General features: G+C 70.0%; 59 protein-coding genes and 1 pseudogene (1 of these 60 only partly in view). 23 read left to right on the top strand and 37 right to left on the bottom strand.

All coding sequences use genetic code 11. From position 1 onward, the window contains the following. The 9 genes from ACIP89_RS35205 to ACIP89_RS35165 form a co-directional block, all read right to left on the bottom strand. Positions 1 to 30 carry the start of a hypothetical protein gene (locus tag ACIP89_RS35205; RefSeq protein ID WP_402118472.1) on the bottom strand. The gene continues 288 nt to the left of window position 1, outside the view, so only the first 30 of its 318 coding nucleotides appear in the window; the start codon lies at positions 28 to 30; the stop codon falls past the left edge of the window. 13 nt (positions 31 to 43) lie between these two features. Further along, entirely contained in the window at positions 44 to 244 is a 201-nt protein-coding gene (locus ACIP89_RS35200; RefSeq protein WP_402118471.1) for a hypothetical protein, read from the bottom strand. Then, the gene (locus tag ACIP89_RS35195) at positions 241 to 507 is read right to left on the bottom strand and encodes a hypothetical protein (protein WP_402118468.1); all 267 of its coding nucleotides are present in this window, start codon (positions 505 to 507) and stop codon (positions 241 to 243) included. The genes ACIP89_RS35200 and ACIP89_RS35195 overlap by 4 nt, the downstream gene beginning before the upstream one ends. Beyond that, positions 504 to 1,481, bottom strand: coding sequence for an AAA family ATPase (locus tag ACIP89_RS35190; protein ID WP_402118466.1), 978 nt, complete (start codon positions 1,479 to 1,481; stop codon positions 504 to 506). Before ACIP89_RS35190 ends, ACIP89_RS35195 begins: the two co-directional genes overlap by 4 nt. A gap of 85 nt (positions 1,482 to 1,566) precedes the next feature. Continuing rightward, on the bottom strand, positions 1,567 to 1,734 hold the full coding sequence (locus ACIP89_RS35185; RefSeq protein ID WP_402118464.1) for a pRL2-8: 168 nt from the start codon (positions 1,732 to 1,734) through the stop codon (positions 1,567 to 1,569). Beyond that, positions 1,734 to 2,063 carry a hypothetical protein gene (locus ACIP89_RS35180; protein WP_402118462.1) on the bottom strand — a complete coding sequence of 110 codons (330 nt, stop codon included), beginning with the start codon at positions 2,061 to 2,063 and terminating at the stop codon, positions 1,734 to 1,736. The genes ACIP89_RS35185 and ACIP89_RS35180 overlap by 1 nt, the downstream gene beginning before the upstream one ends. A 14-nt stretch (positions 2,064 to 2,077) precedes the next feature. Beyond that, positions 2,078 to 3,082, bottom strand: a complete 1,005-nt coding sequence (locus ACIP89_RS35175) for a hypothetical protein (protein ID WP_402118459.1) — start codon at positions 3,080 to 3,082, stop codon at positions 2,078 to 2,080. 48 nt (positions 3,083 to 3,130) lie between these two features. Beyond that, positions 3,131 to 3,481, bottom strand: a complete 351-nt coding sequence (locus tag ACIP89_RS35170) for an RRQRL motif-containing zinc-binding protein (RefSeq protein ID WP_402118458.1) — start codon at positions 3,479 to 3,481, stop codon at positions 3,131 to 3,133. Positions 3,482 to 3,777: 296 nt separating this feature from the next. Next, complete coding sequence (locus ACIP89_RS35165) at positions 3,778 to 4,560, bottom strand: hypothetical protein (RefSeq protein WP_402118457.1); 783 nt, start codon at positions 4,558 to 4,560, stop codon at positions 3,778 to 3,780. Positions 4,561 to 4,650: 90 nt separating this feature from the next. On the opposite strand from ACIP89_RS35165, the gene ACIP89_RS35160 reads away from it, so the two are divergent. Further along, positions 4,651 to 4,869 carry a hypothetical protein gene (locus ACIP89_RS35160; RefSeq protein WP_018569247.1) on the top strand — a complete coding sequence of 73 codons (219 nt, stop codon included), beginning with the start codon at positions 4,651 to 4,653 and terminating at the stop codon, positions 4,867 to 4,869. Between the two features lie 80 nt (positions 4,870 to 4,949). On the opposite strand, the gene ACIP89_RS35155 is transcribed toward ACIP89_RS35160, so the two are convergent. From ACIP89_RS35155 to ACIP89_RS35090, 14 genes are all read right to left on the bottom strand, one after another. Further along, positions 4,950 to 5,447, bottom strand: a complete 498-nt coding sequence (locus tag ACIP89_RS35155; protein ID WP_402118455.1) for a hypothetical protein — start codon at positions 5,445 to 5,447, stop codon at positions 4,950 to 4,952. A gap of 83 nt (positions 5,448 to 5,530) precedes the next feature. Further along, the gene (locus tag ACIP89_RS35150) at positions 5,531 to 5,725 is read right to left on the bottom strand and encodes a hypothetical protein (protein ID WP_402118453.1); all 195 of its coding nucleotides are present in this window, start codon (positions 5,723 to 5,725) and stop codon (positions 5,531 to 5,533) included. A 43-nt stretch (positions 5,726 to 5,768) separates the two neighbouring features. Continuing rightward, positions 5,769 to 5,957: a hypothetical protein gene (locus ACIP89_RS35145; protein ID WP_402118452.1), complete on the bottom strand. Its 189-nt coding sequence runs from the start codon at positions 5,955 to 5,957 to the stop codon at positions 5,769 to 5,771. Between the two features lie 40 nt (positions 5,958 to 5,997). Beyond that, positions 5,998 to 8,283 (bottom strand): winged helix-turn-helix domain-containing protein, encoded by a 2,286-nt coding sequence (locus tag ACIP89_RS35140; RefSeq protein WP_402118449.1) that lies wholly within the window; start codon positions 8,281 to 8,283, stop codon positions 5,998 to 6,000. 84 nt (positions 8,284 to 8,367) lie between these two features. Next, positions 8,368 to 8,814, bottom strand: coding sequence for a conjugal transfer protein TraB (locus ACIP89_RS35135; RefSeq protein ID WP_402118447.1), 447 nt, complete (start codon positions 8,812 to 8,814; stop codon positions 8,368 to 8,370). Between the two features lie 14 nt (positions 8,815 to 8,828). Continuing rightward, positions 8,829 to 11,441, bottom strand: coding sequence for a hypothetical protein (locus ACIP89_RS35130; protein WP_402118446.1), 2,613 nt, complete (start codon positions 11,439 to 11,441; stop codon positions 8,829 to 8,831). Positions 11,442 to 11,564: 123 nt separating this feature from the next. Next, positions 11,565 to 11,768, bottom strand: coding sequence for a hypothetical protein (locus ACIP89_RS35125; protein WP_402118445.1), 204 nt, complete (start codon positions 11,766 to 11,768; stop codon positions 11,565 to 11,567). Next, positions 11,765 to 12,313 carry a hypothetical protein gene (locus ACIP89_RS35120; protein WP_402118444.1) on the bottom strand — a complete coding sequence of 183 codons (549 nt, stop codon included), beginning with the start codon at positions 12,311 to 12,313 and terminating at the stop codon, positions 11,765 to 11,767. Before ACIP89_RS35120 ends, ACIP89_RS35125 begins: the two co-directional genes overlap by 4 nt. Positions 12,314 to 12,566: 253 nt before the next feature. Then, positions 12,567 to 14,735 carry a DUF2637 domain-containing protein gene (locus ACIP89_RS35115; protein ID WP_402118442.1) on the bottom strand — a complete coding sequence of 723 codons (2,169 nt, stop codon included), beginning with the start codon at positions 14,733 to 14,735 and terminating at the stop codon, positions 12,567 to 12,569. Positions 14,736 to 14,873: 138 nt separating this feature from the next. Beyond that, the gene (locus ACIP89_RS35110; protein ID WP_402118441.1) at positions 14,874 to 15,251 is read right to left on the bottom strand and encodes a hypothetical protein; all 378 of its coding nucleotides are present in this window, start codon (positions 15,249 to 15,251) and stop codon (positions 14,874 to 14,876) included. Between the two features lie 119 nt (positions 15,252 to 15,370). Beyond that, positions 15,371 to 15,559: a DUF5999 family protein gene (locus ACIP89_RS35105; RefSeq protein WP_402118561.1), complete on the bottom strand. Its 189-nt coding sequence runs from the start codon at positions 15,557 to 15,559 to the stop codon at positions 15,371 to 15,373. A gap of 204 nt (positions 15,560 to 15,763) precedes the next feature. Further along, complete coding sequence (locus tag ACIP89_RS35100; RefSeq protein WP_402118440.1) at positions 15,764 to 16,039, bottom strand: hypothetical protein; 276 nt, start codon at positions 16,037 to 16,039, stop codon at positions 15,764 to 15,766. A gap of 357 nt (positions 16,040 to 16,396) precedes the next feature. Beyond that, positions 16,397 to 16,951 (bottom strand): hypothetical protein, encoded by a 555-nt coding sequence (locus tag ACIP89_RS35095; RefSeq protein ID WP_402118438.1) that lies wholly within the window; start codon positions 16,949 to 16,951, stop codon positions 16,397 to 16,399. Between the two features lie 181 nt (positions 16,952 to 17,132). Continuing rightward, entirely contained in the window at positions 17,133 to 17,963 is an 831-nt protein-coding gene (locus ACIP89_RS35090; protein WP_402118437.1) for a hypothetical protein, read from the bottom strand. A 391-nt stretch (positions 17,964 to 18,354) separates the two neighbouring features. Between ACIP89_RS35090 and ACIP89_RS35085 the strand changes: the two genes are divergently transcribed. The 3 genes from ACIP89_RS35085 (at position 18,355) to ACIP89_RS35075 (ending at position 20,952) form a co-directional block, all read left to right on the top strand. Continuing rightward, a complete protein-coding gene (locus ACIP89_RS35085; protein WP_402118435.1) occupies positions 18,355 to 19,143 on the top strand; it encodes a GntR family transcriptional regulator in 789 nt (262 codons plus the stop codon). Between the two features lie 205 nt (positions 19,144 to 19,348). Continuing rightward, the gene (locus ACIP89_RS35080; protein ID WP_402118434.1) at positions 19,349 to 20,386 is read left to right on the top strand and encodes an AAA family ATPase; all 1,038 of its coding nucleotides are present in this window, start codon (positions 19,349 to 19,351) and stop codon (positions 20,384 to 20,386) included. Further along, on the top strand, positions 20,383 to 20,952 hold the full coding sequence (locus tag ACIP89_RS35075) for a guanylate kinase (RefSeq protein ID WP_402118432.1): 570 nt from the start codon (positions 20,383 to 20,385) through the stop codon (positions 20,950 to 20,952). The genes ACIP89_RS35080 and ACIP89_RS35075 overlap by 4 nt, the downstream gene beginning before the upstream one ends. 7 nt (positions 20,953 to 20,959) lie before the next feature. On the opposite strand, the gene ACIP89_RS35070 is transcribed toward ACIP89_RS35075, so the two are convergent. Both ACIP89_RS35070 and ACIP89_RS35065 read right to left on the bottom strand, forming a co-directional pair. Then, positions 20,960 to 21,799: a DUF1932 domain-containing protein gene (locus ACIP89_RS35070; protein ID WP_402118430.1), complete on the bottom strand. Its 840-nt coding sequence runs from the start codon at positions 21,797 to 21,799 to the stop codon at positions 20,960 to 20,962. A 4-nt stretch (positions 21,800 to 21,803) separates the two neighbouring features. Then, the gene (locus ACIP89_RS35065; RefSeq protein WP_402118429.1) at positions 21,804 to 22,454 is read right to left on the bottom strand and encodes an HAD family hydrolase; all 651 of its coding nucleotides are present in this window, start codon (positions 22,452 to 22,454) and stop codon (positions 21,804 to 21,806) included. Between the two features lie 114 nt (positions 22,455 to 22,568). Here ACIP89_RS35065 and ACIP89_RS35060 point away from each other — a divergent pair, with 114 nt between their 5' ends. The 3 genes from ACIP89_RS35060 (at position 22,569) to ACIP89_RS35050 (ending at position 26,159) form a co-directional block, all read left to right on the top strand. Next, the gene (locus tag ACIP89_RS35060) at positions 22,569 to 22,877 is read left to right on the top strand and encodes a helix-turn-helix transcriptional regulator (protein ID WP_402118427.1); all 309 of its coding nucleotides are present in this window, start codon (positions 22,569 to 22,571) and stop codon (positions 22,875 to 22,877) included. 937 nt (positions 22,878 to 23,814) lie between these two features. Beyond that, a complete protein-coding gene (locus tag ACIP89_RS35055; protein ID WP_402118426.1) occupies positions 23,815 to 25,215 on the top strand; it encodes a cell wall protein in 1,401 nt (466 codons plus the stop codon). Between the two features lie 2 nt (positions 25,216 to 25,217). After that, positions 25,218 to 26,159, top strand: coding sequence for a DciA family protein (locus tag ACIP89_RS35050; protein WP_402118425.1), 942 nt, complete (start codon positions 25,218 to 25,220; stop codon positions 26,157 to 26,159). Here ACIP89_RS35050 and ACIP89_RS35045 read toward each other — a convergent pair. Continuing rightward, positions 26,123 to 27,427, bottom strand: coding sequence for a hypothetical protein (locus tag ACIP89_RS35045; RefSeq protein WP_402118423.1), 1,305 nt, complete (start codon positions 27,425 to 27,427; stop codon positions 26,123 to 26,125). The two genes, ACIP89_RS35050 and ACIP89_RS35045, sit on opposite strands and share 37 nt — an antisense overlap. Before the next feature lie 902 nt (positions 27,428 to 28,329). Between ACIP89_RS35045 and ACIP89_RS35040 the strand changes: the two genes are divergently transcribed. Further along, positions 28,330 to 29,148 carry a NucA/NucB deoxyribonuclease domain-containing protein gene (locus tag ACIP89_RS35040; RefSeq protein ID WP_402118421.1) on the top strand — a complete coding sequence of 273 codons (819 nt, stop codon included), beginning with the start codon at positions 28,330 to 28,332 and terminating at the stop codon, positions 29,146 to 29,148. A gap of 61 nt (positions 29,149 to 29,209) precedes the next feature. After that, entirely contained in the window at positions 29,210 to 29,911 is a 702-nt protein-coding gene (locus ACIP89_RS35035; RefSeq protein ID WP_402118419.1) for a hypothetical protein, read from the top strand. A 127-nt stretch (positions 29,912 to 30,038) separates the two neighbouring features. Here ACIP89_RS35035 and ACIP89_RS35030 read toward each other — a convergent pair whose 3' ends face one another. The 7 genes from ACIP89_RS35030 to ACIP89_RS35000 all read right to left on the bottom strand — a co-directional run bounded on the left by ACIP89_RS35030 (position 30,039) and on the right by ACIP89_RS35000 (position 37,906). Then, a complete protein-coding gene (locus ACIP89_RS35030; protein WP_402118417.1) occupies positions 30,039 to 31,880 on the bottom strand; it encodes a hypothetical protein in 1,842 nt (613 codons plus the stop codon). A 390-nt stretch (positions 31,881 to 32,270) separates the two neighbouring features. Continuing rightward, entirely contained in the window at positions 32,271 to 33,464 is a 1,194-nt protein-coding gene (locus tag ACIP89_RS35025; protein WP_402118415.1) for a DNA glycosylase AlkZ-like family protein, read from the bottom strand. Beyond that, on the bottom strand, positions 33,461 to 34,771 hold the full coding sequence (locus tag ACIP89_RS35020; RefSeq protein ID WP_402118414.1) for an MFS transporter: 1,311 nt from the start codon (positions 34,769 to 34,771) through the stop codon (positions 33,461 to 33,463). The genes ACIP89_RS35025 and ACIP89_RS35020 overlap by 4 nt, the downstream gene beginning before the upstream one ends. Beyond that, positions 34,768 to 35,454, bottom strand: coding sequence for a hypothetical protein (locus tag ACIP89_RS35015; RefSeq protein ID WP_402118412.1), 687 nt, complete (start codon positions 35,452 to 35,454; stop codon positions 34,768 to 34,770). Before ACIP89_RS35015 ends, ACIP89_RS35020 begins: the two co-directional genes overlap by 4 nt. Positions 35,455 to 35,542: 88 nt before the next feature. Next, complete coding sequence (locus ACIP89_RS35010; protein ID WP_402118410.1) at positions 35,543 to 36,598, bottom strand: YncE family protein; 1,056 nt, start codon at positions 36,596 to 36,598, stop codon at positions 35,543 to 35,545. Between the two features lie 33 nt (positions 36,599 to 36,631). Beyond that, entirely contained in the window at positions 36,632 to 37,324 is a 693-nt protein-coding gene (locus ACIP89_RS35005) for a TIGR02466 family protein (protein ID WP_402118408.1), read from the bottom strand. 276 nt (positions 37,325 to 37,600) lie between these two features. Next, on the bottom strand, positions 37,601 to 37,906 hold the full coding sequence (locus ACIP89_RS35000; protein WP_311308059.1) for a helix-turn-helix transcriptional regulator: 306 nt from the start codon (positions 37,904 to 37,906) through the stop codon (positions 37,601 to 37,603). 689 nt (positions 37,907 to 38,595) lie between these two features. Here ACIP89_RS35000 and ACIP89_RS34995 point away from each other — a divergent pair. The 3 genes and pseudogenes from ACIP89_RS34995 to ACIP89_RS34985 form a co-directional block, all read left to right on the top strand. Further along, positions 38,596 to 39,033 (top strand): VOC family protein, encoded by a 438-nt coding sequence (locus ACIP89_RS34995; RefSeq protein WP_402118407.1) that lies wholly within the window; start codon positions 38,596 to 38,598, stop codon positions 39,031 to 39,033. 78 nt (positions 39,034 to 39,111) lie between these two features. Then, positions 39,112 to 39,243, top strand: a complete 132-nt coding sequence (locus ACIP89_RS34990; protein WP_402118405.1) for a hypothetical protein — start codon at positions 39,112 to 39,114, stop codon at positions 39,241 to 39,243. 186 nt (positions 39,244 to 39,429) lie between these two features. Further along, a pseudogene (locus ACIP89_RS34985) lies at positions 39,430 to 39,772 on the top strand (GNAT family N-acetyltransferase); the annotation flags it as partial. A 702-nt stretch (positions 39,773 to 40,474) separates the two neighbouring features. Here ACIP89_RS34985 and ACIP89_RS34980 read toward each other — a convergent pair. Next, positions 40,475 to 41,143, bottom strand: a complete 669-nt coding sequence (locus tag ACIP89_RS34980) for an HNH endonuclease family protein (protein WP_402118403.1) — start codon at positions 41,141 to 41,143, stop codon at positions 40,475 to 40,477. 195 nt (positions 41,144 to 41,338) lie between these two features. On the opposite strand from ACIP89_RS34980, the gene ACIP89_RS34975 reads away from it, so the two are divergent. The 11 genes from ACIP89_RS34975 to ACIP89_RS34925 all read left to right on the top strand — a co-directional run bounded on the left by ACIP89_RS34975 (position 41,339) and on the right by ACIP89_RS34925 (position 50,897). Beyond that, positions 41,339 to 41,683 carry a hypothetical protein gene (locus ACIP89_RS34975; RefSeq protein WP_402118401.1) on the top strand — a complete coding sequence of 115 codons (345 nt, stop codon included), beginning with the start codon at positions 41,339 to 41,341 and terminating at the stop codon, positions 41,681 to 41,683. 481 nt (positions 41,684 to 42,164) lie between these two features. Further along, positions 42,165 to 42,299, top strand: coding sequence for a hypothetical protein (locus tag ACIP89_RS34970; RefSeq protein ID WP_402118399.1), 135 nt, complete (start codon positions 42,165 to 42,167; stop codon positions 42,297 to 42,299). Between the two features lie 195 nt (positions 42,300 to 42,494). Then, positions 42,495 to 43,295, top strand: coding sequence for a hypothetical protein (locus tag ACIP89_RS34965; RefSeq protein WP_402118397.1), 801 nt, complete (start codon positions 42,495 to 42,497; stop codon positions 43,293 to 43,295). 595 nt (positions 43,296 to 43,890) lie between these two features. Further along, positions 43,891 to 46,116, top strand: a complete 2,226-nt coding sequence (gene tap, locus ACIP89_RS34960) for a telomere-associated protein Tap (RefSeq protein ID WP_402118395.1) — start codon at positions 43,891 to 43,893, stop codon at positions 46,114 to 46,116. A gap of 15 nt (positions 46,117 to 46,131) precedes the next feature. Beyond that, positions 46,132 to 46,689 (top strand): telomere-protecting terminal protein Tpg, encoded by a 558-nt coding sequence (tpg, locus tag ACIP89_RS34955; protein ID WP_402118393.1) that lies wholly within the window; start codon positions 46,132 to 46,134, stop codon positions 46,687 to 46,689. Positions 46,690 to 47,368: 679 nt separating this feature from the next. After that, entirely contained in the window at positions 47,369 to 47,548 is a 180-nt protein-coding gene (locus tag ACIP89_RS34950) for a hypothetical protein (protein WP_402118391.1), read from the top strand. Between the two features lie 2 nt (positions 47,549 to 47,550). Continuing rightward, entirely contained in the window at positions 47,551 to 48,450 is a 900-nt protein-coding gene (locus ACIP89_RS34945) for a helix-turn-helix domain-containing protein (protein ID WP_402118389.1), read from the top strand. Between the two features lie 133 nt (positions 48,451 to 48,583). Further along, positions 48,584 to 49,174, top strand: a complete 591-nt coding sequence (gene tpg / locus ACIP89_RS34940) for a telomere-protecting terminal protein Tpg (protein WP_402118387.1) — start codon at positions 48,584 to 48,586, stop codon at positions 49,172 to 49,174. A gap of 86 nt (positions 49,175 to 49,260) precedes the next feature. Then, entirely contained in the window at positions 49,261 to 50,046 is a 786-nt protein-coding gene (locus tag ACIP89_RS34935; RefSeq protein ID WP_402118385.1) for a hypothetical protein, read from the top strand. 342 nt (positions 50,047 to 50,388) lie between these two features. Further along, a complete protein-coding gene (locus ACIP89_RS34930) occupies positions 50,389 to 50,625 on the top strand; it encodes a hypothetical protein (RefSeq protein ID WP_402118383.1) in 237 nt (78 codons plus the stop codon). Further along, positions 50,625 to 50,897, top strand: a complete 273-nt coding sequence (locus ACIP89_RS34925; RefSeq protein WP_402118381.1) for a hypothetical protein — start codon at positions 50,625 to 50,627, stop codon at positions 50,895 to 50,897. The genes ACIP89_RS34930 and ACIP89_RS34925 overlap by 1 nt, the downstream gene beginning before the upstream one ends. An 845-nt stretch (positions 50,898 to 51,742) precedes the next feature. Here the strand turns inward: ACIP89_RS34925 and ACIP89_RS34920 are convergent. From ACIP89_RS34920 to ACIP89_RS34910, 3 genes are all read right to left on the bottom strand, one after another. Beyond that, complete coding sequence (locus ACIP89_RS34920) at positions 51,743 to 52,198, bottom strand: hypothetical protein (RefSeq protein WP_402118379.1); 456 nt, start codon at positions 52,196 to 52,198, stop codon at positions 51,743 to 51,745. Between the two features lie 328 nt (positions 52,199 to 52,526). After that, positions 52,527 to 53,003, bottom strand: coding sequence for a hypothetical protein (locus tag ACIP89_RS34915; protein ID WP_402118377.1), 477 nt, complete (start codon positions 53,001 to 53,003; stop codon positions 52,527 to 52,529). After that, positions 53,000 to 53,659 carry a hypothetical protein gene (locus ACIP89_RS34910; protein WP_402118375.1) on the bottom strand — a complete coding sequence of 220 codons (660 nt, stop codon included), beginning with the start codon at positions 53,657 to 53,659 and terminating at the stop codon, positions 53,000 to 53,002. Before ACIP89_RS34910 ends, ACIP89_RS34915 begins: the two co-directional genes overlap by 4 nt. Positions 53,660 to 54,510: the final 851 nt, after the last annotated feature.

The raw sequence follows: 54,510 nt of genomic DNA, 5'->3' as shown, positions 1-54,510 counted from the left end.
GGTGTCGGTCTTGGTCAGGACAGCAGCCATCGAGTTCTCCTTGTCAGAGATCGAGCCGGATCGTGATCGGGATGCGCGGGTCTCCGGCGGTGGTGTGGACGGTGCGTCGGTGCGCGGCGAGGCCGGCGCCCCCGCCCTGGATTGGGAGATGGCAGTCCGGACAGCCGCGGAACCAGTCGTCGCCGGGCGGGAAGTCGGCCGGGGTGAGGGGGTGGGGGTGCGGTCCGTCGGCGGTCCGGCTCACTGGCCCTCACCTCCTGCCGGCTGCCGGTCGGCGAGGGCCAGAAGCTCCGCGGCGAGTTCCGGCGCGGCCAGGATGGTGCGCAGGATCGAGGTGATCCCGTCGCGCTCGATCGGGTTGAGGCGGTCCCACACGGCGTGGGCGTCACCGTGGAGTCCGACGGCCTTGAAGTAGTCGGCCTCGGTGGGGGCGGTGTGCTGAGCGCCGCACCGGCCGCACCGGAATACGGCCTGGTCCCAGCCGCACGCCGGGGTCGGGGTCGTCATCCGCGGATCGCTTCCATGGCCTGCTCTTCGAGGTCGGCACGGCCCTCGGGGTCGTCGTCCTGATCGTCGTCGTGGTGGCCGTGGATGGTGCAGCGCATGTCCGGGTCGTTCATCAGCTCACCGGTCAGGGCGCGCAGGAGGTCAGTGACGTTGTAGGCCGGGGCCCACGCCTGGCCCTCGCATTCGTCGTCGAAGGCGCAGCCCACCAGGATCTCAAAGCCCACGTCGCCCTCACCGTCGACGTCGGTCCGCAGCGCGAGGACGATGCGGTCCGCTCCGAGCCGGATCTCCGCGACGCGGTCGCCGCCGGCGAACGGCGAGTTGTCGCGCCAGCGCCACATCGGCAGGATCTCGGGGCCGAAGATGCGGCGGACCAGGAGCAGGTCGCCCAGGCCCTCGTTGTCGTCCCAGCCGAGATCCGCGCGCCGGGCGTCGCTGAGCGGCTCCAGCAGCGCCTGGAGGCGGTAGAGGTTCTCCGCGACGACGACGTGATCAAACCCTTCAGCGGGCAGGCCGGAGAACGCGTCGACCATCGCGGCGTGCTGCGCCCGTACGACGTGCTCGGGCACCCGCCGGTTCGCGGGCCGACCTTCCTGGCGCTCCACGCACACGTCGGCCGGGGTGGGAACGAGCAGCGCGACCGCGGGTACGCCGTGGCGGCGGGCGGTGGCGATCAGGTCGGCGCGTACGGACTGCTCGCAGTTCGTCGCGTCGATGACCGTCGTCTTGCGGCGCGCGAGCCGGGCCTCCAGGACGGCCTGGAGCGCAAACACCGCGTCAGCCGTCGATTCCTGGCAGCCCGCGTCATCGCTGACCAGAGCCCTGAACTTGTCGAGTTCGAGGACCTGCGTGTCGGGCCAGGTGCTCGCCCACGTGCTCTTGCCCGAACCGGCCGCGCCGATCAGGCAGACCAACGGGGGCTCGGGGATCGTCGTGTCGACGGGCAGTGCGTTGTCCAGGTGGAAGGTCTTCATGTGGTTTCTCCCTGCGGGTCAAGAGCACGGGCCGCGTAGTAGGTCTGCAGGCTCTGGGTGAGGACGGCGGCTGTACGCGGCACCATCAGCGGACGATCATGTGGTCGGGGTGGCCGTGCTTCATGTGGGCCACGCACTGCGGGCAGTCCTCGCGCGGGCCGAGCGCGGCGTGCGCCTCGCGGCTGGCGTACACGTGGAACCAGCACTGACTGCACTCACCGCGGGGCGGGCTCGTGGCCTTCTTCTTCGCCATCAGCTGTCTCCCTGCGGGTGAAGGGCGCGGGCCGCCCAGAGGAGGCGTTGCCCGGCGTTGTCGGTGATCAGGGCGGCGGCCTCATGGAGCGGGCAGGAGGCGTCGCCGTCACGGTCGGGCTCGATCTGCTCAGCCCGGCGGGCGGCGGTGGTGAGCAGCTGCGCGAGGAACGGGATGAAGCCGCCGGGCGGGTCGGTGCCCTCGATGAGCTCGCGCAGGATCGCGGCGAGCTCCTCCTGGTCGACGTCGTCGGCGGTGAGGTCGTCCTCGATCTGCTGGAGCGCCAGGGAGGCGATGCCGACCGAGGCGCGGACGCGCTGAAGGCGCATGCGGGGCCGGCCGTTCACCGGGCAGTGGCCTTGGCGGTGGCGATGAGCGCGGCGACCGTCTCCCAGCCGTGGTGCCAGGAGTTGTCGAGGTGGAAAGCGCCGTTCATGCCGAAGTCGGCCAGGCGGTAGAAGTTGGTCTTGCCGGTCTTGTCGGCGAGCTTCTCCAGCAGACCGTGGCCCGGCACCCGGCGGTCCGCGACATAATGCGTGCCCAGCGACAGGGCGAGCGCGGCCGCGGCCGCGCCGGGGTGGACCCGGACGCCCAGGGCGCGGGCCCCGAGTCCGGTGACGATCGCCTGCGTGGCCGTGTAGGTCAGGCAATGGTGAAGGCATGCCTTGCGGCCGTCGGCGGTGCCGTGGGTCGTCTTCTCCTTGGTGGCCGGGTCCTCGTAGGTGACCGGGGCAGTGTCGGAGGCGCCCTTCACGCGGGCGCAGAAGTCGCTCTGTACCCAGAAGTCGCCGATGGCGCTGGCGGCGCGGGTCAGTCCGAGCAGGGCGGCGAAGATGGCGGGACGGTGCATGCTGGGGTTCTCCTGCCCGGAGTCGGTGGGCGTCGCGGTGAGGAAGCTGGGGTCGGCCTGCGCCATGTCGTTCAGCAGCGCCTTGATCCAGTCGGTGGGGCGCTGGAGGTCGACGCGCAGAGCGTTGAAGTCGGACAGGCGCACCTGGTGCGGGGTGTTGCCGTAGCGGCGGGCCCACAACCGAGTGCGGATCAGCTTGGCGGCCTCGGTGTCGTCGAGCGGGGCGGGTACCCCGCGCGGCACCGCTCGGCAGGCGGCGGCGTGCGCGTTGGCGTCGCTGGCGGCCTCCGCCTCCGTCATCACGTTGCCCGCGCTGTTGCGGTCCGCACGGTGGGTGCAGCCCAGGCACGCGGCGACGTAGCGCGGAGTGCCCCGGTCGGTGTCGGCGGTGTAGACGAGGACGGTCGCGCCCTCCAGCGCCCGGTAGCGCTGGGAGACGACCGTGCCCTCCGGCGTCCAGGTCTCGGGCGCGGGGGCAGTGCGGGTGAACAGTGGCACGGTGACTCTCCTTGGCGGGGTTCGTTGATCAGGCGGCGAGCCGGTGGGTCACCGGCGCCGTGGAAGCGAGGTAGGTGTCCGGGCTGGGCTCGTAGCCGCGGGCGCACGGGTCGCAGCCGGGCACGTGGACCTCGCGGCCATCGCCCGGTCCAGTGCCTCTTCCTGCGCCAACGTCGGCGTGCGCTTCGGGCGGGCGAGCGCCACGCTGTAGAGCCAGGCCCGGGTGGGATGGATGCACGCCTGGTCGGGCCGGTACGAGCAGCCCTTGCAGCGCAGCACCGCGACCGGTCCGTGTCCGCCGGGGCTCAGTCCGAGTTCGCGTAACTGCCGCCGGGTGACCAGGCCCTCGGGACAAGCGCGCCGGTCGAACTCCTCCAGCGTCACGGTGCTGCGCGGCACGCGCTTGATCTCGCGGCGGCGCTTCTTCCGGGGGCGGCCGGCTCCAGGCGCCGGGGAGCTGGTGGGGGCGGTGCGGGTAGCGGGGGCCGGGGCGCTGCGGGCGGGGCCGGCCGATCCGGCGGCGCGGGCGGGGGATGAGCACGAGCGGGTCCTCCTGATGTCGGTGGACAGCACGCCCTGCGCCCCGCCGACGTCGTGCTGGTGCTGGCGGGGCGCGGAGCGAGGCGGCCGGTCGCTCCGCCTGGCCCTCGCCCACCCGAGCGGGGTGGGCGAGGGCCAGGCGGAGCGACCGGAGGTCAGTCCCGGAAGGGGCAGCCGGTGTGCGGGTGCTGTTCGGTGGCCGGGGCCGGGGGCTGGACGGGGACGTGGATCTCGGGCTTGACGGTGACCTTCGCGGGGCGTCCGGCGACGACGCGGCGGCGCAGGGTCAGGCCGCGCATCGCGAACGCGGACAGGAACGTCCAGGCGAGGACGGTGAGCCCGGCCGCGACGGTGCGGCCGGCCTCCGGGGTGGTCGTCCAGACCATGAACACGGTGGCCGCGCCCCAGGCGGTCCACATCGCGCGCACTCCGTTGTTCCGGGAGAGGTAGCCGAGGACCAAGCCGACGATGCCGGTGAGCAGCCACAGCGTGTAGACGGTGGAGCCTTCGACGGCGAGGCCGGCGGAGTGCTGCGCGATGTACGTGCGCACCGGTTGGTCGACGACGGCGGCCACGCCGCTGGAGGTGTCGACGCCGACCTGCACCTTGGGCACGGCGGTGAGCAGCTGGTGCAGCGCCTCGAGGACGACTTCGCCGGCGGCCTTGGCCATCAGCACGACGAAGGACACCCCGGCGACCATCAGCACGGCCCGGATCCAGGGGGCCATGTACCGCGGCCCGTCCTCGGGGACGCGCAGGACGTCCTGCCACATCTCGTAGAGGACGCCGTCGACGTCCCAGGCCCGGTTCCACCCCTCGCGCAGCCGCTCGCGCAGCGCGGCGAACCGCGGCTCCTTGGGCGGCGCCTTCGGGAACGGGACGGGGAGGTAGGTGAGCTCCTGGCGGTCGGGGCGGGGGGTGTTGTCGTTGGACGGCACGGTCAACTCCAAGGTGTCGATGAGGTGTTCACGGAGCGTGCGAGTGGGACAAGCTGTGTGCGACAGGACCGGAGAGGGGAGGCGGCTGCGATGGGGTGGTTCACCCGCGATGAGCCGGAGGAAGTCGTCTTCGAAGAGGTCGTGGACACGGACGGGACGATCTGGCCCGCGTTCACCGACGACGACGGTGTGCTGTGGATCGACGTGGACTACGACGTCGAGGTGACGATCAACGGCGCGATCGTCGGCGGCCAGATCCGGGGTGCCGAGGTCGACGGCGACGGCCGGATCTGGATCGACTACGACTGACCGCGAGGCCGGACGGCCTGTCCCGCACCCGAAGCCCGGCACGAGTGGCGGGGTGTCGGATACGAGGCAGGGCGCCCGGGTCAGCGGACGTCGTTGCGGGTGCGGGAGAACATCCCACGCTGGTTGCTGGTGTTGTTGATCTGCGTGTTCTGCACGACGGGCGCCTCGTACACGTTGTTCGTGACGGCGCTGCGGGCCTTGTTGATCGCGCCGCCGATCGCGGTGGCGACCATGGCGACGCCCGCGAACGGCAGGGTGACCATGAGGACGCCGTAAAGCGTGACGGAGGCCAGGCCCTGGAGCACGAGCCAGGCCCCGCAGCCGATGCCGGTGATGCCGGCGCCCACACCGATCGAGGCCACCGCGATCCCGGCCGCCCACGCGGGCACGATCCGCTTGTCGTCCTGATGGACGGGCGGGGTGTCGCCGTACGCGGGCAGCTTGGTGTCGTCCCGGAACGACGTCGGGAACTGCCGCACGGGCGGCGTCTCGGTCCGGAAGGACCGCGTGATGATCCGCTCGGCTTCGGCCTTGGCTTCGGCGTCGGTGAGCGGGCGGGTGATGTGGTCGAAGTCCACGGTGATCTCCGTTTCGGGGCAGACGCGGGGAGCCCTCCCCGCCGGATCGGCGGGGAGGGCGCAGGGGGCGGGGGAGCGGGGGGCTACCGCTGGTCGGCGGCGGCCTCGAGCGCGGCGGCCGTCGGGTACTGCGTCAGCGGCCGGCGGTCTTCGGAGCGGACCACCAGGCCGTTGCGGCGGCCGGTGCGCAGCAGCTCGGTGACGAGCGCGCGGGCCTCGGGGCTGGCCGCCAGGATGTCGGCGGCGTCGTCGACCAGGAGCACCAGGGGGCGGTTCATCGTCGTGTTCTCCTTCTCGTTCGGCGGGGCCGGGCGGGGCTGGTCAGAAGCTGCTGATCCATCCGGTGATGGAGGAGACTGCGCTGGTGATCGTGGGGGCGATGCCGGTGCTGGCGAGGAAGAAGCCGAACAGGCAGACCGCGATGCCCGGCATGATCCGCTGGTAGCCGGTGCGCACGAGGATGACGACGATGATGCCGAGCAGGACGACCAGGGAGATCGACAGGGCCACGGGTATCGGTTTCCTTCGGTGAGTGGATGGTGGGGGCGGGTCAGCTGTCGGCGCGCTGCCAGACGCCGCGCTTGACGGTCTTGGCCAGGCCCTTCGCCTTGAGCTGGGAGCAGGCGTTGCTGACGCTGGAGGGCTGGAAGCCGGGCAGCGCCTCGCGTAGGTTCTTGAGGCTCATGGGTCCGTCGGCGAGCAGGTCGAGGATCTGGTCCTGGAGGCCGGGCTCCTCGCCGGGGTCGTTGCTGAGGCCGAACGGGATGTCGCCGAACGGGTACGCGAACGGCGCCGCGGTTTCCTCGCCGTCGCTGTCGCCGTCCGGGTCCGGGGTGCTGGCCGCCGGGGTGCTGCCGGGGGCGTCGGAGAACGCCTGGGCGAGGGTGTCGCAGTCGGCGTACGGGTTGGTGTGCCGCACGCCGTAGATCGCGGCCCCGGCCTGCGCGGCCTTGGCTTCGCCCTCGGTGAGCCCGTTGGCGGGTTCGTCGCCGTACAGGGCGATCAGGTCGGGGTAGACGCCGTCGACCTTCTCCGCGAAGAAGGTGCGCATGAACTTCGCCCGGCCGTCGAGGAACATGTACGCCATGCCCGCGGTGGACTCGCCGTCCTCGTCGTCCTTGCCGGAGAACAGTGCCTCGATCTGCCCGTTCTCGTAGATTCGGGCGGGGATGTTCTCCATCTGGAAACCGGCCGGGGCGATGCCGTCCAGGCCCATCTCCTTGGTGGAGGAGGAGGCGGTACGCATGAGGAACAGCGCGCCGACCTTGCCCTGCTGGCGGATCGCGTCGTCGTCACCGAGGTCCTTGAGGTGCAGGGACTGCACGGCGAGCCGGATGCCGATACCGACCTTGCGGCCGGTCTTCTGGATGTCGGCGATGAGGTAGGCGGTGGCCTTGCGCATCGCTTCGTCCGGGTGGGACAGCAGCCGGTTGATCTCGTCCAGCGTGATGTTGATGAGCGGCCACGGCCGCCCGAGCGCGAAGTCGCCGCGCCCCATCTCGTTGGAGAGCCGCTCGCGGTACTTCATGACCGCGTGTGCGGCCGTGAGCATCAGGAGCGTCTCCACCGGGCCCTTGGCGAACCAGTCGACCCGCCCTTCCGCCTCGGGCAGCGACATGCCGCCCTGGACGTCGCCGACCCAGGAGACGACGCCGGAGCGCTTCTCCGCGGCGAGGATCAGGTTCTGCAGGACGGACTTGCCCGCGCCCGTGACGCCGGCGGTGATGCCGCGCAGCGCGCCCTGGCTCGGGTCCCACAGCCGCATCCGGGCGGGCTTGCCGTCGTGACAGACGCCGATGGTGACGCGGCCCTTGGAGTCCATCGTCAGGTCTTCGATGGTGGCCTTGCGGACCTTCATCAGCGGGTTCGTCTTGTAGATGGAGACGACGCCCTGGCGGATGCCATCGGTCTCGATGACCAGCCGGGACGGGTCGTCGATGCCGAAGGCGGAGCAGATCGCCGTGTGCGGCAGGCGGATCTCCTTGCCGGGCGGGGAGGCGACCAGCAGCACGATGCGGTGCGGTTCGGCCCGGTAGTCGAGCAGTTCGACACCGGGGGCGGCCTTGCCCGGGGCGCAGACCGCGGTCTCCCACAGGCCACGGATGCCTTCGGCGACGGCCTCAACGTCCTCGGAGGTGGGGCGGGCGACCAGCCGCATCCGTCCGGGCCCCGAGCCCTGCACCGGGCGCATCTTCACGGTGCCGACCGGGAAGTCGAACGCGGCGGCCAGCTGAACCTCGGTGAAGGTGGGCACCGCCTTCCCGGCCTGGGCGACGACGACGGCCTCGAAGTCGGGCCGGTCGGCGCGGAACGGGGTGATGGACACCAGGCGGGTGCCCTCGCCCGTGGCCTGCTGCCACTTCGCGGCGAGGAACTCGGTGTACGTCAGCTCCCGGGTGGGGTCGGCCTGCGCCTGCTGCTCGCTGAGCTCCAGGACCAGGCCGGCGCTGCGGGTGAGCGGCGCCATCCAGCCCATCAGGCCCGCCCACGCGGCCGGGGCGACGACCTCCCACCAGTTGAAGCCGGGGGTGATCAGGTTCGCCACGTAGGTGCCGGCGGCCGTCAGGAACGGGATCGCCCGCTGCGCCCGGGTCAGCATGCCCAGGCCCTGGTCGGGGTCCTTCGTTTTCGCGTACAGCCAGGCCAGGGTGCCCAGCCCGATCCCGCCGGAGGCGAGGTAGGACCAGGCGCTGTCGTCCAGCTGCGGGCCGACGGCCATTCCGGCCGCCGCGAGGGCGTAGGAGGTGCGTTCGGCCAGGACGCGTCGGTAGATGACGTGGCCCGGGACGCTCTTGGTGGTGTCGACGGCCGGGGCCGCCTGGTCGATGGTGCTCAACACAGCCTCCGTTTCGGGGCAGGGCGCAGCCGGGGCGCGCCCGGCTGTCGGGTGCGGCCCCTGCTGCTGCGGGGGTGGGGTGGGTCAGCGGCGGCGGCCGGAGCGCCGGTAGAAGCCGGGCTTGGCCTGGCGGACTCCGGAGCCGTTGGAGGCTTCGTAGCCGGGGCGGTACTCCCGCTCGTGCGCGCCGTTGAAGCCGCGGGCGTCGGTGTCGACGGCGTCGGCGGCGTTGACCATCTCGCCGGACGCCTCCGCGACGCCGGTGAGGGCGGTGGAGGTGTCCTCGATCATCGAGGTGAACTGGGGCTCGACTTCGGCCTGGCCGCACATCTCCGACAGGCGCATGGCCGCGTTCGCGTTGGCCTGCATGTGGGAGCGGAGCAGGTGCATGCCCTCCTTGAGGAAGAGAGCGGAGGCGGCGAGCTTGGCGGTCCGGCCCGCGAGGGCGAGGAAGCCGTTGCCGCTGCTGGCGTTGCCGGTGTTGGCGACGCCGTTGTTCATGCCCGGGATGGCGGGGAGGTTGTCGCTCACGTGCTGATCTCCTCTCAGTTCTCGTTGTGGACGCGGGCGGCGGGCACGAGCAGGCCGGCGTCCTCGGTGGCCTGCACGAGGGGCCGGTAGGCGTCGAACATCGCGTTCTCCGCGCTCTCGGAGAGTTCCGCCGCCGTCAGGGACTTGGTGGCCATCTCGTCGGCCTTGCGGGCCAGGAGCTCCATGGACTCCGCGAGCTTCGCCATCGCGGCGCCGGTCAGGCGGCCGATGACGTTGTGCGTGGAGCGCAGGTCGGCGGCGAGTGCGTCCAGCTCGTGCCGGATCTCCCGCGCCTTCGCGGAGAGCTTGTTGCAGGTCTCGTGCGCCGTGAAGCTCTGCGCGGTGAGCTCCTCGAGGACGTCGAGCGTGTCGTCGAGGGTGACCTCGGTCTCGTGCTGCGCGTCCATGTCCGCGACGCTGCCGCTGCCCCACTTCGTCAGCCAGGCGTCGCTCACGCTGTTCTCCTTCGTGCTCGGGGTTCCGGCGGTGGGAGTGCTCGCGCCGGACGTCGACGGGCCGGACCCCGGGGAGTCGGCCCGCTCAACCGTGATCGGATCAGCCGGAGCGGACACCGCCGTCGCCATGCCCATCGCCTCGAACGGCGACAGGCGCGGCGCGCCGGTGCCCGGCAACGTGCCGCCGCCCGGCGGGGTCGGGGCGGCGGTGGCACCGGCGACCGCAGCGGCCGGGGCCGGGGCAGCTGCCGGGGGACCGGCCGGACCCGGCGTCGGGGGCGGTGTGGTCGTACCGGTCGTCGGCGCCGGGCGAGGCCCGGGGACCGTGGTGGTGCGCATCCGGGCGCGCTTGCGGGCCCGCGCCTTGGCCGTGGACCAGGGCGTGCGGCGGGTCGGCGCGGTCGCGGCCGGGCCGGCCGGTGCCTTCGTGGCGGGCCCGGCGGGTGTGGTGCTGCCGGGCTTGGGGGTCTTGGCCTTCGGGCCGGTCTTCTTCTTCGGCTTCCTGACCTTGACCTTCGTGACGATGGGTGGGCCCATCTTCTTGCGGCGGCGCTTGAGCCGCTTCTCAAGCGTCTCGTTCACCGCCTCGCCGAAGGTGGTCCGGCCCCGCGCTGCGGACTTCATCGCCCCCAGGACCTTGCGGCTGTACTCCTTCTGGAAGCGCCGGCACTTGCGGCAGCGGCAGCCGTACTTGTCGGTCGCCGCGAACGTGCCGTGCGCGATGCCGGGCGTGAGCGTGATCTTCTTGCCCTTGCGGGACTTCCCGCCCGGCGTCTTGGGCACCGAGGCCGGGCCGGTCCCGCCCTTGCCGGTGCGGGTCTTGCCCTTCTTCCCGCCGCCGCGCTTGCTGCCGGGCGCCGTGGTGCCCGCGCCGCTGCTGCCCTTCCCCTTCGGCTTCGTCTTGGGGCCGGTGCCGGAGGTGGTGGTGCCGGGCTTCTTGCGCAGGATCCCGGACGGGCCGGTCGTACCGCGCGGCGACTTCTTCGTGCCGCTCTTGGGGCCGGTGCCGGTGCCCGTGCCCTTCGAGCTGGTGGTGCCGGGCGTCGTCTTCCCGCCCGACCCCGTGCCCTTGCCGGGGCTCTTGGTGGTGGGGCCGGTCGTCTTGCCGGTGCCCGTCCCGGAGCCCGGTCCGCGCTTCTTGCTCGGACCGCCGGACGAACCGCCGGCCCCGGTCCCGCTGCCGGGACCGCGCTTGCGGTTCGTGGTGGAGCCGCCACCGGAGCCGGACCCTCCGCCGCCGTTGGGGGAGCGCTTACGCCCGCCACCACCACCGCCTCCGCTGCCCGGCCCCTTGCCGCCGCCCGAACCCCCGGAGCCGCCGGACCCGGAGGAGCCGGGGCCGCGGTTCTTCTTCAGGTTCACGCCGCCGCCCTGCGAAGTGCGGCGCAGCGGGGTGACTCCGGAGCCGCCCTTGCCGCCGCCGGAGCCGGAGTTGGAGTTGGAGCGGCCGGGACCGGAGCCACCGCCGCCGCGCCCGCCCCGGGAACCGCCGCCGGAGCCGCTGGGCGAGCGGGTCGTCGACCCGCCGCGCCCCCGGCCGCCCGAGCCGCTGTACGACCCGCTGCCGCCCCGCCCGGACCTGCCCGGACCGGAGCCGCCGGAGCGGCCTCCCGGCCCGCCAGGACCACGCTGCAGCGTCTTGCGGCCGTACTCGTGGCTGGGCTGCACCTGCTTCTTCGAACTGCCCCCGGAGGAGCCGTCCTTGCCGGTGCTCGCGGTCTTCGCGACCGCTTCACGCTGCTCCCGGTTGGCCCGGCCCGTCGCGACGGCGTGGTGGATACCGCGCATGGCCGCCAGGGAGACCGCGAGGATCGCGGCCAGGGACAGCGATCCCAGGCGCGGCGCGGCGGGCTGTGCCCCCTCCGAGCGGAAGGTCGCCGGGACCATCCCGCCCCCCGTCGCGGGTGCCGTCGCGGGGGTCGCGGCGGGGTCCGTGGCAGCGGTGAACGGGGTGCCGAGACCGGGCTCGGGAAGGGTCGCGATGACGCCCATCGGGTCGGTTCGCGTCGCGGGTGCAAACGCTTCGGGCGTGGCCGGGGAGGCGTCTGCGGGGGCGACGAACGGCACGTCGGCCGGGGCCAAAGCAGGGGGTTCCGCGGGGGGTTCAGCAGGGGCCGTGTAGCCCACGCGGGGGAAGTGGATCAGGTTGTTCGGGCCGTCGTCGTCGGCCATGACGTCTCCCTCTCGGAGTTGACAGACGGTCACCGCCTGGGGCATCCTCGCGCGCGCACGACACGCGCGCGCCTTGGGGTGCTCCGGGCGGCGAGGAAGAGGCGGTGATGAAGAAGAACTTCGTCACCCTCCGTTGTTCTTGTAGAAGTCGTGCAGCGCCTTGGTAAGCGCGGGCCACACGTTCGGCTTCCCGTCGCGTTCGGCCTGGCGGGCCAGAGTCCGGCACGCGTCGTACCAGACCCCGGCCCGCTCCTGGTCGCTCTGCGCCTCCGCGATCCGCGCGTTCCAGTGCTTCGCGCGGTTTTGCGTCTGCCGAGGCGTCGTCACCCCTGCTCTCCCTTCGGGAAGTAGTCGTTGATCGTGCTGGTCGGCCGCTCACCACCGGCCGCCATCGGCCACTGGTTCCAGGGGTTGTCCGGGGCCACGAACTCCGCCGGCCTCGCCTGCGGGACCGCGCCCGGGACCTGCTCCTGGGGGGTGTTGAGCGCGGTCACCGTCTTGTTCAGCGAGCTCGCGACGGCCGCGCCGACGGCGGCCTGGCGGCCGTTCTTCCGCTCCAGCTTCTTGGCCTCCGCGACCGCCCTGCGCTGCGGGAGCTCCAGGACCTCATTGACGTAGGTCGCGTACAGGGCCTCCGCCTTGCTCGCGGCCTCGCCGGACGCCTTCTGCATGGCCTTGAGCTGCCGCGACACCTTCCAGGCGCGGATCCTCTTGGCCATCCAGCGGTCGCCCTCGATCGGCGTCTGCTCCAGGCGCCGGCGCACGATGTCGGCGATCTGCCCGTACTGCTGGGCATCGCGAACGTGCTGGTCGCGGACGGTGGCGGTGAAGGCCCGCAGGCCCTCATCGGTGAACAGTGCGTTGATATCCATGAGCTGCGGTTTCTCCTTCTCCGGGCACGCCCGGCGGGGATGGGAGGGGAAAGGGGCCCGCAACCGATCGGCAGGGCCAGGGAGGTGCGCTCCACCGCGCTCGGGATGCGGTGGAGGGATGTCCGGCCTGCCGGCCGTGGCCGCCACCGGTCCGCGCTCACGCTCGGGAGCGTGGGCGCGGGCCGGGGACGACCATGAGCGGCAGGGGTTCTACCGAGAGAGGTGAGCGCGTCGGCGCTCACCGGGCGCTCGCCTACGCGCTCGGGGTGGCCTCTTCGACCTGAGCGCGCAGACGCTGCGCGGTCGGACGGGAGACCGGTTCGTCGGACAGGCCCGCCTCGGTGAGCGCGTCGCGGATCTCCGTCCACTGCGGGCGGCGCCCGAGCTCGGTGTAGAGCCGACGGATGCGGGAGTGGCGGCGCTCGGTGAGCGCGTCACTCTCGCTGCGCGTGAGCGCGCCGTCCGCTCGCTGAGCGTCGTCGTCCTCCGTGTCGCGCTCACCCTCGTGAGCGCCGGAGGTGAGCGCCGGGCGCTCGCGCTCGCTGTCCGTCTCCCCAGGGGCGAGCGCGCTCACGTCGGGGTGAGCGCGGGCGCTCACCTCCACCCGCTCGATGGTGTGAGCGTCCTCGGGGGTGAGCGTGTCGGCGAGCGCGGCGGGTGCGGAGCCGAGCTTGAGTGCCATCCGCTGCTCCAGCGGAGCCTTGCTCCGCCACCGCCGCCCGTACGTCTCCTTGAGCTGCGCTCGCAGGTAGGTCTGCTCCTGGAGGCGGGTGAGCGCCTCCTCGTAGGAGGTGATCTCCCACAGGATCATCCGGCGGCGCAGCCGGGCGGTGGGGATCGGGGCGAGGATCCAGCGGGAGCGGCGCACCGTCTCCATCCGGACCTTGCCGGTGACCGCGCCGATCCGCGTCGCGTAGACGTGGGAGGCGATCTCGGAGAACACGACCCACAGCAGCGTGAGGGCGGCGTGCCCGAGGCGGCCGGAGGCGGAGTCCGAGGCGTTCCAGTTCAGGTACACGGTCACCGCCGTCAGCGCGCGGGGCACCCAGCGGATCCAGCGCAGCTCCATGCCCATGCGGATCAGGACCAGGTTGGCGCCGGTGAACGCCGGGATGGCGACGTCGATGCCGACCGGCAGCAGCCACGGCCACTCCCAGCCCCATCCGGCGGCCTTGGTCTCCAGCGCGGTGTAGGAGGAGAGCAGCCCGAGGGTGGAGACGACCGCGGCCGCCAGGACGATCCCGACGACCAGCACCAGCTCCTGCCCGGACAGCGGCGGCACCCCGCCGGCGGGCCGGGCCTCGTCGCGGGCCTTGCGCCGTGCGGCGCGCGACTCCGCCCGGATCTCCCGGCGCCGCGCCCGCTGCACGGTGCGCTGCGTCGCCGCCTCGAGGATCCGGTCCGCTTCGGCGCGGGCCTGCGCGGCAGCGACCTGATCGGCCGTGGCCTGCGCCGCTGCCTCCCGGGCCGTCGCCGCGTCGGCTTCGGCCTGCTCGCGCAGCCGGGCGGCGTCCTTGTCGGCCGCCGTCCGCAGCTCCTCAGCGGAAGCGCGGGCGTCGGCCAGGGCGCGGTCGGCGTCGGCACGAAGGCCGGCAGCCACCTTCTCAGCTCCGGCCCGTACCTGCGCGGCCTGGCCGTCCGCGCTCTCGCGCATCCGGTCGGCCTCGCCCCGCACCCGCTCCAGCACCTGTTCGGCGTCGGTGGTGGCCCGGGTACGGGTCTCCACCGCAGTGCGCTCTGCACCGGCCAGCAGCTCGGTGCGCTGCGTCTCCGCGTCGGAGAGGACCTTCGCGGCGGCCTGCGCGGCCTCGGCACTGACCTGCTCCGCCTGCGCGGCCGCCGTGGTGGTGACCTCCTGCGCCTGGCGGCGCGCGTCGGCGAGCAGCTGCTCCACCGTCGCCTTGGCTTCGGCGAGGACCTTCTCCGCCTCACCGGCCGCCGTCGCCGCGACGGTGTCGGCCTGGTGGCGCGCGTCGGCGAGCAGCTGTTCCGCCGCCGTCTCGGCAGCGGCGCGGACCTGGTCGGCGTCGGCGGCCGCCGTGGTGGCGGCCTCCGTACGGACCCGGTCGGCTTCCTTCATCGCGTCGGCGATGATCTGCGCCTGCTCCGCGTTGACCGCCTCGGTGAACGAGGCGGCCTCCGTACGGGCGCCGTCCAGCAGTTCGGCGGCGAGCACCTGGCCGTCGGCGAGGATGCGGGCCGCGTCGGCGGCGGCCTGGTCCCGAATGTCGGCGGCGCGGTCGGCGGCGTCGGCCAGGACCGAGTCGGTCTCCGGGAAGACGGGCGGCACCGTCTCCTCGGGAGCGGCGGCCTGGGCAGGGATGGAGGCCGGCGGCGGCGTCGCCTTGGCGCGCCCGGCGCCGCGGGGCTTCGTGGTCGTCGCGGGCTGGCGCCTGCGGCGGGTGGCGGGCTTGGTAGCCACGGGGTGTCCTCTCTCTTCCGGGCGCCTCGTGCAAGAGGTCACCGTGGATCTACGGCGGTGGGTAGGGTCGTGACCAGGCCCTCCGGGGCCCCGGCAGCTCAAATGCCGGGGACTCGGAGGGCCGTTGTGCTGGGGAGGTCAGCGCCGGACGGGCAGCGTGCTGCTGTCCTGCGCGAGGTGCTGGCGCAGCCAGGCAACGGCGGCCGGGGTCATCGCCCCGGTGTTCGTCTCGCTCAGCGGCGCGGTGTCGATGTCGTGCATCGCGTCCGTTGCCGGGAGCGGCCGCGTGTAGTCGGGGTCGATCCCGGCGCGGGCACGGTTGCCGCTCAGCTCCGTCAGGTCGTACAGGAGCTTGCCGTTGTGGACGTTCGTCCAGGACCTCTCCACCCGGCCGACGAACGTGTGGCCGGGCAGACCGAGCCAGAACCGCTCGACATCGCGGAACAGGACCAGGTCCCCCTTGATGTAGTGGGTCTGCGGTCGTACGGCGGGCTGCATCTGCGGCTGCTGTGCCATGGGTTCTCCTCGTATCTCGTGCACCGGCGCGGGGCCGGCGGATCCGGGCTGTCCGGCTCCCAGTCACCGCCCGAGCCGGCCGCCAGGAGAGGCGGCGGTGCGGGCGGATCAGGCAGCCGTCAGACCGCAGCGAGCGGGCGGCGCGGGGCGACGACCTGGCCGTCGGGGAGCAGCTCGCCTGTGTCCTCGAAGAGCAGTACGGCGTTGCACAGCAGGCTCCAGCCCTGCTCCGGGTGAGCGGACACGACGTGCGCGGCCTCCCGGTCCGGGCTGTCGGCGGTCGGGCACTTCGGGGTGTGCGTGCACAGCGAGTCCGGCAGCGTGGTGCCGGTCGGCGCGGTGTCGAGCTGGGTGCTGGTACGCATGGGCTCTCCTGCGGGGAGGAAGCGATCCCGGGATCTTCCCGGGCCGGAGACGTACGAAGAGGCCGGTTGCCCGTCGTGCGGACAGCCGTTGTGCGGCGGTGCTGCGAGGCGGGCAGGGATTTCGCCGAGGCTCCCGTGCGGCGGGAGTCAGGCGGTGGCACGGCGGGGCTGCTTGCAGCAGCCCCGGGCGTGGTCCTCGGCGAAGCCGCGGGTCACCTGGAGCGTCCAGGCGTACTCGCCGCAGCCGCTGCAGTCGCTGCTCAGGGACCCGTCGGTGTCCCGGTATACGTACACGACGCCCCCGGCCGGCGTGGGGATGCGGTTCACCGTGACAGGCACGGGGGAGCCGTACACCTCGGTCTTCGGCTCGATGGCCCGGCCGGTCGGGGCGGGCGCGAACGTGAGGATGGAGTGGGTGGTCATGGCGTGCCCTTCTTGGCGCGTAAGTGGCTGAGGTAGGAGTCCTGTAGCCGGTCGGTTCGTACGGGATGGAGGTCGGTGGCGCGTGGCCGGCGTCCCATGCCTGGGCGGCCGCCGTGGCGGCGGCCGCGAGCAGAAGGTGGGTGAGCGGGTGGCCCAGACCGCGTACGGCGAGGGCCCGGACCGCGCGTTGCTGTGCGGTCCGGGCGGCACGTATGTATTGCACGAGCGGCTACTTCTGGCCGGTGCCGCCGCAGCTGGGGCAGGGCTGCATTTCAAGGCTCTGGTAGTGGGTGCCGTCTCCGCCGACGTGATTGACGGTGACCATCTTCTGGCCAGTGCCGCCGCAGGAGGTGCAGGTCATCGGGTCGCCCCCGTACCGCCGCAGGCGGTGCAGGACTGCCAGTGCTGCCGGGTGACACCGTCGCTGCTGGTGTCGATCATCTTGCCGCCCGCCCCCTGGCAGCTGCTGCACTGCCCGCCCGCCACCAGCCCCGCCGGAGCAGTCGGGGTGAAGCTGAGCTGCCGGGCCATCCGGAGCACCGGCTGCCGGGTCTGGCCCGGGGCCATCTCGGCGAGGGTGCGGCGGGCCTGGCGGCCGGCGGCGTGGGCGCGGCGGTCACCGTCGTCCACGAGGCCGCGGACGATCTGGTGGAACTGGTCGGTCTCGTCGCGCTCGAAGCCGCGGCCGTCGTCCCCGCCGCGGTCGTCCTGGCGACCGATCTCACGGCCGACGTCGGCCGCCTTTCCGGCGCGGGGGGCAGGGACAGCTCCGGTGCAGGTGCAGGACTCGAAATCGCCGTGGCACTGGGGGCACTTGCCGGTGAGCTGCGGGCTGAGCGTGGTAACGCTCATGCCGGTGATCTGCTGCTCACCGGCGGCCCAGCGTGTGTGCCGGGCCTGAGTGGATGTCATCCTGTGCATGCGTAGATCCCCTTTGTTGGAGGGTGAGCTGCGAAGACGAACCCCCGGGGCCGTAATCCCTGGGGGTTCGTCGTGTTCCGGGGCCGGTTGGGCTCCGGAGCTGCTGTACGAGCAGCCACGGCCGGTCACCCCGACGAAACGGGGTGACCGGCCGTGGTCGTTGGTCCAGCGCCTACCAGCGGTGGGTGAGGTCTTTCTCCTGCCGCTCCAGGACCGCGATCGTGGTCTCCAGGTCGGCTCGCTCCCATGGGGAGCTGGTGGTGAGCTTGGTCGGGGTGAGGAGCATCTTGCGTAGCGCGGTCAGGACATCGCGGACGCGCTGCTGGTCGGTCTTGTGGACCGGGTCGGCCGCCTTGCCCCACTGCTGGTCGTGCAGCAGGCGCAGTGCCCAGGCGCGCTTGTCGGCCCACTCCTCCTGTTCCGTCTGCCTCTGGCGGCGGAGGGGTGCGGTCCGCTGTGTGTGGGCGGCGAGGTGGGCGAGCCGGCGGCCGTCCGCGCACCGGGGGGTGGCGGCGGAGCAGGTCGTGCAGCTCTTGACGTGCGTCTGCTGCAGCTTGCGGGCCGTCTTGTCGTCGACGAGGCCACCGACGATCTGCATGACAGCCGGGGTGGGCATCGGCTGGGGCTTGCGGATGACGCGGTCGGCGCGGCGGCCGTTGGTCTCCGAGATGCCCTCCTCCAGGCGGCGGGACCACGTGGCGACGGTGACGTTGATCGTGACGAGGCGGTGGCTGCCGGGGCAGCGGACCGGGTCTTCGGTGCCGGCCTGCTCGGTGTGGTGGGGGACCAGCTTGGCCGTGGCCCGCTGCGTGTCGGCGACACGGATCGGGACCCACGTGCGGCAGGACGGGCAGACCAGGGAGATGCAGGCGGGGTCGAGGTCGTACTCATGCGCCGGGAGCTTGGAGACGACGATGGGGTCGAGGTGGCTGATCGTGCGGGACCGCGTCCGGCGCTGGCGCTGACGGCTGACGGTCTCGATCTCACGGACGGATGCGGTCATGGGGAAACTCCTCACGAAGGCGGGCCGGTAAGGCGTCGCGGGTGTCCTCTCGGCCACGCCAGGACCCACCGGAAAACCCGGGCATCCTGACGGACCGACAGCACATACGCGCTGCGACAGTTCAAACAGCAGTCACGGACACAGGGAGGAGTTAGTTGCCTCAGACTCCCCGAGGCCACCGAAGTGGCGACTGGTCGTGCAGTGGTACTGAGGGCGTAACCCCTACCCAACGGAGCGTTAGGGCTATCGCTATCGCCTAGTAGAGACCATGCCGGGCGCCCGAGTCAATACCGATAGCTCTATTCGTGTCGATCGGTTGTGCTCGCTCCTCGTCCACTGATAGAGCTAGCCCTAGAATCAGTTCCTCACAGCACTCTGAAAGGTGGCTTCGATGCCCGTCTCGTATCGCGACATCGCCGCTGACCTGCGACAACAGATCAGTGAGGGGCGATACATGCCGGGCGACAAGCTGCCGATGCTGACCGAACTTCAGACTCAGTACGGCGCTGGCTACCAAACGGTGCGAAGCGCCATCGCTCTTCTGGAGCAAGAAGGTCTGGTCGTTGCGGTGCGCCGCAGAGGCACCATCGTGCGAGAGCGCCCAGAGAAGCGACGCATCACTCGGTCCCGTCAGGTCTTCCGCGACGAGATCGGCTACTACTTCGACCCGACGGCGCAGCCGTGGGGCGCCCTCGAGGATCCCACCCTGCGATGGGGCGTTGTACCGGTCGATCTCGCTGCCCTGATGGGCCTCGCCACTGGCTCCGAAGTCCTCATTCGGGATCGCGTGATGGGTGATCCCGAGACCAGAAAGCCGAAGCAGCTGGCCACTAGTTATCTGCCAGCTCACCTCGTCCGAGGAACTCGCCTCGCGGAGGCGGACACAGGACCTGGAGGCATCTACGACCGGCTGGAGGAGATGGGCCACCGTCCGCTCCGCTGGAGCGAAGGTGTTTCGGCCCGCATGCCCTCGCCCGAAGAAGCAGAGGCGTTGAACCTTCCTGCTGATGTGGGCGTTCCGCTCCTGCGCGTCGTGCGAGTCACAACCTCGCCAAGCGGTGAGGTCGTTGAGCTCAACGACACCAGAATGAGCGCCGAAGAATTCGAGATCGGCTACTCCATCCGGCGCCACGCAAGCGCTCGTCTCGCAGACGACGAGGGATGTGATGACGAACACTGACCGCACCTCCCGCCCCAATCGCTGTTGGAGGAGACCCGCTGTCATAAGAACCCTCCGATCTACTCATCCAGTGAGGGCCATCACACTCGGACCGCACGAAACGGACCATCACAAGGGCATGTCGAAGCCCGTACACAGCCTCGTTCACGGGTTTTCAACATCCACGTACACATGGGATTTGGGGCGCGAGCCCTAGGCTCGCGGCATGACGATGACGGAGGGGCACGAGGTGGGGAAGCAGCGAGCAGGGTGGCGGCCGGACAAGCTGCGCGAGCAGCGGGAGGCTCACGGCCTGACCCTGGAGAAGGCCGGAGAGCAGCTGCGGGAGGTTGTTGAGCAAGCCAAACTGAAGGGGATCCCTGCGGCGAACCCTCAGACCCTGTGGCAGCACGAGCAGGGCGAGGTCTACCCAGGCCCGCACTACCGTCGCGCCTACTGCCTTCTCTACCGGGCCACCGAGCCGGACCTGGGTTTCCGAACCGCTCTGCCCGGCGAAGAGACGTCGTTCCAGCTCACGCCGATGGACGACCGCCTCACCGGCGCGCATGTCCTGGCCGTCGAACGCGCCATCCACAGCATCTCGCCCGGAAGCGAGGACGCCGGGCACTTCGCTCTCCAGCAGCGCATCATCGACGCCTGGAAGCGGAGGCACACAGGCGGTGACCCGCACCGCCCCGTCCTGATCCTGGTTGGGGGGTATGCCGGGAGCGGCAAGACGGAACTGGCGAGGTTCTTCGTCCAGCTCACCGGTTGGCCTCTGCTCGACAAGGACCCGCTCACCCGACCGCTGGTGGAACGCCTCCTGATCGCTTTGGGCGGCGATCCGAACGACCGGCACACCGAGCTCTACAGGGAGCGTGTCCGGTCGGTGGAGTACGACTGCCTCATGCAGTCAGCCATGGCGAACATCAAGTGTGGGATCAGCACCGTGCTCTCCGCTCCGTTCATCGCGGAGTTGACCGACGCGGCCTGGATGCAGCGCCTCACCAACAGGGCCGCGGCGCTGGGCGTGGACGTCTTCCCGGTGTGGGTCCGCTGTGATGAAGAGTCGATGCGGGAGTACATCACCTTCCGCTCGGCTGCTCGGGACGCGTGGAAGCTCCAACGATGGGACGAGTACATAGCGACCATCGACTTGGACCTGCGCCCTGCGGTGCCGCACCTGGTGGTGGACAACCGGCTGGGCACCGCGGTGAGCCTCGCGGATCAGGCCCGTCAGGCGATGAGGGCGATGTACGCGTGAACCCGAAGCAGGGCGTGATCCTGTACGGTCCGCCGGCGTCGGGCAAGGACACCGTCACCGCCGCGCTCAACGAGCTGAACTCGAAGTACGCGCAGTTTGCGCGGCTCAAGGTCGGGACGGGCAAGGCCGCCGGCTACCGAATGGGCACGGCGAAACAGCTGCACGAGCTGGAGGCCGCGGGCGACGTCGTTTACGCGAACGCACGGTACGGCAACACGTACGTGATCGATCGGCCCGGCGTCGACGCGGCGTTCGCGGCTGGGGTGCCTGTGGTGCACCTCGGGCAGGTCGACGGTATCCGCGCGCTGGTCAACGGCTACCCGGCTGACTGGTCGTTGGTGCTGCTGTGGTGCCCGCGTGAAATGTCCGAGCAGCGGTCGAGGGAGCGCGGCGACAGCGACACCGCGGCGCGCCTGGAGGCGTGGGGCGCGACCCGTGAGGATCTGGACACGCACCCGGGTACGGCCTGGGATCTGACAGTCGACACCATGGCGGCGGCGCCGCAGGACGCAGCGCGGCTCATCGACCAGCTGCTGGCGCAGCGGGCGGGAGCAGCGCCGACATGAGCACGGGCTACGGCTGGGCGAGGCGGTCCAGGGCGTCGATGAGCGTGAGCTCGCTGTCGTCCTTGGCCTCGTGCCACCGTGCCAGCGTGGACGCGGCCGCGCGCAGCATCTCCGGTGGAAGGCCGGCGGCCGCGAGCGCGTCGGCAGCTTCTTCCAGCTCGGGGCCCCAGCGCCAAGCGCGGGCCGCTGTCTTGGCGACGTACTGCGGCTCGGACAGGTACGAGTCGGTGCGCTTCGAGGCGACCTCGATGAGCTCCTGGTCGACGCCGTGCTCGCGCGCCATCCCGAGCGCAAGCGCCACCAGCACCCGCGAGGTCTTCTGGAACGCGGCGTACGACAGCTTCAGTGCCGATGCCTTCCCCACCTCCGTACCCAGCCCTTCGGCCTGGACGGCGGTACCCGCGAACAGCGCCTCGATGCGGGCGGTCGCGTCAGCGGGCCCGGACAGGTACAGGGTCGGCGTCTTGCCACAGACCGGCGGGGAGCCGACCACGCCGCCGTCTACGACGGTCGCTGCTGGTGCGAGCAAGACGGCGATCCGCTGGACGCGCTCGGGGTTGATGGCGTTCGCCTCCACGTACACCCCGGCGAATCCGTGCGCGGCGACATCGCGGGCGAGGTCCTCGGCAGCCGCCGACGGGCAGAGGCTGATCACCGTATCGGACTGGTCCAACAGTTCCTGCAGTGTGGGGACCGGCTCCAGGCCGAACCGCTCTGCGCGCGTGGCGCTCGCTGAACTGCGTCCTTCCGCGCACCACAGGACCCGGGCCGCGTTGGTCGCGGCGCACGCGGCGACGGCCGCACCCATGCTTCCGGGATGGAGGATGCCGACGATCTGCTGGTCCACGGTGCTACTCCCAGGTCTCGTTGAGCAGGATGGTGATGGCGTCGGTGACGTCGTCGACGACGTGGTGCGCGGCGGGGAGTCCGTCGGGCCATGGTCGGCCACGCAGCCAGATGGTGCGAAGGCCGGCCTGGTGGCCGCCGCCGATGTCCCCGGCCGGGTTGTCGCCGATCATCCAGCCGCCGCCCGCGAGGCTCACGCCGCACCGGGTGGCCGCGAGTTCGAAGAGGCGCCGGTCCGGCTTGCGGATCTCCAGGTCGCCCGAGGCGGCAACGCCATCGACCAGGGAGGCGAGGCCGGTCCCGGCGAGTTTGGCGCGCTGGATGTCGCTGGCCCCGTTGGTGATGATGCCGATCGTCCAGGCGGCAGCGCGCAGGTGGGCAAGGCCCTGGAGGACCTCGGGGCGGCAGGTGACGGCGACCGACATAAGGTCGACGTACTCCTGCCACAGGTCCGCGGCCGACGCCTCCAGGCCGAAGGCATCCCGCAGCCGGACGAAGTCGTTGGCGGTCGCGCGGTCGGCCAGCTCGGTGCGCAGCCACTGTTCGGCGTCTGGGGAGATGGCGCGGGAGCGGCACAGGCACGTCAACGCGTCGCTGAGCGCCGACTGCCGGTCGGCCAGCGTGCCGTCCAGATCGAAAAGCGCGAGTCGGTACACGGTCCCGGACCCTACCGGGCGTCGAGCGCAGCGCCGTTCATGACCGCAGCACACCCCCACCAGAGATCAAATAGTGTATGTTTCGGAGATCTATCGATCATGGGAGTCTGCGCTATGTCTGACCCGGACCGCTTGAAGCGGGTCGACGCCCTGCTGGAGGGCCTGGATGACGTCCTGCCGCCGCCGCGTGTGCGTAGTCAACTGCGCCTCGCCGCGAACCTCACCCAGCAGGAGATCGCGGATGCGGTGGGCGTGAAGCGGCTTGCCGTCGTGCGGTGGGAGTTGGGGAAGAGTAACCCCCGGCGCCCGCAGCGGCAGGCGTACATCCACCTGCTCAATCAGCTCGCAAAGCGCTTCCCCAAGGCCGCTGTACTGGATTTGGGCAGCGCGACGCCGACCTCTGAATCCAGGGGGTCGGGATGACCTAGTGGCCATCGGCCGCGCGCGCCAAGAAGCGGACTAACCTCCCGCTGCCCCGCGCGGCCCGTCTACCGACCGGCTTACCACCGTGTCGGTCGCCCAGGTCCCAGTTCGTCGCTGGTCCTGAGCCGCGGCTTATCAAGCCGCTCATTTCACACGGCCCCTCATCAGGGCCACTTGCACCACCGGCCACTAACCACGGCCACCACAGCCAGATCAGTACCGACTCGCTTCACCCGCGGGCCCCCACCACAGGGGCCACGCGGTTCAGCAGGACCGGGACGGGAGGAGAAATCTCCCCCCACCCGATCGGTGTCCGCCCTCTTCTCACGAAGGGGGCGGCCCCTGACACATCCAAGGAAGGTCGGTCCAGCCCCGAGAGGCTCTGGTCCGTCCAGCTACATGGAAGGCAGGTCGTCCTCATAGTGCCTGAAGTGGTGTCCCCCTGTCAGCTTGGCCTTGTCCGTTTCACCCCGGTTCAGGCTCGGCGGTCGTCCCGTGTGACGGGATCGGCGTACGGTTCATCCGCCTTTTACCGGTTCGTACCGGAAGAGGGGTTTCCGGTAGGAAGCTACAACTGCGGCGCTTTCGGGGCGGTCTCGAAGGGCTCGGTCGCGGCGTCGACCGCCCCGCTCGTGCACCCGCTCGCGGAGATCATCGACAACCGCGTCGATGACGCCGTCCACACCGATGGCTTCCCGTGTGGCGGGACGGCTTCCAAGATTGTTGCCCGCCGTGCGGGAGCGGCGGGGGCAATCGGGGCTCGTCGGCCTCTGTCCACAGGGCTTCCGTTGCAGGGTCGGCGGATGGATTACGAAGCGCGCGTTCGGCCTGCTGAGGGGGGTGTCCGCTTTGGCGTGTACACCGGCCCGATGACACAGGCGACGTTGGGATGTTCGGCCCTCGCGGTGGCCGCCGCTCCGGTCGGGGCGGTGGGGCGATGAGTAGCACGGTGGTACCGGTCGCCGCGCTGATTCCTGCCCCGCGTCCGTCGGTCGACGGCGAGACGGTCTCCGTGCTGTCCGAGTCCTCGGGCGGGCGGGTCTGGGAGCGTGTAGGGGGAGGTGAGCAGGACGTTGTGTGGACGCGGTCGCGTCGTGCTGAGCCGCGGTCGTGGGTGCGGTCGCTGGGGTGGCTGATGGGTGCGGGGCTGCATCCGGAGGCCAGGCCGACGACGTTGGTGGTCGCGGAGGATCTGGCGGGCCGGATGGATTTCCGGCGTGGGATCGTGGTTTACGACCTGAAGGGCACCGCGAAGCGGACCGGTCTGTCGCTGGCGACGGTGAAGCGGCAGGTAAAGGTGTTGCGGGAGCTGGGTGCGCTGGTCTGGCTGGTCCGCGGCTCGAAGCGCAACCTCGCGCTGCCGGGTGAGCCGTATATGGCGACGGCGACGATCTACGCGGCGGTGATCCCGCCGGTGTTCGACGAGGCGATGGGGCACCGGCTGGCCGGGGCCGGGTACGAGGGCCGCGTGTGCGGGGTGACCGAGGCCGGCCGCGAGCGTGCGGTCGCCGCGGTGACCGCACGCAGCAAGACCCGGCAGGCACGTCGCACCGGGCGGTCCGGCCGGTCGGGTACGGGTGTCCGATGCCCAGCCGCTCCCCAGCAGCCCCAGGGCGCACATCCTGTGGATAACCTGGGTGTGAATAACTCCAGCTCACAGAGCCATGAGCCCCATTCTCCTGGTAGTTACCACCAATCACCTGAAGCTGAGGTTGAGAGTGGTAGTAAAGACACCTCGCAGGCGAGCCGTCGAACCGCAGCCTCCCCCTCGAACCAGAAAAAGCGCAGCGGCGGCCGGTGCGGGAGCGGCCGTCCGGCATGGCAGGTTCAGCGTGACATCACGATCGCCCGGCAGGTGCGGCCGCTGGTGGGCTGGACGCAGCGGGCCGGTCTGCGGCAGCTGGCGTTCGCGCTGCGCCCGCTCATCGATGAGGGCCTGGACGTGGACACGATCGCCGCTGAGCTGCACGCCTGGCATCTGAGCTGGCGCCCGGCCCGCCCGGCCGCATACATCACCGCCCAGCTGCGCCGCCGGGCCCTGCGGCAGGCCGCCCTCGACCACGCCACGGCCCCGCAGGCCAACACCGCGTGGGTGGCCTGGCGGGAGCAGCAGCACCAGGCGGCCGCCGTGCTCGACCAGATGCTCGGAGCTGCTGCCGTTCCGCGTACGGATGCGGACCGGCGCCTGGCCCGGCAGCACGGCATTTACGACCCGCAGCTGGTCATCGACGCCTACGAGGACGATCCCGACGACGCCTTCGACCTCTACGGCATCAACCTCGTCTCCCGGATCTGCGGGGGACTCGCGAACCGACGCCATGTCCGGCTGGGGGCCTGACCATGACGAACACCAGTAATCCCGTCGACCCGCCGGTCGCGGCCGGAGTCGACCTGGCCAGGGTTGCGCTGCGCGCCGCGCAGGCCCAGGCCCGGCAGCAGCCCCCCACCAAGAAGCCGGCACGCCGCCGGGCGTCCTCAGTCCGGGGTGATGGCCGTGATCCGCTCGGACTTGGTGCTGTCCTTGGGCGCCTGGTGGTGGAGCGGGCCTGGGACGTGCCGGTGGCCGGAGGTCGGCTCTCCGACCGGTGGGCCACGATCGCCCCGCACCTGGCCGGGCATGTGCAGCCCGCGGGTTTCGACGTGGACACCGGTGAGCTCCTCCTGCACGCCGACTCCGACGCCTGGGCGACGAAGGCACGCCTGGACGCTGCGGACATCGTGACGGCGGCGAACCGGGCCGCTGGCCGGATCGTGGTGCGCAGTGTCAAAACGCTCTGCCGCCCGCAGCCGACCGCACTGGGCACGACCCCACGGGCAACAGCCCCGGTTTCGGCACCGGACAGCACACCGGCACGTGCAGTCCCGGCGGCAGCCGCTGAGCCTGCGGTGAAGTCGGCCGGCTTCCGCGAGGCTCTGCCGCTCAGTCCTCCCCGCCGACGCGGGGGTGCTCCGGAGCTTGATGAGCGCGGGAAAGCCAGGGCCGACGCCAGACTCACGATCGTGCCCGATCCCCATGCCCATCTCCCCTCCGCCGACGATCCCGGCGGAGCAGGCCGGACGACAACCGTCACCGGCCGCGTCCGTTTCTCGCTCGGCCGGTGGGTTCTCGCCCCGCGTACGACATGGCAGGCACGCCGGACGAGCGCGGTTACGCCATGGCCCAGCTGGAAGACGAACGGCGCGCTGCTGGCTGAGGGGCATTTAGGCGTTCGCCCCCGGACGGGTGGCCGCCCAGGGAAAGCTACTCAGGAGGGAGAGGTGCCGTCGTGGGGCCTCTGCTGATCGTTGTCCCCGTCGCCGTCAGCTGCCGGAGGGCCAGCAACCTGCTCCTCGGTGCTGCCGGGGACGCCGTCGGCGGAAGCGTCGTCGCTGGTGGGGGAGGAGCGGTCGTCCAGGGTGATGGTGACCGGCTGGCCGTGCGCGGCCAGGCCGGCCAGGCGGGCCTGGATCCTCTTGTACAGGGTGGCAGCCAGCTCCTGGTCGCCGTCGCCGTCCCGGGCTGTGTGCCTGACGGCGTGCAGGCTGATCAACAGGGCGATCAGGGAACGCCCGGACACGGCGGCCCGGATCCGCTCGTCACCTTCGGCGGTGACCTGCGGCGGCACCCGGAAGTGCTGGTGGCGTCCGGCCTGGGCGGTGATGAACTCCCAGACGTCGCGGTGGCACAGCAGATCGACGGAGGAGACCCTGGCGGCCTGCTGGAGCAGTTCACTGTGCTCCTTACTCACCTCGCCTGCTGCGGGCTCCTGGTCGTCCGACTGAGAGCGCAGCTGCTCCAGCCCGGCGCGCAGTCCGATGGCCTCTTCCCGGAGGGCGGCGAGCTCGAGGCGAGACTCACGCCGGGCCTCCTGCAGCTGCTCGCGCACTTCCTGGATCGCTTCGCGCAGCTGGTCCCGTACCGCAGAGGCATCCTCGGTTACGCGGTCCTTGCTCTCTGCCAGGAGAGCGCCGATCGGAGCGAGTTCCGTGGCGAGGGCGTCGCGTACGGCCTGCTGGATGAGGTCGACGGGCAGTACAGCGTCGCCCGGCAGTTCGCTGTCGGTACCGTTGCGCTGCGCCGGGATCGCGGGCTGGTCGAATTCCGGCGGGAGCTCACCGTGCTGCGTGATGGTGGCCACCGGGGCCGTTTCCGGTGCGGTGCCGTAGAACGTGGAGGGCTCGGAGGCCGGTACGTCGCGGGCGACGGGCTCGTAGGAGGGCGCGTGCGCTTCCGAGGTGACGGGTGCCGGAGCGGGCGGGGTCATATTGTCGACCGCCGCCCGCACATCGCGCATCTCGGCTCGCAGCTCGGTGACAGCTCGGCTGACCTCCGAGTTCAGCATGTCCCCGCTGGCGGACAGCCGGTCCCTCGCCTCGCGGAGGTTGGTGCGCATCCGGCCGAGTTCATCGACTACGGACTGGGCCGTCTCCCGCTGCGCTGCCTGCCCACTCACCTGAAGCTTCTCCACGCCCTTGTCGAGCGCATCCCGCAGCTCGTTGCCCGTGTTCGTGACAGCGGTGTGCAGCATCACCAGCGTTGTGGCGAAGTCCGGGTTGTTGTCCCGAGCCATTGGCCCCCCTCTGAATTGCACTATGTAGTCAGATGTGTTCGCTGCGTATGCTGCCCGAGTGGCTCTTGCTCTGCGAGGGAATCGCATCAACTCGGTCCAGAAGGAAGCCTTCTGGCCAACACAAAGATCCGTTTCGGCCGTGATGCCGCGGTCTCTGGGGAGCATCCGGTGCGTAAGCGCACACTGAGCTTCCCCCCGATGAGCCACGGCCCGGCTGGAGCAGACCCGGGTCATCGTGGCCCGCCAACAAAGCACCGACAGCGTCAGGCGCTAATACCGCAGCCCTCGAATACCAGCGCTTTACCAGTGGCACGCGGACACGCAGGACGCCTTGATCGTCGGCTTCGCAGGCCCGGCCGACCCCACCACCTGGCGCTCCTCTTCGGTGACGAGGACTGCCCGGCCCGGATCTCCGCTCGGCTGGAGCCAGCCCTCGCCCGCCGCATCGGGGAGCCCTCATCCTTTGAGCCCGTAGCTGTACAACGGAAATGAGGCTCGGATCCACGTCTCGCGATCCGGGTGCTCTCCCGTTCGGGGGCGGTGAGTGCGTTCTGCTGCAGGTGAGGGGAATCAGCCATTCCCATGCGGTATTTCGTCGTTTGGGTGGGATGGGCAGGGTGTGGTGGAGTGATCGGCCGTAGTTTCGTCGCGCTGTCGTCATGGCGGGTGCACAGGGTGCCTGAGTGGTACGACGGCGAGGGGGAAGTACTTTGTTGTTCGGACGAATGCGTACGGCTGTGACCGCTGCCGTGGCGCTGACTGTTGCGGGTACATGTATGGGGGCAGCTCAGGCCGACCCGTCCCACAATGAGCTGAAGGTGACGCAGAGCTCGGCGGCCATGGCTGCCAGTGCGGCCGCTGGCGCCACGTGCCAGGTCAACGCGACTGTCTACAACCGGAATGTGGCGTGCCAGACCTCTCAGGCGAGCGTCCAGGTGCTGCGTAACGGCAAGGAAATCGGGCGGGCCACGTTCACGATCAGCCACGAGATGACGCTCGCCAAGAAGTCGCTGAAGTGGTCGGAGACCACACGCGTCAGCAAAGCGGCGATCACCGGTAGCGCCAGCGGTATCCGGATGGCGACATCGGTCTCCTGCGGCAGCCCGTGCAAGGCGACCAGCCACGTCTCCAGCCACACGCTGGGGGCTGCCTTCTCCGGCAAGGTCGACTACAGCGACGGGGTCAAGAAGAACAAGATCCACAGCAGCGCGGCCAAGTACACCTTCACGTTCACCAAGCCCGGCTACACCCTGGGAAGTTTCTCGTATTCCTCACTGGGCTTCCGCTGCGACGACTCCTTCTGGAACGCGGCCAACACCCGCCGCATCCTGAGCCCCGGCTGCGTCTTCCCGAAGTACAAACCCACCCTGACGACCATGAGCACCCTGCCCAACATCGCGAAGAACATCCGCCGGATCCAGGGCAAGGGCGGGCACTACGGCAAGCCCGGCTCCGGGCACCCGCTGCGCCGTCTCACCAGCGACACGAAGGCGAACGCGAACCGGCGGGCTGTCTGCGGAAAGGTGAAGCCTGTGCCCGGCAAGTCCTGCGATGAGTACCCGTTCGCCAGGACCTACGAGGGTGGTACGGCGCTGCCGGCAGCCAGTCGTGGAATTGCTATGGTCCCGGCCACGGAGCAGGACAAGCAGGGGGGCCGGATCATCGGCTTCTACAAGCAGGAGCGCGTCATGGACAAGGATGGCTTCTGGGTCGCGGTCTGACGCGACGCGAGTGTTTCATGCCGCGGTCCCACGCACCGGTTCGGGTGTGTGGGACCGCAGCATGGTGTCCGAGGTGGAGGATCGGGGAGTGATGGCGGTTCAGGGGCCGGGCCGAGTGCGGGTTTCGCATCATCAGTACGTCATGTTCGACACGGATGCCGAGGCTCCGGGGCAGGGCATCGACGTCAGGCTCGAAGGTAATGGGTTGGTCCGTGTCAATGACGAATCGACCTACGCCTCGGTCCTGACCGGCACCTCCTATGGCGTCGTCGATGTCGTTTTCGACGTGACCGGCGTCGAGCCGCCGCTGGACTGCGAAGGCTGGGACGAGGTCGTCGAGGTCAGTCTGTATTTCCCGGCTGAGGGCCCCCTGGTGGGCGATCCCCTCTCCGACGACCTGGACGAGGTGCCCCTCCTCGGAGATCCGGAGGAGTACCAGTGGTGGAGGTTCCGGATCCACGCACGCGGCCGGGACACGGCAGCCGCCGCCGGCGATGTCTACGTGGATGAGGGCGACACGGTCCTGGAAGAGCACCTCGTCCAGATTTGGGCCGCCCCGCGGACAGCCGAGATCCGGCATCGGCTCACCGACCAGGCCGGCCGTCGAAGTCGCACGGCCGACACCGATAAGTACGCCGAGACAAAAGCTGCGGAGACGGACCGCGAGGCGCTGCCGCCCACCCCGGACCAGTACAAGCACCTCACCCCGCAGCACACCGAACTGAACGCTGACACCCTGGACGGCACCGACAGTCCCGCGTAACCCCGACACCCGGCCGAATCCGTGCCGCGATCCCGGGGTGCCGTGGCAGGCCGACCGGTGGGACGGTCCTGTAGTCACCGGTGGCCAGCGGCCGCACTGAGCGTCCACGGCTGCTCGACGCGGTGGTTCAGGCGGCGCCGTGAGGGGCGTGGTCAAAGAACCGTTGGGTGGTGGCGACGCGGATCTCGCGGACGTCAGGGTAGGAGCGGGGCAGGGGGTCGTTGGTGGCGGCGATGACCTGGCAGGCGTAGCCATCAGAAGACGTGTCGGAAGCGACATTGATGAGGGCGTCGATGAGCCGGTCTCCGGTGGCCCGGTCGACGGCTCCGAGGTCAGCGAGTGGTGAGTCGATGATAAGGAGCGGGGGTACACGGACGCCGGGGTCGGTGCGCCCCAGATCGCGCAAGGACAGTAGTGCGGCGACGTTGATGACGACCTTGGGGCTGCCCATGACGGAGCAGTCGGCGAAGATCTTGTCCGGGTCGTTGTGTTCCTTGACGCGGATGGTGAAGTCGGCGGGGTCGATGTAGGCGGTCTCGACGCTCGGGTTGATTTGCTGCAGCCGGACGAGGAACAGCTCGGTCCAGCGGCCGACGACCTCCTTGCGGCGTACCTCGTGGGCTGCGAGGGCAACGTCCCGGCCGTCCTGGGCCTTTTCCATTTCCGCCTTGGCGGCGTCGATGACGATCTGCTGTTTGGCGAGGTAGTCGGAGGAGTCCAGCCACTCCTTGAGCCGGGCGGCCTCTCGGCTCAGTCCGTGTGCCAGCTTCTCGGCTTGTTGAGCGGCGATCCGGGCCGGCTGCAGCTGGTCCTGGTCGTAGAGGTCGCGGTCCTTCAGCGCGGCCGCGGCAACGTCCTCGGCAGCGTCCGCAGCAGTGGTCGCCGCGGCCAGGGCTTCCTCCAGGTGCCGCAGCTTGAGCCGGAGACGTTCCATCTTCGCCCGGGCCGTCGCGATCTTGCGTTCGCGGTGCCCAGTGCCGTCCAGGCAGGCCTGTCCGCACTGCCGGCACAGGCCTGGCTCGCGTTCGGGTAGAAGCTGGCCGCAGCGGGTGCAGTCCTCGGCGGGCGGGTCGAGGAGTTCGCCCAGTGCGCCTTCGGCCCGGGCGTGCTCGGCTGTTGCGAGCTGGAGCTTCCCGTGGGCGGCGGTGGCCTGCTTGCCCGCCTTGCGGCGGTCGTCGTCGGCCGCTTTGTGCAGGGCGATGAGCCGACCGTGTTCTCCCACCGCGGCCTTCAGCGCAGCATCGGTCTTCTGCCAGGCCTCGGCCGCGTGGGCATGCTCGCGCTGCTTCTGCTCGAAGGCTGAACGCACCTGGTCCAGGTCGCTGATGCCGCCCTTCGCCAGCACCTTCTTGTACGCCGCCAGTTCCGCCTTGGCCCCCTTGAAGCGGGACTCGGCCTCGGCGGCGTTCTTCTCCAGCCCGGCGAGGCCGGTGTCCCACAGGCCGAGGATCGCCTCCAGGACGAGAATCCGCTCCTCGTCCTTACCTCCACCCAGGAAGGCAGACGCGATCGTGTTCTGACGCAGGGCCAGTACGGTGTTGTAGTAGGAGTCCAAGCTCAGACGGGTGGCTCCCCTGCTCGCCGCCGGCAGGCCCAGGAGGTCCTGGGCGAAGGCGCCAGCGGTCACCTCGCCGGCCTTCGTGCTCTTCACCGGGAGCGAATGCTCAACCTCGGCGTCATCATCGAGGTTCCTGAGCGACACTCTCCCGCGCGGGTTCGAGCCGCTGCGGGTGGCCTGCCACCGTGTGCCTGCGACACGGAAAGTCAGCCGCACCTGATGACAGGCAGCTACCGTCGGCATGATCTTCGCCGTAGTGAGGCCCAGCGCGTAGAGCAGCGCTTCCAGGGCGGTGGACTTTCCCGCCCCGGAGTGGCCCACCAGGAAGGTCACCAGACCTCTGAAGTACTGGACCTGCCAGCCCTCGTCACGCTGGAATTCAAGTTTCTCAATCACAATCGACGGGCCCACCAGGCCTCCTTCGCATCAGGTGCTAATCCACACCTGCAACGACCCTCGGCCGAACGAGTGACGGCTCACAGAGGGGAAGCCGCCCCATGGCGCCTCGCCGCTGAACGCACCGGGCCAATCCTCCCGACGGCCACACCGGGGCCATGGACCACGCGGCGTGAGCGCACGGTATGGGCCGGGTACGTCGCGCCGCCGTGGGGACCTGTCTCTGAGTGGCGTTCGCGCCTTGTGGCGGCCGCGCCCAGATCTACGATGCGCTCCACGGAGCCATTCTCCCCTCGGCATCGTCAGCGCCCTGGGCCAGATCGTGTTGGAGCATCTTCCCGCCGCCGGACAACCCCAAGAGGCGTAGCAGGGAACCAAGGCTCAAGCTTCGTGCGGCTCTTGCAGTCACGGGTGGAGGTTGCCGGTTCCGGCGCGGTTCAGAGCGTGGTTGAGGGCTTTGATGGTCGTGGGTGGTGTTGCGGTTTCAGTGATCATGGTGCGGCATAGTGCGGTGGTCTCCTGCAGGCGAGTGCAGGCGCGTGCGAAGTACTCCGCTGTTTCGGCAGGGTGGGGGCCGGGTTCGAAGCTGGTGCGGTTGATGGTCAGGGTGTCGCGGTGGCGGGTGAGGTCGGCGCGTGCGACGAGTCGGTCGCCGGCGAGGAGCGGGCATACGTAGTAGCCGTGAACACGGTGGTCGGCGGGTTTGTATGCCTCGAGTGTGTGGGTGAAGTTGAAGAGGCGTGTGGTGCGTGGCCGGTGCCAGATGAGGTTGTCGAAGGGGGCCAGGAACACGGCTTGGCCCGGGTCGTGTGGTTGGTCTGCAGCGGGCAGGGCGTGGGGGTGGGTCCATGCCGGGCTGTTCCAGCTTTCGACCCGGGTGGTCAGGAGAGGGGTGTCGGGCAGGAGGCGTCGTGCGGTGGCTGTGGTGACGCGAAGGTAGTCGGCGAGGTCGTCGCAGGTGGCCACTCCCAGAGCCCGGCCGGCATGGGTCAGCAGTGTCGTCAGGCAGGCGTCGTCCGTGAGGGCGTCGGTGAGGAACTCTGCTGGGACCGTGCGCTCGGGGAGGTTGAACTGGCGTTGCCAGCCGGTGCGGTGGGTGCAGGCGAGTTCCCCGGACCAGAGCAGAAATTCGACGGCGGTTTTGGTGGGTCCCCAGTTCCAGCCGGTCGGCTCGTGTTCCGTGCGGAGCTCGCGCAGGGTGAGGGGCCCCTGGGTGTTGATCTTGTCGAGGATGGTCTTGCGGAGTTCGGGGGTGGGGTATTCGTGACGTTTGCGGCTGGTGCGGCGGCGGAAGGCCCACAGCGGCCAGTGGTGGAGCGGGACGAGGGAGAGGGCGTGTGCGGGGTATTCGAAGGCGATCGGATCCGTGGTGTCCCAGAGTGCGGTGTCGATGTCCGCGGTGGTGGTCCCGGTCCGTGTGGCCAGGGTGAGTTGGTGGGCGCGGGCCAGGGTGTTGATGGTGTCGAGCTGTACGGCGTTCAGGCGTGCCAGGACGGCGGCGGTATCGGTGTGTGTGGTGGTGGGGCCGGCGGAGGCGACCGCGATTCGGCGGGCCTGTGCCAGGGACAGGGAGACTTCGGGCGTCTCAGGGCCGCTCATGAGGGGGAGGGGGCGTGGTCGGTGGCGGGGCCGGCGAGCGGTGGTTGAGGTTCGGCGTGTGCCGGGGGGTGGTCGTGGCGGGGTGAGGCGAGGGCGATGAGGACGCCGGCGGTGGCGCAGCAGGAGAGCAAGAGCAGGGCGGTGTTGAAGTTCTGGTGTGCGGTGAGGGTGCCGATGATGATCGCGATGATGCCGTTGGCGATGTCGGTGGAGGCTCCGACCCAGGTGTTGGCTTCGATGCGGATGTCGTCGGTGGCGGTGGCGTCCAGGAGGAGGAAGGCGTTGATGAAGAGCGGGGTGACGAAGAGGCCGCAGAGCAGGAGGAGGAGTGCGAGGAGCCAGAGGGGGTGGGCGAGGACGAGGAAGCAGGCCGGCAGGGCGAAGCCGAGGGTGAGGAGGCGGTATTTCTGCCAGAGGGGTTGGTGCCAGGGGGTGGTGGCGTAGAGGAGTCCGCCGATGACGCCGCCGGTGCTGGTGGCGGCGAGCAGGGGGCCGATCCATGCGGTGGCGTGGTGGGCTTGGGCGTAGGCGGGGAGGAGGACGCCGGTGCCGCCGAAGACGGTGCCCATGACGAACAGCGGCAGCATGATGGCGACGATGCGAGGCCGTGCGAGCGGGCCCAGCCAGGCCTTCCGGCGTCGTCGGCCCGGATCGTGCAGGGCGTCGGTGTTGGTGGTGGGTTGGCGGGTGAGGTTGTAGTGGTGTGCGGCGGTGAGGTAGGCCGTGACGACTAGGAGGTAGCAGGCGACGGTCGCCTCGTAGGCGCGGGTGGGGCCGAGGAGTGCGATGGCGGCTCCGGCGGTGAGGGGGGCGAGGACGAAGCCGGCTTCCTCCAGGATCGAGTCGGCGGAGTGGACCGCTTTGAGCTGGTCGGGGCCGGTGGTCAGGCGTCGCCAGGACGCGCGTAGCGCAGCGTTGAGCGGGGGAGTCGTGGAGCCGGCGGCGATGGTCAGGAGCAGGGTGGTCCACCAGGGCCAGCGGGCTGCGGCGCTGATCGCGACGAGGGTCAACAGGGTCATGGTGGTGGCGCCCATGAGGACCAGGGCGCGGCCGGTGCCCCAGCGGTCGAGGATTCTGGCGCGCAGGGGGGCGAGGAAGGCGAGGACGAGGGTGTAGCCGCCGTTGACGGCGCCGGCCCGGGCGTATCCGTAGGTGTGGGCCAGGGTGAGCAGGAGGGTGATGGGCAGTGCGGCCACGGTGACGCGGGTGAGGAAGGCGATGGTGAGCAGAGGCAGCACCGGCATGCGTGTCAGCAGCCGGCCCGTGCTGGCCGGTGGGGGAGTGGCGGCGGTCTGGGTCTGGGTCATGAGGCTTCACCGTGCTGGGTGTGGGTGGCGGTGGCGCGCAGTGTCTCGGGGTGCAGGAGCACGATGCGGGCGAGGGGGTCGCCGCGGTGGAGGGTGACGGGGGCGGTGGGCCGTACGGCGATGCTGATGCCGCCGGGGCCGTTCATCGCGTTGAGGGTGCGGGCGGCGATGATGCCGACGGGCACGTCGAGGTGCGGATTTGGGGTGGGCGGTGGCATGATCATGAGGAAGCGCTGGTCGGGGATGCGGGCGCTCCAGCCGAGCCGCCACTCGACGGTTCCGGCCCCGTTGGGCAGGAACATGGACTCCCAGCCCTGGGGGGTGCGGTAGTCGTGCAACCGCAGCCAGGTGGTGTCCGCGGTGGCGATCCAGGCCCGGCCGTGTTTCCACATCTGGGTGCGCTGGGCCCTGCGGGCCACATCGGGCACGTTCTCTTCGTCCGGGACGCCGAAGTCGGTGTCGTCCAGCGGTGTCAGGGTCGCGGTGATGGGTGAGCGGACGGTCCAGCCGAGTTCCTGTCCCAGGACCCAGGGCGGGCAGTCCGCGGGGAGGCGGGCGATGCGTTTGTGCCGGAAGCCGGCCTCGTAGGTGTCCCGCTCGGCCCGTGCTGCGGCCCGGTCGACCCGCAGTTTGTCAGGGGGAAGGGCCCACGGTTGCTGCGGGCAGAAGGTGATGGTGGCCATCGGCACGAAGGGCGCGCTTTCTGTCGGGGGGCATGGGCGTGTCCGCCCCCGCCGCACAGGGCGGGAGCGGACACGGTCACACAGGGGGTCAGGCGTCGGTGCTGGCGTGCTCCACCCGACGTGCCCGTTCCTCGGCGGAGAGGGTGTCGAGGTCGAACAGCACGACGCTGCAGGGCCCGTACCCGACGTGGACCTCCTCGTAGGTGAACGTTCCCTCGTCCCGGTCCAGCGGGGCGGAGGTCAGGTCGACCATGGTCAGGGTGTTCGGGCCGTACAGGGGGTGGTTGTCCCCGCTGTGCATCATGTTGGCCCGGGCGAAGTTGGTGATGTAGGCCGTGTCGTCGCCGGGGTCGATGACCAGGCCGCGCGGCCCCGGGCCGACCGGCACGTGCCGCACCACCTGCAGGGTTTCCACGTCGATGACGTAGACCCGGCTGATCGACTCCACCGTGACGAGTGCGTGGCGCCCGTCCGGGGTGAAGGCGACCGCGCGGCCGCCGATGAACCCGACATCGACCCAGTGGGTCTCGTCCGTCTCCGCGTCGATCACGGTGACGAAGCTGGCCTGGGTGTTGGCGACGAAGATCTTCCGGCCGCTGGGGTCGATGGCGAGGCTGTAGGGGTGCGCCTCGCGGTCGACGGGGATCCGGCTGATCTCCGTGATCGCGGCCGGGTTGTCCGAGCCCAGCGCGCTGATGTTGAGTTTGCTGACGTAGCCATCGCCCCACACGCACACCCAGGCGGTCTTTCCATCGGCGCTGATGCCCATGTGCCGCGGGTCGCGGCCGGTCGGGATCTGGTGGACCTCGGTGTTCAACTCAAGGTCGACGACCGAGATGGTGTTGGACCCGCTATTCGACACCAGCAGGTAGTGGTCGCCGGGCACCATCCCCTGTCCGCGGGGCCCGTGCCCGACCTCGATCCGCCGCACCTCGGTCAGGGCGACCGCGTCGATCTCCGAGATGGTGTTCTGGCTGGTGTTGCAGACGAAACCGCGCCCGTCCTTGGTGAACTTGACGCCGCCGCGCGGAGCGTTGCCCACCGGGATCTGCGCGACCATGCGGTGCTCGCCGGGGCCGGTCTTGGCGACGACGGAGACCACACCGTCATCGGTGTCGGTCGAGAAGAACTGAATGTTGCGCATGGTTTCTCCCTGTGATGGTGATGCGGATGGAATTCAGCCGTGGACGGCGTAGTTGAGGTTCCAAGAAAGCGAGATCCTCTCGCCGTCGCCGGTGTAGGGCGGGACGCCGTGACGGAGCCAACCGGGAAAGATGACGAGTTCTCCGGGCAGGCAGCTGATCCGCACGCGGTGACGGTCCCCGGCGAACGAAATACCCGAATCGAAATAGTCGACGTACGGGCGCGGGTCCAGCAGATCGAGCTCGCACGTTTTCGGGGCGCTCACGTAATAGATCGCGGCGAGAGCGGTGTTCGGATGGAAGTGGGCCTCATGGTCGTCGCCCGGCCGGTAGAGGCTGGCCCAGCTGCGGGAGACCGCGACCCCCACCCGCGTTTCCTGCTCCCCGCCCACCGCCGCGGCGCCGGCCTCCCGGTGCAGGGACTCCGTGTACGCGGCGGCCAGGGTCTTGCCGGTGAGGGCCTCCACGACCTGGTGGGCCGCGCGGGCAACCCAGCGGGTCAGACGGTCCACGGACGGATCCCTCCACGAGGTCAGCTCGCCCGACGTCTCCGCCTTGTAGCTGAACGTCTTGCCCGACCCGTCGGCCCGCTCCACCACCAATTCCGCGAGCAGAGCATTGATGTCCGCAGCGAAAGGGCACACTATTCTCGCCACCGGAGTGCTGAACATCTGCGAAATAGTCGCAGTGCCCGCCTGGGAATTTGCCGTTCTGCCGGTATCAGTCACGGACATGACTGTCCCCTCGAATCAGTAACTGCCCTGCTGCAAAAGCCTATTGCGGGAAACGCTCATCAGTGTGCAGGCACGATTTCAGGGCCGCAAGCTATTCGATCCTGCTCGAATTCGGCACACCCTGCGGCAATACGCAAGAGGCAACGCCATTTCGCTCCTGCCCCATCCGTCCTGCCCCGCACCGACCATCCCGCCAGCCCCACATACCGCACGTCCTCACAGTCCCGGGACAACCGTGCACGGCGCCAGAAGTGCCTGGTTCCCGCGGCGTCAGACGTCCTGGCCCCGCTGACCGAGAAGGCTCTCGCCCAGCGGGGCCAGCCGGTGATGCACGCTCCCCCCGCTGCGCTGCGTGGTGATCAGGCCGGCCTGCCGCAGCACACCGGTGTGGTGAGACGCCGTCGCAGGAGCGACCCTGGTCGCCCGCGAAATCTCCCCCGTCGTGCTGCCCGGCCGCTGGGCGACGGCACGCAGCACTATGGCCCGGGTCGCCCCCAGCAGCGCATCGAGTGCACGGGCATGCGCCGTACTGCCGAGGGAGCCGGGCTCCTGCCCGGGTCCGGAACTCTCACGCATCGTTCTTCCTGCCGTCGCTACCGCTGGCCAACTCCCGCGAAAGGCACAAACGGTCCGGCGCGCCGGGCACCTGGCCCGCGGGCGTCAGACCGGCCAGGGTATGGACGAAGGCAGCCCGGCGAGACAGGCACCGCCGGGGCCCGTAACGACGTCCAGGTACTCGTACTGATGTGCACCGTCCTCGTTCGACACGACTCCCAGCCCGCGAGGACCCCGGCCGACACGGATCCGCTCCCGCTCCCACCCGGAGACCAAATCCAACTCGGAGACACGGCTGCCCGTGCTGCCGTTCGCCGCAAAGCCCCGCCGGCCCAAGACCGGGAGCGCACCGTGCGGGCCGTTCCCGGCACGGACGGACGCCCAAGGCCAGCAGGCGCAAGGTCCGTACTTGAGGACGAGGCACACCTGGCCGGCGGCCGTGTCAGTGGAACAGAGCAGAACCGGCACAACGCCCCCAGCCTCGGGCGCAGCTCGGGCCTTGTGCGGTACGCCACCGGACGCGAAGTGCCGGTGCCCTGGCACCCGTACAAGGCATACTGCCCGCCATGACCCTCCCCGCGAGGAATATCCCTGAAGCGTCTCTTTTGCAGCCTTAAATGACTGAACTGGCCATCTAGACCGGAACCACACGATCCGGTATACGCTGCCGACCCGCGCAGACCACCAGCAGCCGAATTCAGGAGGACAGAATGCCCAGCGACACCCAGGACGAACAGGCCCCGAAACACGGATCACTCCATCACGTGGAAATCTGGGTCCCCAACCTGGACCGCGCCATCGCCGACTGGGCCTGGCTCCTCGAAACCCTCGGATACACCCTCCACCAGACCTGGGCCAACGGGCGCAGCTGGCGACTGGACACCACCTACCTCGTCTTCGAGCAATCACCCGCTCTCACCCAGTACCACCACGACCGCCTCGCCCCCGGCCTCAACCACCTCGCCGTCCACATCGACACCCCCGACACCGTCGATCTACTCACCGCCAAAGCCCAGGAAAACGGCTGGACACTGCTCTTCCCCGACGCTCACCCCCACGCCGGCGGCCCCCAGCAGTACGCCGCCTACCTGGAGAACACCGACCACTTCGAAATCGAACTCGTCGCCTCACCCCAGCCGGCCGGCTGACAGCGTCACTCTCTCGACCGCGAGAACCTCCGACAACCCCGCTGGAGAGCGGGCAGTGCACCGGCCGTCCGGAAGGTATTGACCGCGCCAGTCCCCGTACAGAACGGCACCACCACCGACAGCAGCACTCCGGTCACCACGCTCACCGGCCTGACGGGAATCGACAAGATCGCGACGCCGACCAGCGGCGACTTCAGCCTCGCCAACTGACCCGCCCTCTGACCTGGTCCGGTGCCCGCGCAGCCCCGTGACCAGGTCAGGCGGCCACTCCCGAGCTCACATATCCACCGGATCGCACACCCCAATGGTTCTCCGGATGGTGCAGTTACTGAGGTTGAAGGCGTGATGTCGGGCCTGATGCTCCCGCCACGGGGGAGAGTCGGTAGGTTGCCTGTCATGGCTGACCTTGGACCCGTTGTCTGGCCGCCTGTCCCGTTTGCGGACTGAGCGGCTCGTGCTCCGCGAGCCCGAGGCACGGGACCGTGTGGCGTACATCGACCTGTTCTCCTCGTCAGAGGTGCGGACGTACCTCGGTGGCCCCCGACCACGTGCTGAGCTTGAGAGTGCAGTGCCTGAAGTGCCCGGGCGGTGCCCTGGCGTGTTCGTGGTCGATCACGAAGGGGCGATGATCGGCATCGTCACGCTCGACCGGCGGGACGCGGAGCGTCCGGGGCACGTCCGTCCTGATGCCGGGGAGGCCGAGCTCAGCTACATGTTCCTGCCCAAGGCGTGGGGCCACCAGCCCCCGCGAAGAGATCGACGATCATGACGATCGAGATGGCTCCGAGGTCTGTCAGGTAGGACAGGGGTCCACCGAGGGGAACAGTTTAACGCTTAGTCAGTTTCTGCAGTACAGAGGGCGTTTCACCGTTTGAGGCGGGTGTGCGCGGGGCGGTCCGGTTGGGGTCGGCTCGCGCGTTCTGCGTAGGCTCTTGCACGGACCTACCGGGTACGACGACGGGGAGCCCTCGTGTGCACCGATGCTTTGGCCGGCTGGTGCACGAGGAGGACTCCCCGGTGATCGTGGTCGTGGTGGTCCGTGTCCAGTCCGAACACAGAATTCACGAGGCGTGAAATGACTACCCCGACCAATGACGACGGTACAACGTCGTCACACAATCAAGTTCAACCAGCTCCTCAGGTCCAGGTGGCAAGCGGATCCGGGCCGCTCCTGACCTCGCACGCGGCCCTCATCCTCCTGACGGCTGTGATGGTAGGAGGAGCGGTAGCCGTGCTGACGTACCTCAGCGCGAGCAACGGCGCGGCTGCGGCGCTTGCCGGTCTGATGGGGGCAGGTGCCAGCACCCCGGTGCTGCACACTCTCATCGGCAGCTGACCGCCTCACTTCACGGCCCCCGAGATTCGATCCTTCCGAGTCTCGGGGCCGTGACGAGGTGGTAAGAGCGGCCCCCTTCAGCCCGTGGCTGAAGGGGGCGGTGACTTACTTCGCGTCCGTGGGGACGGGCTCGTACTGCACAGGCTGCTGCCCGCACGTCTCGGCGAGCACCGTCAACGCCGCAACCTCGGGCTGGTCCACAGTCAGCCCCCACCGGAGTTTCGTCGAGACCCAGTCGGCGGCGTAGGTACAGCGCGCGTCTGCCAGGGGTGGCAGCCATGTCGCCGGATCCTGGTCGGACTTGCTTCGATTCGTTTTCGCCGTCACCGCAACCAGGCTCCGCTCGGCTCCGAGGTCGTTCGCGTATGCCTCACGCCGTGCCGCGCTCCACTGCGAGGCGCCGGAGTCCCACGCTTCAGCGAGAGGGACCATGTGGTCGATGTCGAGGCCGCCCGGTGCGGTGAGCGTGATGCCGTCATAGTACGAGTACCACTCACCAGCAACGATCTTACATCCCGGCTCAAGGGTGACGGGGACGCGCGACTCCGCTTCGAGCACCTCTGCCCTCGTGTTGCATGAGTCCTTGTCGGCATCCACCCAGTGCTTGAAGGCCGTGCGCTTGTAGCCGTCGCGGGACTCGGCGGCGAGCGGGAGCCGCTGGATCCCGTCGGACAGAGTGAGCACGTCCGCCTGGGCGTGGGCGGGCGCCGCGGCGAACAAGGGCAGGAGAGTAAGTGCGGCGGCAGCAAAGCCTCGCGCAGTCTTGTTGATCATGTTGCTGTTGGTACCGGCAGCGAACACCTGGCGCGTGCAGAACCGCAGCCCCGTCACCCTGCCGGGTGAGAAGTCGTACCCGGCCCGACGCCCCCGCCCGGCGGATCGACCCGAAGATCACCGAGGCGATGGCGGGACAGAGCTGTGCGATGCGAGCTCAGCCGGAAGGTGTTTCCCAAGACCGGCCTCGTCGTCTTGGATGATGCGCCGGCTCCGATCGAGCAGGCCCACGCCCAGGAGGCTGCCCGGCGTAACCGCATTCAGCAGGTCCGTGCCCGCAGCGAGCGGTTCGAGGGCGACTGGGACGCCCCGAACAGCCAGGCCGTCCGGCGGCTCAGCCGCAGGGCATTTCCGGAGACGGAGGCTGCTGTCGACGAGGCGCCCGCCCCGATCAACGCTGCCCGTCTCCAGCGCCGCCGTGAAGCCGCAGCCACCGAGGCCGCCGCCCTCCGGCGGGCCCGCGCGGAACGGGCCGCCCGGCAGGCCGGAACCGCCGCCCTGGTCCCCAACGCGCCCCTCCCGCTGCGCACCACCGCTTGACCAGCCCCCAGCAGTTGCGTGCGTTCGCGGTCATCACGTTCGCGGAGCAGACGGGCATCGCGCTGACCGAGGAGGAGCTGGCGGGGCATCTGCGGCACCACTCGGGCAGATACCGGCCGGAACTCGGGACCGCTCGCGCTTATACACCGAAGGAAAGGAAGAAGGAATTCCGCATACTCGGTGGAGGGTCTGCATCGATAGAAAGCGATCCTGAAGCCTGGCGAAGGGTGGCGAATAGCAACATGGGTTCATGTCGCTGGACTGGTTCGGTAAGACTGTCTGATGACAAGCCTCACGCCCTCCCTGGGACGTCGATACACAATCGTGCCCAGGGAAGGTGTGAACGGGGCCGGTTGCTGCGGGCCCTTTAGGTGAAGGTTCGCGATAGGCGAACCGAACGGCACGCCCAAGGCCCCGGCTCACCCGACCAGTAAGGAGAACGACGCACAGGACCCGGTGTCCTTCAGCGCGTCTGACCTGCATGCTCTCCCTTCTTCACGAGGCCGGCGCTCAGTTCCTCGGCGCGGCGCTCTTCGCCGGGGCCGGTGCGGCGCTCGCGGCCTGGCGCCGCCGCCGCACGTCGCGTCATCAGAACATTGACCAGAGCGGCGAATAAGCCGCACCCTCATTTACCCCCGGAGTAATTGACATGAGTAATTCAATGGATGATCCAGTTTTTGTCAACCGTCAGACGACAAAAAGCGTCAGCCAACGGACGACAAAGCGCGTCCGGCCTGAAGCCGAAAGCAACAGGCGCTACGCGTGGCAGCACTTGGCCACACCTCAGAAACCGACAGGATGGATGGGCGAGATGGCCAACGTCACGGGCCTTCTGCCTTCCACCGGGGAACTCAGCGAGATCGCGGAAAAGCTCGACAGAATCGCGAGGCTGATCGAGCTCGACGCCACAGAGGAACTGAGCGAGACCGACCTCTTAGCCGGGGTTCTCGTTCTCCGTTGCCTGCGCGACAAGCTCCAGGAGGACGAGAGGCGGGTCATCTCCGCAGCCAGGAGAAGGAAGATCACCTGGAGCCGCCTGGCCGTAGCCATGGAGCTCGGCAGCCGCCAGGCCGCCGAACGCCGCTACCTCCAACTGCGCACCGACCTGGACGAACTCGCGGGACGGCGGCTGACCCAGCAGAACCGTATCGAATTCGCCCGCGACCAGCGGGGGCGGCGAGCGGAACGCGCCTGGGCGACGAACCACGCCACCGAGATCCGCGCCCTCGCGCTGCGGCTTCTGCAACTTCCCGACCTTCAGGGACGGGCCGACCGATCCCTCAGCGTCCAGAAGTCCCACGTCTTCGAGGTCAGGAGCGCTGAGCATGCCGGCCAGCCTCTGCCTGACGGGCCCGTCCCCGCGGTATGGCCAGTCCGCCTTCGCGAAGCGTTCGAGGCCGATGCCGCCCTACAGGCTGCATCGAAGGAAAACGATGTCCCGCTTCCGGCGGCCCGGCTGAAGGCAACCGTTGTCGCGGACGCCATTCACCAACTTTCCGGGCTCCTGGCGACCGCTGCCAACCCTGCCAACATCGAACTCCGCGACCAGGAAGATCTGGGCCACGCCATTGCGGAGCTCTACACCAAGGAGGGTGCCCCCGCCCTCCCGTAGTGGTCTCCGGGCACAGGCCTGCCAGACCGCCACCGTCACTGAGACCGGACGGGGGAGCGTGGAAGCCGGATCGGCCCAGCCACTGCCTTCACGACCGAAGCGGTGATTACCCGTCGGCAGGAGCGGCTCCAGACGTCGCCGCAAACAGAGCACCGAGCTCACCCGCAGCACCCTGCTCCACGCCCGGATGACGCTACCGCGCAACCGGTGAACCGGTGAACACCGATGGGGGCGGTCCCGCACCGGGGCCGCTGTCCGGTCCCAGATAAGTCGAGGCACGGCGACCGTCCGACCTGCGGTGCCTCGACTTGAGTGAGACGCCGTTGAGCGGAACGTCTCACTCGACCCGAGGCAGTTCGGCCAGTCTGGCTGCTCGCCCGGCTCCGCGACCTGCACTGTCTCAGTTGAGTCGAGGCATCCAGGGCAGCTGCCTCGACTCAACTGAGACTGCCCGGACTTACGCGGGACAGGACAGCCGCCCCCATCAGCATGTTCCGCCGCGCGTCTCCCGAAATCGAGTCCGTACGGTATTCGTACGGTCAAAGTACGTGAATCTTACGGTTCATGAGGTAGAGTGTGAGTCAGGAGGTGTTCCATGTCCGAGATGTTCGATGCGGTCGACGCGCTGGTCGCGTCCCGCTCTGCTCTGCCGTCGGCGGAGGAGCGCAAGCGGCTGCGGGTCGCCCATGGCCTGACGCTGGACGATGTCGCCGGTGCTCTCCATGTGCGGCGGGCGACAGTGTCCGCCTGGGAGTCGACGAAGAAGCCGACCGAGCCGCGCGGCCCGGAGCGTGAGGCGTACGCGCGACTGCTCAAGCAGCTCGCGGAGCTCTACCCGGCCCCGGTGCCCGCCACGTTCACCGGCACCCCGGCCCCGGCGGAAACGCCGACTCTGTCCACAGGCCCGGCCCCCGAGACTGCGGTCATGACTGCAACCGAGAACACCCAGACCCCTGCCCCTGCTCCCGTCGCCGCTGCTCCGGCCGCCGTGCCCCGCCCGGCGAGCACCACCAGGCCGACGTCGTCGACGTCGCGTCGTCCGGGTGCGAAGAAGGCGGCCCCGGCCGGAACCCCGGCGGGCGACACCGACCCGCGCTTCGAGAACGGTCCGCTGGCGGTCGTCGACGTCGAGGACGGGCAGGTGCTGGCGTACTGCACCGGCGGCCTGGTCCTGGACGTGCCCGCCAAGTCCCTGCCGTCCCTGGTCGACTGGACGCTCCGGGAGGCGAAGCTCGGTCAGCCGAAGCTGTCGGGCCCGGGAAGGCCGGCCGACCCGCTGATCGTGCTCACCGAGGCCGCGTGCGAGCGCTACGGCCTGCCCGTCGCGCTGACGGCGGAGGAGAAGGACGCCGGGCGGATCCCGGAGGGCCACAAGGTCGTCAAGCAGCTGGTGCGCGCGGAGTGGAAGCTGACCAAGCGCGGGTTCGGGCCGTGGGCGCGGATCTACCGCCCGGCCAAGGGCTCGGACCGCCAGTGCGTGCAGCTGTGCATCCCGTCGTGGAACGCGCTGGACGCCCGGTTCTGGGGCGACGCCGCGCAGCTTCCGCCGGCGGAGCTCGCCCGCGTCCTGGGCGTGTACGCGTCCCGGGTGATGACGCCGCGCGGCTCCACCGCCGTCACCGGCCTGGAGCTGATGACCGCGCTGCACCCGCCGACCCACGCCGTGCGGGACGAGGAGACCGGCGTCCTGCGGCAGGCCGAGACCAAGACGCCCGGGTCACTGGGCAAGGACCCGGTGGACTGCGCGCCGTGCGAGGCCCCGGACGGGCACCCGCTCCTGGCGGACCTGCCGCGCTTCACCGTCCGGGGACCGGACCAGAAGCTGTTCGAGGAGGCGTACGACTGGGCGCGGCCGATGACCGATGCCGAGTGCACCCTGCGCTACCTGGTCGGCCTGGACGTGAACATGGCCTTCGCCGCCGGCGCGAACGGGCTGAACGTCGGCCTCGGCGAGCCGACGCACGTCAAGGGCCTCGCGTTCGACCCGAAGCTGCCCGGCTCGTGGCTGGTCGACCTGTCCCACGTCGACCTGTCGAAGGTGAAGGTTGGCAAGGAGTGGGTGGAGCTGGACGGCTCGCTGCTCCCCTCTCCGTTCACGCCGAAGGGCGATCGCCCCACGGGCCCGGCCTGGTACGCGACGCCCACCGTCGCCTACGCCCAGGAGCTCGGCTACGACGTCGCGCCGATCGAGGCGTGGGTCCGGTACGAGAACGGCCGCTACCTGGACGGCTGGTACGCGCGGCTGCGTGACGCCTACCTCGCCACGATGGCCGACCTCGGCGTCGACGCCGACCTCGCCCCGGCCGACTTCCTCACAGCGATGGACCGCTACAAGGAGCGCGACCCGGAGCTGGGAATCGTCGTCTCGGCGATCAAGGCGACGGTCAAGGGCGGCCTGGGCAAGCTGCGCGAGCGGCCCCGGGGCGAGGGCTGGCGGCCGGGCGAGCGGTGGCGTGCCCTGGAGCGCCCGACGTGGCGACCCGACATCCGGGCGGCGGTCATCTCCCGCACCCGGATCAACCTCCACCGGAAGATCGTCAAGCACGCGGCGTTCACCGGGCAGTACCCGATCGCGATCCTGTCCGACTGCGTCGTCTACGCGTCCAGCGGGCCCTCGCCGCTGGACTTCCTGCCCTACCGGGAGGGCAAGCCGCTGCCCGGTGGCTTCAAGCTCGGCATCAACCCCGGCCTGGTCAAGCACGAGGGCACCCAGGACGTCCTGTGGGGCGAGGAAGTCCGTGAGCGGTTCAACGCCCCGGAGCTCAACCTCGCCCGGTCCATCAAGGACGGCACCGTCACCGACGCCGACAACGGCGAATAGGGGAGCAGACAGCCGATGAGCATGTTCGGGGACGGCCTGGACAAGGCGGTGCAGAAGGCGTTCACCCGCCCGGCACCCAAGTCCGCGGGCCCGCAGATGCGGTACATGGTCAAGCAGCTCGGCGGCACGAAGGCCGCCGCCGACCTGCTCGGCATGTCCCAGCGGCAGGTGGAGCGATACGTGGCGGGCAAGGCCAAGAAGCCACGCGCCGACCTCGCCGCGCGCCTGGAGCGCGAGGTGACCAAGCGGTGGCAGCCGCAGATCCGGTCTAAGGCCCGGCAGAAGGCGGCGACGACCGGCGGCATCGTCATCGACGCCCGCGCCCGCATGGGCTACACCGCGCCGATCGGGTCCACCGACCAGGACCGCATCCGGCACCTGACCGTCGCCCTGCCGCCTGTCTACGCCGCCCGCCTCTTCGACGCCCAAGCAGCCGGCGCCAGTGACGACCGCCTGCGGGAGATCGCGGCCGAAGCCCTCAAGGACGTGTACTTCCAGGACGGCGGCCGCCGCGCCAGCAGCCTGGACGAAGTCCGCATGCTCGATGTCGAACACCTCGAGTTCGACCTGTAGCAGCCGCACCGCGAACGCCCGATGGCTACCCGAGTCCCTGTTCATAGCCGAGGATGCGGCCGTCGCGGGGCGCATGTCGATCGCGGGGCATACGCGCTCGGAAACAGCTTTGGGCCCGGCCGAAACGGCCGGGCCCAAGACCGTGAACCAGGAGCCAACCATGGTTCACGGATCGCCCCTGGTCAACGTGCTGGTGAAGCCATGTCCTGCAGGGTCTGGCCTGATGGTCGCAGCGCCCCGCCCGCCTAGGCAACCGCAAGTGGTCAATGGATGGGCAATCAACCGGATGACGGCGGCCCTTGTACATGCGCAGGTGCATTGCGTTAAGAAAAGTGGCCTGGTCAGAGGTGACGGTCCCTGTGGTCCTACGTTTCGGCAACACCGGCCGATCACCCCACCAGCCACTGACAGGACAGGAAACCTGGATTTCGTCCGTGAGATCGCCGTGACGAAAATCTGCTGATCGGTCGTGACGGCGGGTCACCCTCTGGCAGCATTTCCGTCACCGCGTCAGGCGAGCCAACCGCCCCGCGGCACAGGTGAAGCCATGCCCGCGCCCTCATCGGCGCCTCACCGCCCGGCCGCAGCCGGGCCTGCAGGAAGGAACCATTCCCCCATGTGCGCAACCTCCCGCTTTGTCCGTGGGCGCCTGTTCGGACCAGCCGCGGTAGTCATCACGGTGACCATCATCGTCACGGCTGTCCTTGTGCTGATGGGGATGCCGTCGCCCGACGCCCTCGCCCTCACTTTCGGGTCCGGGCTCGTCGGCGCCGCCGTCGCCCGCACAGCCACCACGGGATCGCACAACGGCATGCTGCGCCGTGTCGCGGGCGTCCTGTCGGCCCCAGCCCTCGCGTAGCGGTGGAGACGGCCAAGCAGCGCAAGGCCCGCCGTCTCTCCCCGGTGCCAGCGCCCTCCAGCGCCTTGGGCGCCCTGGCGCTGGCTCTGCGCGAGACACGGGCAGCCAAAGGGCTCACCCAGGCGCAGACTGCAACAGCGATCGGCGTATCGACCTCCACCGTCCAGCGGGCGGAGTCCGGGAGGAGCGCCCCCGAGTGGCACATCGTCAGCGCATATGCCACTCAGCTGGACCTGAATCAGGACCGGGCGAAGTCTCTGTGGTCCAGTATCACCGCGCCTGACAAGCGACGGACGCTGACTCCCGCACCGGCCGTGCGTCTGCTGAAAAACGAGGACGACTTCGTGGACGCACTGAAACGGGCGTGGGAGGAGGCCGGGAAGCCGTCCATGCACCAAATGAAGGCACGGGCCGAGAGAGCTCGCGAGGCAAGCGCCCAGTACGTCTACCTGTCCAGCAGCGCGGCCAACCGCATCAAGAACCGTCGCCAACTACCCAGCAGTCCCGAGCAGCTGCGCTCCTATCTGATTGCTTGCCTTGTCCCAGAGAGCCGGTTCCCGGTGTGGCTTGAGGCGTACGGACGAGTCAAGGCCAAAACCCGAGAGGAGGCGTTGGCCAAGAAGAAGACGGACAAGGAGGACCAGAAGCGATGGCTCGGCTGGGAGGGCCGCCGGCAGGCCCTTCACGTACTGGACTTCTACGGCCTGGACCCGGTGGAACCTTTTGCGCACTCCTCCACCGCGCCGTGGGCAGTCAGATGCCGGGGATGCCAGCGTCTGTCCCGGCTCCGCCTCATTGACATCGTCTCCAGGCGCCGGGGCTGTCAGTCCTGCCCGCTCGGGCACCCGGCCCATCCGCCGGCCTTTCCCGGAGGAATGGAGGCATGCAACATCTGTGAGTAGAGCTGGCCTCCGAGCCCCGAACTGCCTGCGGCCCCGGACCGGTTGGTCCGGGGCCGCAGGCAGTCACAGCTCGCTTCGCGTACGACGCGGCAGCCCGGCCACTGTCCACATGTGAACTTTGGTCCCTGGAGGTATGAGCGATCACAAGCAGCAGCAGCCGGCCCCGGGCCGCGGCAAGGTCCTGGAGGCCCTCGCGCGGGCGGAGCGCGCTGTCTTCACCCGGCCCGCGCCGAAGTCCGCAAAGGCTCAGGTGAAATTCCTTCTCACGCGGGCGAAGGGGTCGACCAAGGCCGTGGCGGAGCGCTTGGGCGTCTCGCGCCGGACGGTGGAGCGCTACCGCGCCGGGAAGCTGACGACCCCGCAGAAGCGCCTCCAGGCGGCCCTGGTGGAGGAGACCGAATCGGACTGGCAACCCCAGGTCAGAGCGCAGGTGCGCGCGGCGGCGTCCTCATCCAGGGGGATGATGGTGGAGGTGACGGCGTACTTCGGATTCACCTGCACGGGCAGCTCGGACGACGGCCGCGAGCGCCAGATCACCACGGACATCTCACCCACCTACGTGAAGCAGATCCTGGAGCTCCAGGAAGCCGGTGCGACAGAGGAGGATCTGCATCCCATCGTCGCGGAGGCCATCACCGAGTCCTATTTCACGGAATGGGGCACACGGGCCGACGGACTGCGCGCAGATTTCACGGCGGTGTCCTCGATTTCTTTCCGCTTCTGAACCGCCCGCATTAAGAGCCTGCTATAAAACGTATCGGCGGGCCGCCGCAGAAGCGCTCTGGCGGCGGCCCGCTCCGATTTCTCACCATGAATGCGAGGCCGAAGATGACCAGGATGTGGCCGCCCGGCGGCGGTACCGACCGCTCGCTCGCCCCGCGCCTCGCTTCGCCCCGCGAGCCGGTCGACGCGGCCCGCATCGGCCGCCGCGTCGTACGGCGCCGGGCGAAGGGCATGGACGCCGACGCCGTCGCGGCCGCCCTTGAGGAGGCGCGGTTCGACGCGCGGCAGGCGTCCCGGCACGAGGACCTGGCTGACGACGTCCGCGGCCCGGCCGAGCTGGCGGAGTGGGAGCGCATCGAGCAGCTGCTCGCCGCCGCGCCGGCGGGCACCGTCTACGACCCGGACACCGACTCCGTAGTCCGGGCGGAGCTCGAAGCCGACGCCGCGGCCGCCGCCGCCCGGGAGGCCGACCTGCGCGAAGCACAGCGGGTCGCGGCCCGCGCCGACGAGCTCCAGGCGCTGCGCGAGCTCGGCACGCTGGAGCAGACCGAGCCCCGGGCCGGGGACGAAGCCGTACGTGACGAGCTGACCCGGCGAGCCGGCGGCTACGTCCAGGACGACGTCGACGGCTGGCTCGCCCGCGCCCTGGCCGCGCACCGCGGGCACTACCGCGACCCGGCCGCCCGCGAGGGCGCCGCCGGCCTTCTCCCCGCGCCGGTCCTCGCCCACGCCGCGCTGCTCGCCGCCTTGGTCCGCCTGGTCCCCGGCGCCGACGTGGACCGGCTGCCGTTCGCAGCCCGGCTCGCCACTTCCGAGCCGGAAGCCACCGGCGCGCTCGCCGCGCTCCTCACTCGCGCGCACCCCGCCCGCTGATCACCGAGCGTGCACATCGGACTGTCACGCTGGGGTGTCACGCCCTCCTGATCCGGCTGTCACGGCGGGGTGTCACGCTGACCTTCGGGCCCGCAATCACGGGGCCGACCCCTAGTTTTCGGCTTCACCCGACAGCGTGACACCCTCGCCGGACGCGGATACGGAACGTGACCAGCGGGACCGGCCCCGGGCGGGTCGAGATCATCAGCGACGTCGAGTCCTCGCTCGGCATGTGAGCCGCTCCCGGCCCGCTCCCGGCCGGGTCCGCCCGAGTGGTCCCCGAGGCCCGCGCCCGGCCGATACCGTGGTGGCACACGCCCGTTCGCGCCCTGGAGGCCCTCGATGAGCGAACAGCCGGCCCCCGCCACTACCGCCGCCCGGCAGCAGCTGGAGCCCGAAGCCGCCGACGGGCTGCGCGCGTACGCGGCGAAGACCCGCGAGAGCGCCGACCAGCTCGCCGCCATCCTGGAGGACATCGCCACCAACGGACTCCCGGCGGTGGAGGACTGCACGCCGTGGGAGGAGCTGCGCGAGGCCCACCTCGCCCGGCTCGCCGCCCAGCGCCCGGCCGTCGCCTGATGCCCGCACCGCACAGCCCCCGCCGCGCCCGCATCGCGTTCTCCGATTCCGCCGCCAAGCAGCTGGACGCCATCACCAGCGAGTCCGAGCTGCACGCCCTGGACCGCGCCCTGGTCGTCGTCTCCGTCGACCCCGAGGCGGGCGAGCTGCTCCCCGGCGACAGCACCGGGCCGCGGCTGCGCCAGTACGTCGACGACGTCGAACGGGTCCGCCTCGTGTACTGGGTGACCGCGCTCAAGACCGTGGTCGTGATCGCCTTCATCGAGGTCTGACCCCGCGACGTCCGGGACCAGGCCGACCGCGTACTGCCCGCCCGCGTCGAAGTGGCCGGCGCCGACCGCGAGGACGATCCGCGGCGGACCGGCGTGTCCGTCGTCTGGTGAGGGATCGGGTCCGCCGGTTGGTGAGGGATCGCTCGCGTAAGAGGAAGACCTAGGACTGACTGACCTGATGACGAGCGCGCTGTCCCTCACCCGCCGTAGGCGAGATACCGGTGGTAGAGGCCGCGCGAGACCTCGCTGACGCGGATGTCCGGTTGGCGGTTCTGGTGGGTGCGCAGTAATCGCACGGTGCGCCATGGCGCGCTCAGCCCGGGGCGCAGATGATCCTTCCCGGGGCTGTGCGGCTCGCTGTGGCGCTCTGAGCCGTTCCGGGCTCCCGAGCGACGATCACGGGCCTCTCGTGCCCGCACAGCGGCGTAAAGCGCTTCATGCGACCACGGGTCCTCCGCAGTGCGTCGGCCGACGTCCCGCAGCTCGTCTCCGGCGCTGGCGTTCTCGCTCCCCGGCCGCGAGCTCCGCTCTCAGGGGGGAAGAGTTCTACCCGCACATAGGTACTACAAGTACCTAACTACATTGGGGTGCAAGACGGCGCCCGACTCCGGCCCGCTCGCACGGCCCCCGGCGGTCTCCCGGCGAAGGTCTCCGGCACCAGCCGGCGCCTTGCACCCTCCGGTCTGCTGCCCGCTGTGCTGCACGTGCTGCTGCTCCTGGTGGTGAAGGGTGCAAGGGCAGCAGAAGGGTGCAAGACCGGGTGCTGCACCGGTCCGTCCCGCGCTCGGTGCAGCATCGCCCGACCCCGGCGGCACACGGGTGCTGCTCGTGCAGCAAGGCCGGCCTCACCGTGCAGCGGCCGCGCGCCTCTCCCGGCCCTGCTCCAGCTGCTGCACGCGGTCGCGGCGTGCGGCGCCCAGACGTGAGCACGCCTGCGCCGCGTACTCGAAGTACACGTCGACGTCCGCGCTGTCCTCGTGGCGGGCGACGGCGTACGCGGCCTTCAGCGCCTCGAAGGCCGCCAGCACGGGCAGGGTGACGTCCTCGTGCGCCCCGGTCGCAATGTCGAGGTAGTGGGCGAAGCCGAAGTTGTAGCTGCGGTCGCGCTCCGCCTCGGTCACGCGCCGGTGGGCCTCGCGGGCCGCCTCGAACCAGCGCAGGCCCTCGTCCAGGCCCAGGGCGTCCACGACGATCGCGAGGAACGGGGTCACCCGCTCCGCGGTCGCGGGCCAGCTGTCGGGGTCCGGGCCGAAGCGGTTGCTCAGCTCCCGGGTGAAGTGGTGGCCGAAGTCGTACGTCATCCTCCACTCCTACCGCGACGGCCGGCCCCCGGGCGAGCGGCACACGGAGCTCCACCCCGGGAACGCCCGTACGCACCATGCACCTGCGGCTTTCCCCTCCAGGGGAACGATGTACGCGGCTGCTGGCCTGGCGTTGCTGGCCGCGGAGTTTGTTCTGGAGAACCAGAACAAGACGGTTCCTCTGGTGATACCGTCACCCGCCGTTGCGCGCCGTTGACCTGGGCTTTCCCCGGAGGGGAACGATGTATCGCCCCGGCCGTACGTGTCCCGCACGCGAGAAGCGGCGCCGCACCGGTGGGTGCAACGCCGCTTCGGTGAGGGGAGAGGCTCAGGTTCGCCGGCGGGCGGCGAGGTCGATGGGCGGTTCCAGCCGCTTCTGCCGTTCGGCGGCCTTGGCCTGCTTCTCTTCCTCGTACGCCTCGATCTGCTGCTCGTAGCGCTCTTGGAAGTCGGGGTGGTCGAAGCGGTCGTCGTCGTCCATCGCCCCGATGGCCTGGAGCTGCTCGGCTGGGGTTCGGAACCCGGCGATCAGCGGGCTGAGGCGGTAGGCGCCGTTTCCTTCCTTCCACACCATCCGGGCGAAGGCGAGGTGCTGAAGGCCGCGAGTGATCTTCGTGCGGGTGATGCCGAGCTCGGTGGCGAGGGTGCCGTGGGTGACCAAGAGGCGGCCGCCGGGCTCTTGGCGGCCCAGGAGGTGGATCAGCACCGGGTACGCGGACGGCGGCATGCCGCGAGGGGCGAACACCAGGGCGTTGTTGGCCGTCCAGACGTACTCCGGCCCGACCTGCTCCACAGCGATCGTCATGACGTCCCATCCTTCTCGGCGCGGGCCTGGGCGCGCGCCTTGTCCTCCCGGAGCGGCTTCTCCTCCGGCTTCGGGAGCTGCCGCAGTTCCTTGAACACATCGGGCAGATCCGGGTTGTGCTCGATGGCGTCCAGCAGCGAGAGCTGATCGACCTTCAGTGTCCCCTGTGCCCGCATACCCGCCTTCGGCTCCACCGGCACCCGGCCGCCTCGCAGCGAGAGCCGCGGGTGGAGCTGGTAGAGGCCGGCCTTCACCTTGGCGGTCACCCCGAGGGCGCCGGTGTCCTTGAGCGACCGGGAGATCTGGCTCTGCTTGACCTTCAGCAGGGTGGCCAGCTTGCTCTGGGTCGCCTCCACGGTTCCGCCGGGCTTCTGGATCCCCATCATCCGGATGATCAGCCGCAGGGTGACGATGTCGTCGCGGTAGTAGTCCGAGAGCCAGCACAGGAACGCCTGGCTGTCCATGACGAAGTCGTCGCCCAGGAAGCCGTCGCTGGTTACCGGCGGCTCGACACTGGCCCGGTAGCCGTCCGGCAGGTTGACCACGTTTGTGCGCCGCAGCGCCCCGGGCGCCCGGAACGCGCTGGGCGGCGGAGGCGGCGGAGCTCCGGGCGAGGCCGGCCTCCGGCGCGGCTGCTGCTGAGGCTGTGCGCTCATCGCGGTGGTCCGCTCCTCAAGATCAGTAGGGCCAGGCAACGGCAGCATACGCGATTGTCTCCCTGGCGCACTTTCATGTCTCCCGGCTGCACTTTCGGCGTGTCGTTATCACCCGGGGGTGATTTCTCCCCCCTCCCAACCCGCGAGCGACCCCGGCGACCGCCTGCGCCCTCGAATGTCCCCCCAGTGCACAATCCGCCCAACAGCCCCACGGCCCCCCTCTGGCGTATTGTCTCCCTGGTGCACAAACCGACGTGGTTTTATAACCCCCGGGCGATAACTGGGCCCCCGATTTATCACCCCCGGGTGATACTCCCAGCGACCTCAAAACGCGCTGACCTGGGGCGATGCTGAATCTCGTTCTCCTTCTAGAGCGTGTGCGCGCGTGATACCGGATCGTCCGGCCGTGATCAAGCACCGACACGCAGCCGTCTGCGGCGCGCTCTCTCGCAGTGCGCGGCCGACTGCGAGCCGGGCACCGGCGTGGCTGGTGCGGCTTCGCGTGCGGCGCCATACCCCGGTGCGGGTCGTGGATGGCAGCAGCGGCTCTGAGTCTCGGGTGGTCCGGCCGTGACGTTCAAAAGCCGGGAAGCGTGGCTGGTGTCGGTGGACGGTTCCGCCGCCCGGCCCGAGGGGCCGTTCGGCTCGGGTACCTCCGCACGCCGGAATTCGAGCTTCCCGATATCTGAGGTACCGTTCGGTGGCTTGGGTCCGCAGCTTCCCAATTCGTTATTCCCCGGGTGCGTGGTGGCACTGAATTCCGGGGCTGATGTCACGTCAGAAAGCACGCCTGGCTCGGGTGGTTGGGGGGTGTCCCGTGGTTCCGCCAACGGTACATGCTGCATCAACCT

The sequence above is a fragment of the Streptomyces sp. NPDC088730 genome (assembly GCF_044751215.1).
GTDB lineage: Bacteria > Actinomycetota > Actinomycetes > Streptomycetales > Streptomycetaceae > Streptomyces.
This window is presented reverse-complemented; position numbering and strand designations above follow the sequence as displayed.

Bases quoted from the DNA above. Each gene is read 5' to 3' on its own strand.
- ACIP89_RS35090 (WP_402118437.1), bottom strand. From the start codon at position 17,963: ATGACCGCATCCGTCCGTGAGATCGAGACCGTCAGCCGTCAGCGCCAG.
- ACIP89_RS35185 (WP_402118464.1), bottom strand. From the start codon at position 1,734: ATGGCGAAGAAGAAGGCCACGAGCCCGCCCCGCGGTGAGTGCAGTCAG.
- ACIP89_RS35180 (WP_402118462.1), bottom strand. From the start codon at position 2,063: ATGCGCCTTCAGCGCGTCCGCGCCTCGGTCGGCATCGCCTCCCTGGCG.
- ACIP89_RS34965 (WP_402118397.1), top strand. From the start codon at position 42,495: ATGGCCAACGTCACGGGCCTTCTGCCTTCCACCGGGGAACTCAGCGAG.
- tpg (WP_402118393.1), top strand. From the start codon at position 46,132: ATGAGCATGTTCGGGGACGGCCTGGACAAGGCGGTGCAGAAGGCGTTC.
- ACIP89_RS35010 (WP_402118410.1), bottom strand. From the start codon at position 36,598: ATGCGCAACATTCAGTTCTTCTCGACCGACACCGATGACGGTGTGGTC.
- ACIP89_RS35035 (WP_402118419.1), top strand. From the start codon at position 29,210: ATGGTGTCCGAGGTGGAGGATCGGGGAGTGATGGCGGTTCAGGGGCCG.
- ACIP89_RS34930 (WP_402118383.1), top strand. From the start codon at position 50,389: ATGAGCGAACAGCCGGCCCCCGCCACTACCGCCGCCCGGCAGCAGCTG.
- ACIP89_RS35160 (WP_018569247.1), top strand. From the start codon at position 4,651: ATGGGGTGGTTCACCCGCGATGAGCCGGAGGAAGTCGTCTTCGAAGAG.
- ACIP89_RS35020 (WP_402118414.1), bottom strand. From the start codon at position 34,771: ATGACCCAGACCCAGACCGCCGCCACTCCCCCACCGGCCAGCACGGGC.
- tap (WP_402118395.1), top strand. From the start codon at position 43,891: ATGTCCGAGATGTTCGATGCGGTCGACGCGCTGGTCGCGTCCCGCTCT.
- ACIP89_RS35060 (WP_402118427.1), top strand. From the start codon at position 22,569: ATGTCTGACCCGGACCGCTTGAAGCGGGTCGACGCCCTGCTGGAGGGC.
- ACIP89_RS35025 (WP_402118415.1), bottom strand. From the start codon at position 33,464: ATGAGCGGCCCTGAGACGCCCGAAGTCTCCCTGTCCCTGGCACAGGCC.
- ACIP89_RS35195 (WP_402118468.1), bottom strand. From the start codon at position 507: ATGACGACCCCGACCCCGGCGTGCGGCTGGGACCAGGCCGTATTCCGG.
- ACIP89_RS35085 (WP_402118435.1), top strand. From the start codon at position 18,355: ATGCCCGTCTCGTATCGCGACATCGCCGCTGACCTGCGACAACAGATC.
- ACIP89_RS35130 (WP_402118446.1), bottom strand. From the start codon at position 11,441: ATGGCCGACGACGACGGCCCGAACAACCTGATCCACTTCCCCCGCGTG.
- ACIP89_RS35110 (WP_402118441.1), bottom strand. From the start codon at position 15,251: ATGGCACAGCAGCCGCAGATGCAGCCCGCCGTACGACCGCAGACCCAC.
- ACIP89_RS35100 (WP_402118440.1), bottom strand. From the start codon at position 16,039: ATGACCACCCACTCCATCCTCACGTTCGCGCCCGCCCCGACCGGCCGG.
- ACIP89_RS35120 (WP_402118444.1), bottom strand. From the start codon at position 12,313: ATGGATATCAACGCACTGTTCACCGATGAGGGCCTGCGGGCCTTCACC.
- ACIP89_RS35000 (WP_311308059.1), bottom strand. From the start codon at position 37,906: ATGCGTGAGAGTTCCGGACCCGGGCAGGAGCCCGGCTCCCTCGGCAGT.
- ACIP89_RS34915 (WP_402118377.1), bottom strand. From the start codon at position 53,003: ATGACGATCGCTGTGGAGCAGGTCGGGCCGGAGTACGTCTGGACGGCC.
- ACIP89_RS34925 (WP_402118381.1), top strand. From the start codon at position 50,625: ATGCCCGCACCGCACAGCCCCCGCCGCGCCCGCATCGCGTTCTCCGAT.
- ACIP89_RS35190 (WP_402118466.1), bottom strand. From the start codon at position 1,481: ATGAAGACCTTCCACCTGGACAACGCACTGCCCGTCGACACGACGATC.
- ACIP89_RS35015 (WP_402118412.1), bottom strand. From the start codon at position 35,454: ATGGCCACCATCACCTTCTGCCCGCAGCAACCGTGGGCCCTTCCCCCT.
- ACIP89_RS35095 (WP_402118438.1), bottom strand. From the start codon at position 16,951: ATGACATCCACTCAGGCCCGGCACACACGCTGGGCCGCCGGTGAGCAG.
- ACIP89_RS34920 (WP_402118379.1), bottom strand. From the start codon at position 52,198: ATGACGTACGACTTCGGCCACCACTTCACCCGGGAGCTGAGCAACCGC.
- ACIP89_RS34970 (WP_402118399.1), top strand. From the start codon at position 42,165: ATGCTCTCCCTTCTTCACGAGGCCGGCGCTCAGTTCCTCGGCGCGGCG.
- ACIP89_RS35150 (WP_402118453.1), bottom strand. From the start codon at position 5,725: ATGAACCGCCCCCTGGTGCTCCTGGTCGACGACGCCGCCGACATCCTG.
- ACIP89_RS35050 (WP_402118425.1), top strand. From the start codon at position 25,218: ATGACGAACACCAGTAATCCCGTCGACCCGCCGGTCGCGGCCGGAGTC.
- ACIP89_RS34935 (WP_402118385.1), top strand. From the start codon at position 49,261: ATGAATGCGAGGCCGAAGATGACCAGGATGTGGCCGCCCGGCGGCGGT.
- ACIP89_RS34995 (WP_402118407.1), top strand. From the start codon at position 38,596: ATGCCCAGCGACACCCAGGACGAACAGGCCCCGAAACACGGATCACTC.
- tpg (WP_402118387.1), top strand. From the start codon at position 48,584: ATGAGCGATCACAAGCAGCAGCAGCCGGCCCCGGGCCGCGGCAAGGTC.
- ACIP89_RS34910 (WP_402118375.1), bottom strand. From the start codon at position 53,659: ATGAGCGCACAGCCTCAGCAGCAGCCGCGCCGGAGGCCGGCCTCGCCC.
- ACIP89_RS35045 (WP_402118423.1), bottom strand. From the start codon at position 27,427: ATGGCTCGGGACAACAACCCGGACTTCGCCACAACGCTGGTGATGCTG.
- ACIP89_RS35080 (WP_402118434.1), top strand. From the start codon at position 19,349: ATGACGATGACGGAGGGGCACGAGGTGGGGAAGCAGCGAGCAGGGTGG.
- ACIP89_RS34980 (WP_402118403.1), bottom strand. From the start codon at position 41,143: ATGATCAACAAGACTGCGCGAGGCTTTGCTGCCGCCGCACTTACTCTC.
- ACIP89_RS35055 (WP_402118426.1), top strand. From the start codon at position 23,815: ATGAGTAGCACGGTGGTACCGGTCGCCGCGCTGATTCCTGCCCCGCGT.